General features: G+C 51.2%; 53 protein-coding genes. 14 read left to right on the top strand and 39 right to left on the bottom strand.

The features are described from left to right. Positions 1-9: 9 nt before the first annotated feature. The 6 genes from apt to AYI96_RS05345 all read right to left on the bottom strand — a co-directional run bounded on the left by apt (position 10) and on the right by AYI96_RS05345 (position 4272). Complete coding sequence (apt, locus tag AYI96_RS05315; protein WP_039033853.1) at positions 10-561, bottom strand: adenine phosphoribosyltransferase; 552 nt, start codon at positions 559-561, stop codon at positions 10-12. A gap of 95 nt (positions 562-656) precedes the next feature. Then, the gene (locus tag AYI96_RS05320; RefSeq protein WP_052248030.1) at positions 657-1052 is read right to left on the bottom strand and encodes a response regulator; all 396 of its coding nucleotides are present in this window, start codon (positions 1050-1052) and stop codon (positions 657-659) included. Positions 1053-1139: 87 nt separating this feature from the next. Next, positions 1140-1514: a YbaN family protein gene (locus AYI96_RS05325; RefSeq protein ID WP_144361136.1), complete on the bottom strand. Its 375-nt coding sequence runs from the start codon at positions 1512-1514 to the stop codon at positions 1140-1142. 652 nt (positions 1515-2166) lie between these two features. Further along, complete coding sequence (locus AYI96_RS05335; RefSeq protein WP_144361137.1) at positions 2167-2955, bottom strand: DUF2063 domain-containing protein; 789 nt, start codon at positions 2953-2955, stop codon at positions 2167-2169. Continuing rightward, positions 2955-3791, bottom strand: coding sequence for a DUF692 domain-containing protein (locus tag AYI96_RS05340; RefSeq protein ID WP_039033851.1), 837 nt, complete (start codon positions 3789-3791; stop codon positions 2955-2957). The genes AYI96_RS05335 and AYI96_RS05340 overlap by 1 nt, the downstream gene beginning before the upstream one ends. A 58-nt stretch (positions 3792-3849) precedes the next feature. Then, positions 3850-4272: a hypothetical protein gene (locus AYI96_RS05345; RefSeq protein WP_039033850.1), complete on the bottom strand. Its 423-nt coding sequence runs from the start codon at positions 4270-4272 to the stop codon at positions 3850-3852. Between the two features lie 293 nt (positions 4273-4565). Here AYI96_RS05345 and dusC point away from each other — a divergent pair, with 293 nt between their 5' ends. Next, positions 4566-5519, top strand: a complete 954-nt coding sequence (gene dusC, locus AYI96_RS05350) for a tRNA dihydrouridine(16) synthase DusC (RefSeq protein WP_144361236.1) — start codon at positions 4566-4568, stop codon at positions 5517-5519. A gap of 126 nt (positions 5520-5645) precedes the next feature. Beyond that, positions 5646-5987, top strand: coding sequence for a TraR/DksA C4-type zinc finger protein (locus tag AYI96_RS05355; protein WP_071476474.1), 342 nt, complete (start codon positions 5646-5648; stop codon positions 5985-5987). A gap of 129 nt (positions 5988-6116) precedes the next feature. On the opposite strand, the gene AYI96_RS05360 is transcribed toward AYI96_RS05355, so the two are convergent. The 15 genes from AYI96_RS05360 to trmJ form a co-directional block, all read right to left on the bottom strand. Then, on the bottom strand, positions 6117-8768 hold the full coding sequence (locus AYI96_RS05360; RefSeq protein ID WP_039033848.1) for a TonB-dependent receptor: 2652 nt from the start codon (positions 8766-8768) through the stop codon (positions 6117-6119). Between the two features lie 451 nt (positions 8769-9219). Further along, positions 9220-11886, bottom strand: coding sequence for a TonB-dependent receptor plug domain-containing protein (locus AYI96_RS05365; protein ID WP_039033847.1), 2667 nt, complete (start codon positions 11884-11886; stop codon positions 9220-9222). 389 nt (positions 11887-12275) lie between these two features. Continuing rightward, entirely contained in the window at positions 12276-12707 is a 432-nt protein-coding gene (gene ndk, locus AYI96_RS05370) for a nucleoside-diphosphate kinase (RefSeq protein ID WP_025011497.1), read from the bottom strand. A gap of 126 nt (positions 12708-12833) precedes the next feature. Beyond that, on the bottom strand, positions 12834-13001 hold the full coding sequence (locus AYI96_RS20265) for a hypothetical protein (RefSeq protein WP_162835833.1): 168 nt from the start codon (positions 12999-13001) through the stop codon (positions 12834-12836). A 105-nt stretch (positions 13002-13106) separates the two neighbouring features. Then, positions 13107-13304: a Fe-S cluster assembly protein IscX gene (gene iscX, locus AYI96_RS05375; protein WP_039033846.1), complete on the bottom strand. Its 198-nt coding sequence runs from the start codon at positions 13302-13304 to the stop codon at positions 13107-13109. A gap of 91 nt (positions 13305-13395) precedes the next feature. Next, entirely contained in the window at positions 13396-14295 is a 900-nt protein-coding gene (gene rimK / locus AYI96_RS05380) for a 30S ribosomal protein S6--L-glutamate ligase (protein ID WP_071476477.1), read from the bottom strand. A gap of 216 nt (positions 14296-14511) precedes the next feature. Next, positions 14512-14847 (bottom strand): ISC system 2Fe-2S type ferredoxin, encoded by a 336-nt coding sequence (fdx, locus tag AYI96_RS05385; protein WP_039033844.1) that lies wholly within the window; start codon positions 14845-14847, stop codon positions 14512-14514. Between the two features lie 8 nt (positions 14848-14855). Beyond that, positions 14856-16718 carry a Fe-S protein assembly chaperone HscA gene (gene hscA, locus AYI96_RS05390; RefSeq protein ID WP_101096039.1) on the bottom strand — a complete coding sequence of 621 codons (1863 nt, stop codon included), beginning with the start codon at positions 16716-16718 and terminating at the stop codon, positions 14856-14858. 83 nt (positions 16719-16801) lie between these two features. Next, positions 16802-17326, bottom strand: coding sequence for a co-chaperone HscB (gene hscB / locus AYI96_RS05395; RefSeq protein WP_039033842.1), 525 nt, complete (start codon positions 17324-17326; stop codon positions 16802-16804). A 23-nt stretch (positions 17327-17349) separates the two neighbouring features. Continuing rightward, positions 17350-17673 (bottom strand): iron-sulfur cluster assembly protein IscA, encoded by a 324-nt coding sequence (iscA, locus tag AYI96_RS05400; RefSeq protein ID WP_025011492.1) that lies wholly within the window; start codon positions 17671-17673, stop codon positions 17350-17352. Between the two features lie 14 nt (positions 17674-17687). Continuing rightward, complete coding sequence (iscU, locus tag AYI96_RS05405) at positions 17688-18071, bottom strand: Fe-S cluster assembly scaffold IscU (RefSeq protein ID WP_039033841.1); 384 nt, start codon at positions 18069-18071, stop codon at positions 17688-17690. Between the two features lie 32 nt (positions 18072-18103). Beyond that, entirely contained in the window at positions 18104-19318 is a 1215-nt protein-coding gene (locus tag AYI96_RS05410) for an IscS subfamily cysteine desulfurase (protein ID WP_039033840.1), read from the bottom strand. An 81-nt stretch (positions 19319-19399) separates the two neighbouring features. Continuing rightward, entirely contained in the window at positions 19400-19861 is a 462-nt protein-coding gene (iscR, locus tag AYI96_RS05415) for a Fe-S cluster assembly transcriptional regulator IscR (RefSeq protein WP_025011489.1), read from the bottom strand. Between the two features lie 197 nt (positions 19862-20058). Then, entirely contained in the window at positions 20059-20880 is an 822-nt protein-coding gene (gene cysE, locus AYI96_RS05420; protein ID WP_039033839.1) for a serine O-acetyltransferase, read from the bottom strand. 14 nt (positions 20881-20894) lie between these two features. Next, on the bottom strand, positions 20895-21623 hold the full coding sequence (trmJ, locus tag AYI96_RS05425) for a tRNA (cytosine(32)/uridine(32)-2'-O)-methyltransferase TrmJ (protein ID WP_039033838.1): 729 nt from the start codon (positions 21621-21623) through the stop codon (positions 20895-20897). 150 nt (positions 21624-21773) lie between these two features. Here trmJ and suhB point away from each other — a divergent pair, with 150 nt between their 5' ends. The 6 genes from suhB (at position 21774) to AYI96_RS05455 (ending at position 26214) form a co-directional block, all read left to right on the top strand. Further along, positions 21774-22574, top strand: a complete 801-nt coding sequence (gene suhB, locus AYI96_RS05430) for an inositol-1-monophosphatase (protein WP_039033837.1) — start codon at positions 21774-21776, stop codon at positions 22572-22574. Positions 22575-22905: 331 nt separating this feature from the next. After that, positions 22906-24072: an NnrS family protein gene (locus tag AYI96_RS05435; protein ID WP_144361237.1), complete on the top strand. Its 1167-nt coding sequence runs from the start codon at positions 22906-22908 to the stop codon at positions 24070-24072. 85 nt (positions 24073-24157) lie between these two features. Beyond that, a complete protein-coding gene (locus AYI96_RS05440) occupies positions 24158-24562 on the top strand; it encodes a phosphate-starvation-inducible protein PsiE (protein ID WP_039033836.1) in 405 nt (134 codons plus the stop codon). Between the two features lie 271 nt (positions 24563-24833). Further along, on the top strand, positions 24834-25136 hold the full coding sequence (locus tag AYI96_RS05445) for a PilZ domain-containing protein (RefSeq protein ID WP_144361138.1): 303 nt from the start codon (positions 24834-24836) through the stop codon (positions 25134-25136). Between the two features lie 72 nt (positions 25137-25208). After that, on the top strand, positions 25209-25877 hold the full coding sequence (locus tag AYI96_RS05450; protein WP_039033834.1) for an AAA family ATPase: 669 nt from the start codon (positions 25209-25211) through the stop codon (positions 25875-25877). Next, positions 25864-26214 (top strand): replication protein RepA, encoded by a 351-nt coding sequence (locus AYI96_RS05455; protein ID WP_144361139.1) that lies wholly within the window; start codon positions 25864-25866, stop codon positions 26212-26214. Before AYI96_RS05450 ends, AYI96_RS05455 begins: the two co-directional genes overlap by 14 nt. Here the strand turns inward: AYI96_RS05455 and AYI96_RS05460 are convergent. Then, positions 26208-26450, bottom strand: coding sequence for a YecH family metal-binding protein (locus AYI96_RS05460; RefSeq protein ID WP_039033832.1), 243 nt, complete (start codon positions 26448-26450; stop codon positions 26208-26210). The genes AYI96_RS05455 and AYI96_RS05460 overlap by 7 nt on opposite strands. Before the next feature lie 121 nt (positions 26451-26571). Here AYI96_RS05460 and AYI96_RS05465 point away from each other — a divergent pair, with 121 nt between their 5' ends. The 3 genes from AYI96_RS05465 (at position 26572) to AYI96_RS05475 (ending at position 30532) form a co-directional block, all read left to right on the top strand. Continuing rightward, entirely contained in the window at positions 26572-28248 is a 1677-nt protein-coding gene (locus AYI96_RS05465; RefSeq protein WP_039033831.1) for a sensor histidine kinase, read from the top strand. Then, the gene (gene btsR, locus AYI96_RS05470) at positions 28245-28955 is read left to right on the top strand and encodes a two-component system response regulator BtsR (protein ID WP_039033830.1); all 711 of its coding nucleotides are present in this window, start codon (positions 28245-28247) and stop codon (positions 28953-28955) included. The genes AYI96_RS05465 and btsR overlap by 4 nt, the downstream gene beginning before the upstream one ends. Positions 28956-29089: 134 nt before the next feature. Further along, positions 29090-30532, top strand: a complete 1443-nt coding sequence (locus tag AYI96_RS05475; protein ID WP_039033829.1) for a carbon starvation protein A — start codon at positions 29090-29092, stop codon at positions 30530-30532. An 88-nt stretch (positions 30533-30620) separates the two neighbouring features. Here AYI96_RS05475 and AYI96_RS05480 read toward each other — a convergent pair whose 3' ends face one another. From AYI96_RS05480 to AYI96_RS20270, 10 genes are all read right to left on the bottom strand, one after another. Next, positions 30621-31169, bottom strand: coding sequence for a YaeQ family protein (locus tag AYI96_RS05480; protein WP_039033828.1), 549 nt, complete (start codon positions 31167-31169; stop codon positions 30621-30623). 54 nt (positions 31170-31223) lie between these two features. After that, positions 31224-32135, bottom strand: a complete 912-nt coding sequence (locus AYI96_RS05485) for a bifunctional precorrin-2 dehydrogenase/sirohydrochlorin ferrochelatase (RefSeq protein WP_144361140.1) — start codon at positions 32133-32135, stop codon at positions 31224-31226. Next, positions 32135-32494, bottom strand: a complete 360-nt coding sequence (locus tag AYI96_RS05490; protein WP_039033826.1) for a rhodanese-like domain-containing protein — start codon at positions 32492-32494, stop codon at positions 32135-32137. The genes AYI96_RS05485 and AYI96_RS05490 overlap by 1 nt, the downstream gene beginning before the upstream one ends. 30 nt (positions 32495-32524) lie before the next feature. Next, positions 32525-32842, bottom strand: a complete 318-nt coding sequence (locus tag AYI96_RS05495; protein WP_039033825.1) for a putative signal transducing protein — start codon at positions 32840-32842, stop codon at positions 32525-32527. 249 nt (positions 32843-33091) lie between these two features. Then, positions 33092-34039, bottom strand: a complete 948-nt coding sequence (gene secF, locus AYI96_RS05500) for a protein translocase subunit SecF (protein ID WP_039033824.1) — start codon at positions 34037-34039, stop codon at positions 33092-33094. An 11-nt stretch (positions 34040-34050) separates the two neighbouring features. Further along, the gene (secD, locus tag AYI96_RS05505; RefSeq protein ID WP_039033823.1) at positions 34051-35901 is read right to left on the bottom strand and encodes a protein translocase subunit SecD; all 1851 of its coding nucleotides are present in this window, start codon (positions 35899-35901) and stop codon (positions 34051-34053) included. A gap of 17 nt (positions 35902-35918) precedes the next feature. Continuing rightward, positions 35919-36251: a preprotein translocase subunit YajC gene (gene yajC, locus AYI96_RS05510; RefSeq protein WP_025011473.1), complete on the bottom strand. Its 333-nt coding sequence runs from the start codon at positions 36249-36251 to the stop codon at positions 35919-35921. Positions 36252-36279: 28 nt separating this feature from the next. After that, a complete protein-coding gene (gene tgt, locus AYI96_RS05515) occupies positions 36280-37404 on the bottom strand; it encodes a tRNA guanosine(34) transglycosylase Tgt (RefSeq protein ID WP_028781041.1) in 1125 nt (374 codons plus the stop codon). Between the two features lie 149 nt (positions 37405-37553). After that, positions 37554-38591, bottom strand: a complete 1038-nt coding sequence (gene queA, locus AYI96_RS05520; RefSeq protein ID WP_144361141.1) for a tRNA preQ1(34) S-adenosylmethionine ribosyltransferase-isomerase QueA — start codon at positions 38589-38591, stop codon at positions 37554-37556. Between the two features lie 58 nt (positions 38592-38649). Next, complete coding sequence (locus AYI96_RS20270; protein WP_157823027.1) at positions 38650-38811, bottom strand: hypothetical protein; 162 nt, start codon at positions 38809-38811, stop codon at positions 38650-38652. Positions 38812-38955: 144 nt separating this feature from the next. Between AYI96_RS20270 and AYI96_RS05525 the strand changes: the two genes are divergently transcribed. Further along, positions 38956-39549: an ACP phosphodiesterase gene (locus tag AYI96_RS05525; RefSeq protein ID WP_039033817.1), complete on the top strand. Its 594-nt coding sequence runs from the start codon at positions 38956-38958 to the stop codon at positions 39547-39549. A gap of 98 nt (positions 39550-39647) precedes the next feature. Beyond that, positions 39648-40301 (top strand): RluA family pseudouridine synthase, encoded by a 654-nt coding sequence (locus tag AYI96_RS05530; protein WP_101096048.1) that lies wholly within the window; start codon positions 39648-39650, stop codon positions 40299-40301. Positions 40302-40399: 98 nt separating this feature from the next. Here the strand turns inward: AYI96_RS05530 and AYI96_RS05535 are convergent, their stop codons facing one another. The 7 genes from AYI96_RS05535 to AYI96_RS05565 form a co-directional block, all read right to left on the bottom strand. Continuing rightward, the gene (locus AYI96_RS05535; RefSeq protein WP_233962769.1) at positions 40400-40735 is read right to left on the bottom strand and encodes a hypothetical protein; all 336 of its coding nucleotides are present in this window, start codon (positions 40733-40735) and stop codon (positions 40400-40402) included. A 465-nt stretch (positions 40736-41200) separates the two neighbouring features. Further along, entirely contained in the window at positions 41201-42421 is a 1221-nt protein-coding gene (sstT, locus tag AYI96_RS05540; RefSeq protein ID WP_144361142.1) for a serine/threonine transporter SstT, read from the bottom strand. Between the two features lie 141 nt (positions 42422-42562). Next, the gene (locus AYI96_RS05545; RefSeq protein ID WP_144361143.1) at positions 42563-43459 is read right to left on the bottom strand and encodes a chemotaxis protein; all 897 of its coding nucleotides are present in this window, start codon (positions 43457-43459) and stop codon (positions 42563-42565) included. 75 nt (positions 43460-43534) lie between these two features. Beyond that, on the bottom strand, positions 43535-45052 hold the full coding sequence (locus AYI96_RS05550; protein WP_144361144.1) for a phospholipase D family protein: 1518 nt from the start codon (positions 45050-45052) through the stop codon (positions 43535-43537). An 84-nt stretch (positions 45053-45136) separates the two neighbouring features. Continuing rightward, positions 45137-45610, bottom strand: coding sequence for a dual specificity protein phosphatase family protein (locus AYI96_RS05555; protein ID WP_101096052.1), 474 nt, complete (start codon positions 45608-45610; stop codon positions 45137-45139). Between the two features lie 87 nt (positions 45611-45697). Then, positions 45698-46267: a methylated-DNA--[protein]-cysteine S-methyltransferase gene (locus AYI96_RS05560; protein WP_052248027.1), complete on the bottom strand. Its 570-nt coding sequence runs from the start codon at positions 46265-46267 to the stop codon at positions 45698-45700. A 121-nt stretch (positions 46268-46388) separates the two neighbouring features. Continuing rightward, the gene (locus AYI96_RS05565; RefSeq protein ID WP_144361145.1) at positions 46389-47966 is read right to left on the bottom strand and encodes a DNA-3-methyladenine glycosylase 2 family protein; all 1578 of its coding nucleotides are present in this window, start codon (positions 47964-47966) and stop codon (positions 46389-46391) included. A 278-nt stretch (positions 47967-48244) separates the two neighbouring features. Here AYI96_RS05565 and AYI96_RS05570 point away from each other — a divergent pair, with 278 nt between their 5' ends. Then, positions 48245-50074: an ABC transporter ATP-binding protein gene (locus AYI96_RS05570; protein WP_039033819.1), complete on the top strand. Its 1830-nt coding sequence runs from the start codon at positions 48245-48247 to the stop codon at positions 50072-50074. Positions 50075-50498: the final 424 nt, after the last annotated feature.

A 50498-nucleotide genomic window follows, 5' to 3' on the forward strand; every position in this document is an offset into this window, starting at 1 on the left:
GATGAGCTTTTATTCGCCTTCAAACTCGCACAGTTTGACTAACTCAAGCCCATGTTCGGTCAGGCGTTGTTCACCACCCAGATCAGGCAGAGAAATGATAAACGCTGCATGTTTGGCCTCGCCTCCCAAACGACGGATAAGCTTAACCGTGGCTTCAATGGTGCCGCCGGTTGCCAGCAGGTCGTCAATAACCAATACCTTGTCACCCGGCACTATGGCATCAACATGCATTTCCAAGGTGTCGTGACCATATTCCAACTCATAGCTCTCGGCTATGGTTTCTCTTGGCAATTTGCCAGGCTTACGCACAGGAACAAAGCCCAATCCCAGTTCCAGCGCCAGCGGAGCCCCAAAGAGAAAACCTCGGGCTTCGGTACCGACAACCTTGGTAAAACCATGATCTTTATAATGATCCACTAGTAAGCGAATACTTAACTGATAGGCGACCGGGTCTTCGAGCAAACTGGTCACATCACGGAATAGGATCCCGGCTTTTGGATAATCCGGAATGGTTTTAATGCTTTGCTTAATCAGGCTTAAGCTGTCGGAGTTCATTGCCATAGTCTCAATACTTCGTTTCCAGACACTGGGCCCGGCTCTTTACAACAAAAAAGTCCACACTGAGGTGGACTGCATTTCAAAAATCCGGCTAAAGCTTAAGCCGCTTTAATCCGCCATGCAACAATCTCTGTCGATAAGTGATCCAGGAGTTGTTGCTTTGTGTCACAGTTCAATGGTTTTCTCCAAAAGCCATTAACCTGGGACATATCCATACTGGCAGCGACTTCCTCTCGAGTGTGAGTACTGAGCACTACTATGGGCAAACTGCCATAGCCTTCCAGTTGTCTGAGCAGCGGGATGAAATGCGGCCCGTCAAGCAAAGGCATGAAAAATCCGCTGATCACTGCATCGAAACTTTGCCGTTCGGCACAAGCTAACCCCTGCATACCGTTGGCCGCCAGCGTACAGCGCCAACCTTGGCTCCGGAACAATTCCGCCAAAGCCTGTTGGCTGATGTTATTATCATCAACAAGCAAAATATTGAAACTCATTAAATTTCCCTGGTGGTTTCAAGGCGCGCCAAGGCTACCCCAACTGAGTGACAAAAGCACGACGAGCCGACATTTTTGTCTACAGGATCACTCACTGTCTTCCAGTTCAGGAATTTGCCACAGGAACGCCAACAGACTAATACAACATACCGCCAGCAAGAGTTTCACCCACCAAAGCGGTACCAAGGCAATACTAAGGGCAAAACTGGCACCACTGATCAAAAAGGCTTTTCGCTTTAATCCCTTACGCATCGCTTTGCGGGAATGCCAATCGGCAAGAGGCTGGGCGAACCAAGGATGGCTGTGCAACCAATCATGTAGCCGTTCACTGGAACGAGCGAAACAGAAGGCGGCCAATAAAATAAAGGGAACTGTCGGCAACACAGGTAAGACGATGCCAAGCAACCCCATGCCCAGACTCAGGATCCCGAAAATTAAAAAGAAGCCTCTTTTGATAACCATCCGCTTTCCTTTGGAAAATCGGTCGCGCCTAAGGAAGGTGCAAATAAGTCCTCGTGGCGCTCTGGCTTGCACAGCAATTGGCGTTCAAGGCATCTGACTGAAGACATGCCGGGGCCTGTCGAAGTCGGATAACGCAGAAAGCCGGTTGCTGTGAAAGCCCCGAAGGGCGTGGCTTACAGGCCTGCCTGCTGTGTTGTGCTTCTTGCAAAGGACTAGGGCCATTTGCGGCGAACCACGCCTTGCATCCAAGCCCGTAAGCCGACGCAGAGCACACATGGGACCTGTTCGCACCTTCCCTAAACAAAAGCCACCGCTGAGGGTGGCTATTGTAGCAAAAATGGTATTTTGCTGCTTCAGATCAATCCCGCGTGTTTCAGCCAAGACAGGCTGGCCGGCAATGTAGGTAACAGCATTACCAGAATAAAACCAAGAAAATACAAAATATTGAATGGGTCTTTAAACGGCTGACTCATGACAGCTCCTCTACTTCCAGGGCTAGTGTGGGAGTGACCTCAGTCACAAAACCCGGCTATTCTAGCCCTTTATCACGCCGATAAAAACCATGTTTTTTCAATGGGATTAGCCAATCCCTTGTATTAATGTCGCTTTCAGGCATCAATGTCAGCAAAAGGCAGGTACAACTAAAATAAACTCATGCCTTACAAAAAGTTGTGGTCGGGATCGCGGCTGCAGGCTGTTTGCGAACAATACCCAGCGCCGCCAACTCAGCCAAAGTTGTGGCCGCGCCCTGACAAAACTGCTGCTCTGAAAATGAGGGAAATGTCTCTGCAAGCCAAGCAAGTAACCGGGTAAAGCTCAATGGCGTTTGTTGCAATTTTGCCAGCAGCTGCGCCGTCATCGGATTGAGCCTTAAAAAGCATACTTCCTCTTCCAGGTCACGATAAACGCAGAAAAATACCGGCAGGGGCGATACTGTATTTGGGCGAAAATCTGGACTAATTCTGTCAACTTCGAACTGATATTGCGCCACTTTGGCGGTGGCGGCCAATTGCAGTTTTGCAGCCAGTTGCTCCAACGCCTGAATGTCAGCCTGTTTGAGCCAAGGCGCTGAATCATCTTCGGCCACGGATACCTGCAGTTCCAAGAGTTCATAGTGTGCCAATTCCAGCATAAAAGGCATTGCATCCAACGCACTTGCCTGTTCCCGACACAGATAGTCGAGAAACTCGGCGGCAATATCGATAAATAGCGGGCTTTGACATTCATGACGGGCAAAAAAATCCTTTACCAACGCCAACCACTGCGCTTCAGTGTGCAGCGACTTGAGAACCGGATAAGCATTGGAGACAAAGCCGTTGACATTATTGAACAAAAGCTCGCGATATACCTGCATGTGTCGTTCGTCGGTGCCGGCCGGCAAAGGCATATCTTCCTGCCGCAAATAGGCCACAAAAGCCCGTTGTAATTGAGCCAGGGCCATTAAGCTCTCCTCTCTTGTGCAAAAGCATCCAAGGCCTGCCCTTGTAGCGAGCCTATCTGCTTCAACTCCTGACACAAGACTCGGGTTTCAGGGATATTAAAGTCCCGCTCCAGCAAGGTAGGATGTACCCCGTGCAATCGATAACACTCTGCCAGTAGTTGCCAGACAGGATTGATAATATCGGCGCCATGGGTATCGATAATCAGATCCTCATCCTGCTGATAATGACCTGCGATATGCAGGTAAGCGATGCGCTCACTGGGCATAGCTGCCAGAAAAGCCTTGGGATCATAACCATGATTAACCGAGTTGACATAGATGTTATTGACATCAAGTAGCAGACGACAATCAGCCTCTTCCAGCACGGCGCAGACAAACTCTTGCTCGGTCATCTCGGCGCCAGGCGCAGCATAAAAGGACACGTTCTCCAGAATAAGTGGCCGCTCCAGAATCGCTTCAACCTGTTTAACCCTGGCACTGACATGCCGCACTGCTTCGTAGGTAAAAGGGATTGGCATAAGATCGTACATATGCCCATCGGCGGAGCAATAACTTAAGTGCTCTGAATAAACATCTATCTGATGCAAATCGAGGAAACGCTTAATCTCCTTGATAAACACCAGGTCCAGCGGATCCGGGCTACCGATGGAAAGACTGAGCCCATGGCAATAAAATGAATGCCTTTCGGTCAATTGTCGAAACTGCTTGCCAAACTTACCGCCAAGACGCATCCAGTTTTCCGGTGCCACTTCAAAGAAGTCGGCCTCTTTAGGAGCTGCCTGACAAAACTCAGCCAACATCTCCCGCCTAAGCCCCAAACCGACACTGTTATTCATAAATAATTACCGCCTTGTGGTTTCAGACAGGGCGCAAAGCGCCCTGCACTATTCAACTTCAGTGGTTACTACCACACTTGCCTTCCTTGACTTTGTTAGCTTCTGCCTTGGCTTTATTCTCTTCGGCTTTGGCTTTGCCTTCGGCTGAGTGCATCATGCCTTCACCGCACTTGCCTTCGCCACACTTACCCTCTGCGGCCTTATTCACTCCCTCTCCACACTTGCCCTCGGCAGCCTTATTCATCCCTTCACCACATTTACCTTCGCCGCATTTGCCCTCACGGCTTTTTTGCTCGGTTTCTTTGACTTTCTTATCACCACATTTACCTTCGCCGCACTTGCCTTCATTACCAACCAATTGATAACCGGCTTCCATAGTCTGAAACCCGAATGGGTTGGCATTAGCTTCTGCGGCGACGGCGCTGCCGGCGATAACCATGCCCAAAGCGGCTGCTACTGTAGTTGTCTTGACTGTCTTCATTGTCTTTCCTGCCTTTGCTCATAGAGTTGTTACGAGTGACCGACCTCAATTGCCGGCTTGCAATATCAGACCCGGGGACAGCAGAATCTATTTCATATTTTTCAACCGCGGATCACAGTTTTTATCCAAAACCCCATGTAGGGAACCATGAGTAAAATAGCAAATGCAGATAAGATCAAGCTGTTAACAGTTACATATCTAAAATAAGCCTGTGCCTTTTAAGCTGTCGATTGGTGCCGGATGGGATTTAAGGTAGAATGCGCCACTTTCTATTTCAGCCAGGCCTTAAACACGTGCGTATTATTCTCGCCCCTATGGAGGGGGTTGTTGACAATCTGATGCGGGAACTGCTCTCTGCAATAAACCCTTATGATCTGATGGTCACCGAGTTTGTACGTGTGGTGGATCAACTATTACCCGAAAAAGTCTTCTATCGTCTCTGCCCCGAGCTGCTGCAAGGCGGCATGACCCTCAGCGGTACGCCGGTCAGAGTACAACTTTTAGGGCAGGAACCCGGTTGGATGGCCGAAAACGCCTTGCGGGCTATAGAACTCGGCTCCCAAGGGGTAGACGCCAACTTTGGTTGCCCGGCCAAGATGGTTAACCGCAGCAAGGGCGGCGCCGTATTGCTGCAGTATCCGGAGCAAATCCACAAGATAGTCAAAGCCATGCGTCAAGCAGTTCCTGAACCGCATGCGGTGACCGCCAAAATTCGCCTGGGGTTTGAAGACAAGAGCCTGTTTATGGAAAACGCGCAGGCGATTTATGAAGCCGGCGCCACTGAGTTGGCCGTCCATGCCCGCAGTAAAAAAGACGGTTATCGTCCACCGGCCTATTGGGAATATATCACTGAGATCCGTAAAAAAATGGCCATTCCCGTGATCGCCAACGGCGAGATTTGGAACCGGGAAGACGCCCTTCGCTGCATGGAAGTAACGGGTTGCGACAGTATCATGGTGGGCCGCGGCGCCATCTCTCTACCCAATTTGGCGGATCACATCAAGAACAATGCCGAGCAATATAGCTGGCAGCAAACCCTGGCGCTTTTGATGAGTTACAGCCAGAAAGAACTCAACGGCCGCAAGAGTTGCTATTACCCGGCGCGAATAAAACAGTGGTTCAGCTACCTCAATCGCCAATACCCTCAGGCCGATGCCCTGTTCAGAGAACTCAGAGTACACAAGCAAACCGATGACATAGTGACCACGCTCAGTCAGGCTTATCGCGAAATAAATGACAAGATCTGAGCAATTCTGACAAATTAACGCCTTAACGACAGAAAATGTCACCCAGATTTGATCTTCATCATAGTGACATTGACCCGGCTGTTTAGACTAAATGACCGTAGACTCAATCTTTACAGGCTATTATCAGTGAGCAGCTCCCATATCAGACAAGCATTGTCGGCGTTAGAAATCGATCTCAGGAAAGAGATAATGGTGCTCGGACCCCACTGGGATCCCCAGATGTCACTCAGTGATCTGATTGAAACCATGACTCAAGCCGATCTTTGCAAACACCCCCTCTACCACAGACTGTTGCGACTGGATGCCGCGGTGTGCCAACTGGATTTAGGGCTTTATGGTCTTTGCGCAGACTGTGAAGCAGAAATCGAGTCACATCGACTCGTTAAAGACCCGACCGAGCAGCGCTGTGAACGTTGCCATGAGCAATATAAACATGAACACAGACAAGAGTTGCGCTTGAATCACTAGTCAGTTAAGCAGTAAAGGCAACCCCAGAGGTTGCTTTTTTGTTTGAGGTTATGTTTTGGCGTTTAAAAGCTAATAAAAAAGCCCCGCCAAAATGACGGGGCTAAGCCGTAAGGGAGGATCGGCGTTTTATCAGAACTTCTGATTAATGGTTACAAACCAAGTGCGGCCCAGTACGTCGTACAGCCCTGTGTTGACATCACGATAACCATCGTAGCTATACCAGGTTGGCGCTTCTTCATCGAACAGGTTATTAACCCCCAGGGTGACAGAACCATTCCAGTTGTGAGCATAAGTTAGCTGAACGTTGTGCTTGAAGTAGCTGGAAACATCAATCAAGTCATCATTCTTATAGATATCAGCTCCTGAATCCTGACTGCCTATGTAGTAGGTCGTCCAGGCAGCACTCCAGTTATCACGGGTCCAGTTAACCGATGCACTGCCACGCCACTGAGGAAGATCCTGTAGACCGGCTTCATCGAAGAAGTCAGACTCAGCGTCGGCCTTGGTCTTGTAATCCAACACATGGGTCATTTCCAGCTTCAGACGGAAATCACCGAAATCAGTTTCCTGGTTGTAGCTGGTGACAAAGTCAAAGCCGGAGGTTTCCAGGGCACTCAGGTTACGATACTGGCTGTGAATGGTCTCAATCTTGCCATCACTGCCACGAACTATGTACTGAGAACCACCATTGGCAATTTCTTCACGAATCAAATCGTCAACATCGACCACTTCAATCTTGTTGTCGTAGCTGATGTCATAATATGAAGTCTCAATACTCCAATCATCGGTCACGTTCCAGACAAAACCCAGAGTCAGGGATTCACCTTCTTCTGCATCCAGGTTGGGGTTACCGCCGTAGAAAGTTTTATGCTGTTGGTTATTGGCACAATAGTTTTCATCTGAATTATCGGCACACCATAAAGAATCGAGCGCATATTCAAAGCTCAATGCTTCACCGGCAAACATTTCGCCCATATTCGGGGCACGGAAAGATTCACCCCAACTGGCGCGCAGCAACAGGGAATCAACCGGACGCCAGCTGGCAGAAAGCTTAGGTACGACTGAATCAAAAGTAGAAGATACATGGCCAGAAGCTATGTTGCCCTCCTGCTCGTAACGCTCATAACGCAGCGCGGCTGACAAGTCGATATTGTACGGCAATGAAGATTGCAGCTCTACGTAGCCTGAGCTACGATCCCGGGTTGCATCAACATCGTCACCACCTGAACCACCTGAGATAATACCGGCGGCTGATTGCGGATCACTCAGCTGTACGAACTCAATCATTTCATACTCGGCACCGACAACCGCGGCCAAAGTAACGCCATTGCCTTCATACAACATGCCGGACAACAAACCATCAAATTGGGTGCTGTTGAATTGCGCCTGATACACACCTGTGTGGGCCGCTTGACCATAGAGATCGGTCATCTGCGCATTCCAATCCTCATAACTCATACCTGTGGTATTGAAGATGTCGTAATCACCCGAATCGATCAGATCCTGAACGATATTATCGTTGATCAGGTTGTAGTTGAATGAGTCAGTGGTTGAGCGGGTATGCTGGGCATTAATTTCCCAGTCGATGCCACTGCCCACATCCCAATAACCTACCAGCCCAGCCAGGAAGTCGATTGAGTTGGTTTCAGTGGTGGTATCCCGCGGACCAATCTGTGCTGATCTCATATAAAGAGTAAGATCTTTATCGATAGGATTCAGCGGATTATCAGCATCCATTACCGGCTGATTAGTTGAAACCGGAGTCCCCGCATAACGGGTATTAGTCTCACTCAGGCTGGCAGAAGCGCGGCCACGGAACTGAATATCATCAGTCAGCTGATAGCTAAAGTTAGACAGAATACTGTTGCGGTTCACATTCCCAAACAATTTGGTCACAGAGCCTGGATCATACAGGCAGCGTGAAGCGGCTTCCTGGGTTGCATCAGTCTGGTTGCAGGTATCGGCGTTATAGTAAAAGTCATATATCTCCTCTCCCTTCTCATTCAAGACACCGGTATTGTAGTAACCGCTGGGTGAAGGGCTGTAAGAGCTGCCGTTATTCAAGAACCAGTCGGCACCGCCTTCGTCCCATATGTGGCGATCATAAACAGAAGTGGCATCATAATGCTCGAACGTCAGGGTGATATTGCCCTTATCTGTGCTAAAACCGGCGGCCACGGAAAAGCGTGAAGAATCACCGCCTTCCACATCCGGAGATTCGCCTGTGTAGTTCAGCTCGACTCCTTCAAAATCTTTCTTGGTAATAATGTTAATTACCCCAGCAACCGCATCTGAGCCGTAAACCGCCGAGGCACCATCACGCAGAATTTCGATTCGCTCAACAATCGCCATGGGAATGCTGGAAGTATCGGCAACGGTTCCTGAGCTTGAGCTGGTACCCGGCATGCGACGACCATCGAGCAGAATAAGCGTTGCCTGAGACCCCAGACCACGCAGGTTTACATCACTGGTGGCACTGGCTCCGGCACCATAACCGGACATACCCCGCCAGGAACCAAAACTGTTAATGCTGGAGTTATTCAATACATCGGCAACCGAAGTTTCCCCGGTAACCTTAAGATCGGCTGCAGTGATAACAGTCACAGGTGAAGCCGTTTCCATATCCACTTGCTTGATACGTGAACCTGTTACCTCGATCCGCTCAACTTTGCCTTCTTTTGCTTCCTCAGCAGTGGCATATCCGCTGAATGCAATTCCCGTAACTGCCGCAGCAAGTAAACCGCGACGAACTGCCTTTGCAGTTAAACTGATGGAACTCATACTTGTCTCCCTGATGTTTCTTTTGTGAGAAATATCTGATTATTTTTGTTTTAAAATTTGCAAGCATATTGCAATGCTTACGATGATATTCCACAAATAAAACAATTTGGTCAATATTAAAAACCACCAAAACAACTAGGCAACAACAAATTGATACAAATAATTACACAGGTAATCAACAGCATTAAATTTAACCAATGAAAATCAGCAAGATAGCCACCAAAAGGACAAACTGAAACATATTGATACCTAGGTGTTTAAATAGTTAAAAATATTGCTCCAATGAAACAATCTGGCACAACAAACAAAAATAACAAATTAATCGCCAAGAGAAAAAAGATAACAACAAAACAACATGTGAATTAAAACGTATCGAATGTAGTCCTTATTTACTAATAACAGGCATAAAAAAACCGGCTTAAACCAAGCCGGTTTTTAAATTTAAATATGATTAGAAAGTAAACTCTACCCCTGCATAATATTCACGTCCGATAACGTTATAATAAGCTCTTGGGTAATGAGGCCAGCTCACCTGAGTCTCATCAATCTCTGGGCCTGAATCAAACAGGTTGTTGATACCTGCCGAAACCTTGAGATTGTCATAGATAAAGTAACTGGCAGCCAGGTTGACTTCCACATGACTGTCAACTTTCACTGAGTACTCGCTATCTAAGCCATTTTCCACAAAGCGGTCCATCTGCTCACCGTTCATGCTGTCAATATACTTGAACAGAATGTTGGTGGAGAAGTCGTTATAAGACCAGCCCAGGTTCAGGTTGGCACGCAGCTGAGGCGCAGAGCCTTCACCATCGATAAGATCCAGCTCTTCGGAATCCGGAGTCAACTGCTCATTCCAACGGGTCAGATAAGTCCCTTCCAGGCGGCTGCTGAATTCACCATAGCTCTCGGTTTCATAGCGATAGCCCAGAGAGAAGTCGATACCGGCAGTCTCACGGGAAGACATATTCATCGCCAGTGTGTTTACCCGAAGCAACTTACCTTCACTGTCGCGAATAATTTTATCGGCAAAGGCATCGGCGTGATCCAAAATGTATTGTGCACTTGGGTCATTCACCAGATTGTCGATTTCAACCATCCAGTAATCTACCGTCAAATTGAAACCTTCGTAGTCCCAAACCAGACCCAGGTTGTAGTTTTTACCCTCTTCGGCTTCCAATTCTGGGTTGGCACCGATAGTTATAGGTAAAGACTCAATCTTGCCACATTCATCATAAGCTTCGCAGCGCGGAGTATCGACAACTTGGCTGTAGCCAGTGGTGGGATCGCCAAACAAACGCTGCATATCCGGGGCACGGAAAGTCTCGGCATACAAAGCACGCAGCATCAGGCTATCGATAGGACGGTACTCCAGTGACACTTGCGGAGTAAACTGGCCACCAACATCAGACTCATCATCATAGTAGTCATAACGTCCGGCCAATGTCATGGTCAACTGATCCAAGAGTGGCAAAGCCAGCTCGGCATAGGCAGCATACTGCTCACGTTCACCTTCGGCGCTGCTGCCCCCCTTGCCTATAACGCCACCGTTGGAGGTAAAGCTGTCAGATTTATCGTAGAACCACTCCTTGCTGTACTCAAGGCCCACAGCATAAGCGGCTGTGCCACCGGCCAGTTCGAACGCATCGCCATTGATGCCGGCACTAAAGCTGGACAGAGTAGATTGTCCCTTCTTGTTACCTTCGTAGTTCAGCAGCGCCGCATCTTCAGGAGAGATCACATCCATCAAAGACTTGCCGTTTTCGCCTGAGGTCAGATAGTCAAACATAGCCTGATGAGTCGGCGAGCCTGAGCTGCGGGATTCCACTGTCTGACGCGCAATAGACCAGGAAGTATCATACTCGATACTATCGGTCAAAAAGCCTTTGGCACCTATGATGAAAGAGAAATTATTGGTTTCAAAGTCAGAGGTACGTGGCCCCAGCTCGCTCATGCGGCGAGTGTAGAAGTAGTCGCCATCTGCAGCATTGGCAAAGTCACCGCCGAATGCGGTGTCCTTATTGAAGGTCTGGGACATACCCTTGTCTTTATTGGCAATGGTTACACTGTCGCCGGCCACATTGAACATGAAGTCATTGCCCACTGTCGCAGACTCAATCTCGGTAAAGGTCGAGGAATGAGTGTAATCGATGCGGGAATACAGCTGATGATCCGCATTCAGCTCCTTGGTGAGGTTGATCATGGTGGAGTAACGCTTCTGCTCCGGCAGGAAATCCCGCTGCTTGGAGCGGTCGAAACCACAGCGACCATTTTCCATCACCACATAACCACGGGCCTCACACTCGGCCGGTGACAAGGTCTTTTCCAGTGCAGTTTTGTTGTTGCCAAGATCCTGCACCAGGTTGGCGCCGTAGGAGCTGTAACCAGAGTAGTAGGCACCATCAACAATATCCGTACCATCAGCACGATCTGTTCCTTTCAGCGCGGTTCTGTCTTCATATTCGGCAAAGAAAGTCAGGTTAGCCGTATCACTGCTGACACCTGTCATAAAGGAGAACTGGTTGTTACGCAGGCCACCTTCATCCGTATCGGAGAAACGATACTTGAAGGTGGTCTGTTCAACATCTTTCTTAAGAATGATGTTGATAACCCCACCCATGGCATCTGAGCCATAAATCGCCGAAGCACCCGTAGTCAGGATTTCGATACGCTCAATCGCGCCCAGTGGGATATTGGCAGTATCCACGAAGCTGTCGGTACCACCGGCACCAAACGGATACTTGGGCACCCGCTTACCGTTGATCAGGGTCAATACCCGACCGGCCCCCACGCCACGCAGGTTGACCGATGATGCGGCAGGGGTAAAACCATGGACTTCCTGCTGGGTCATGGAACCGCCGGAGTTTTGTGACAGGTTACCCAGCACATCCTGAACCGAGTTGAAGCCACCTTTTTCAATATCAGCAGCGCTCATTACTACTATAGGGGATGCATTCTCCATATCGGTGCGTTTAATACGGGAACCCGTGACTTCGATACGTTCAACTTGTTCAGTGGCCTGAGCCTCATCGGCGGCGTAAGCCATTGTAGGGATTGATGTGGAAACAAAAGCAAACAGACTAAAGCGGATAGCCTTAGCGACAGCAGTCTGCGTTGACATATTCTCATTCCTTTTACAAAGCACGGTGGCAGGGAGGGAACACCGTGTTCTTATTCTATGTAATACTCAGCCCCCCAAACGAGAAACATACCAATAACAGCAACATTATCAATCACTTAAATGATAACAATTTGTTTATACTTGGTTTAATTTGTAAAACACGAGCATCTTATCAATTAAGATCTAATGATATTTTTACCGAATCCATGCCGGGTCCCGGGAATTTGCATCATTTTGTATCGATACAAATCTGTTACAAAGATTATTTTTTAACCTGTTGTTAGAGCGACGCTTTTAATAAAAAATGCGATATAGATCGCATTTTCAATTCATACAAAAATCAAACAAAAAGGGAGCCAATTGGCTCCCTTTTGTCTATTTGCTGTTAATTAACGCGTGCGAGGACACAGCTCATCGGCAGCAAAGAAGTAAGCGATTTCACGCTCGGCTGAAGCCAGCGCGTCAGAACCGTGAACAGCGTTCTCATCGATGCTGTCAGCGAAGTCAGCGCGCAGGGTACCACGGGCGGCTTCAGCTGGGTTGGTCGCACCCATGATTTCGCGGTTGGCCAGAACGGCGTTTTCACCTTCCAGAACCTGAACCATGATAGGACCAGAAGTCATGAAAGAAACCAGAGCACCAAAGAAAGGACGCTCGCTGTGCTCAGCGTAGAAACCTTCGGCTTGTTCTTTGGTCAGGTGAACCATTTTGGCGGCAACAATTTTCAGGCCGGCAGTTTCAAAACGGTTGTAGATAGCACCGATGTGGTTCTTGGCTACCGCATCAGGCTTAATGATAGAAAAAGTACGTTCGATCGCCATGACTAGATTCCTTAATCAGCGAGTTTAAAAATTCGCGCGGATTATACGAAATAATCGCGTCAAATCCTAATCTTATCTGGTCAGCCCTTCAGTAAAAGCTGTGATACAAGCCAGGCGATTCTCGGCTCAGTGCCTATGCTTGAGCCACAAATAGCCGGCGCCGAGACCAATAAGCAACAGCAACAAAGGCATAAACGGCGGGAAATGATGAAAAAAACCTATGCCACCGTGCCCCGAATGTGCCAGCACGGCCGGGGCAAATAATCCAAAACTACAGGCGAAAATACGTGTCATGACTCATCTCCGGAAAAACAGGGATCAACAATTTATTAACCAAATAACTATAGATGACTCGTGATGGTGATAATTTGACCGAGATCTGTTTTCCGCCAGAGAGTGTTACTTTTCCTCTATCCAGCATTGCTGCACGGCTTCGAGAATTTTCTCACTGCAGCGTTTGGGATCATCATCGAAGGCTTCCAACGCCAATATCCACTCGTAAAGTTCAGGAAAATGCAGTTGCTGTGGATCCACATCAGGATGCGCTTCCAGCAGCTCCAAAGCCAAGTCCAATGAATCTATCCACTTGAGCCCCATGGTTACTCCTGCTTCTGGTAAGTACTGACTTTGAGTATAGCGCCGCAGAAGAAGGCTTTATAGCTTTGATTAATACTTTCCATCGGTGAAATCAGGCTTCACTGGGCGCCTTACTCTTGCGCTTCTGCTTGGCAATAAACTCTATGATGGCGCCGGCAACATCTTTGCCGGTAGCGGCTTCAATCCCTTCGAGTCCAGGGGATGAATTGACCTCCATCACCACGGGGCCGTGGTTGGAACGCAAAATATCCACGCCTGCGACATTCAGCCCCATGGTTTTGGCGGCGCGCACCGCGATTGAACGCTCCTCAGGGGATAACTTCACCAAGGTTGCCGTGCCGCCCCTGTGCAGGTTGGAGCGAAACTCTCCCGGCAGAGCCTGGCGTTTCATGGCAGCAATTACCTTGTCGCCGAGTACAAAACAGCGGATATCGGCTCCTTGAGCCTCTTTGATATATTCCTGCACCATGATGTTGGCCTTAAGGCCCATAAAGGCCTCAATCACGCTCTCGGCGGCCTTGCGGGTTTCGGCCAGTACCACCCCTATACCTTGAGTACCTTCCAAGAGTTTAATCACCAAGGGTGCGCCACCGACCATATCAATAAGGTCCGGAATATCGCTGGGCTTATTGGCAAAACCTGTCACCGGCAGCCCTATGCCTTTGCGGGACAGTAACTGCATGGAGCGCAGCTTATCCCTCGAGCGAGAGATCCCCATGGAACTATTGAGTGTATAGGTCGACATCATTTCGAACTGACGCACTACAGCCGTACCGTAGAAGGTAATGCCGGCGCCTATCCTCGGGATCACCGCATCGAAGGACGGCAATTCAACGCCCCCGATATGGATACTGGACTGCTGCATGCTGATATTCATGTAGCATTCCAGCGGATTGATCACCTGCACCTGATAACCCCGTTCTTGGGCGGCCTCCACCAAACGGCGCGTGGAATATAAGGTTTTGTTCTGTGACAAAATTGCAATCTGCATCCCGGTCAGTATCCCGAAGAGTGAAAAAGACAGCGCATCATACGCCTGCCGTGTTGGAAATCAATCTCTGCATGCCAAGCATAGCAATAAAAAACCGGCCACTAGGGGCCGGTTTTCAAAAGATGTCAGCACTTAGGGAAGGTGCCTTGAACGCCAATTGCTATGCAAGCCACTCTCTACAAAAGAGAAGGCCACGAGGACTTGTTGGGACCTTCCTTAGCCTTCACTGACCATGTTGACTGTGTATTTGGGGATTTCGACCACCATATCGGTTTCAACCACCTTGGCCTGACAAGACAGACGGCTTTCGGGCTCCAGGCCCCAGGCCTTGTCCAGCATGTCGTCTTCCAGATCATCGCTGGGCTCGAGATCATCGAAACCTTCACGCACTATCACATGGCAGGTGGTACAGGCACAGGATTTCTCACAGGCATGCTCTATGTTGATGCCGTTTTTCAGCGCGACATCCAAAATGGATTCACCCACCTCTGCCTCAACCACTGCGCCCTCTGGACACAGTTCTTCATGGGGCAAAAATACTATCTGTGGCATAGTCTCACCTATATGTTATCGACCGACTGACCCTTCAGTGCGGTCCGAATCGAATTGTCCATGCGTCTGGCGGCAAACTCCTGGGTCTGCGCATCCACCGCTTCTATCGCCGCTTTGATGGCATCAACATCACCATTGGCGGCAGTTTCATTCAAGTCAGCCATAGCGCTGTCAACCAGAGCACGTTCCTCCTGGCTGAGAAGTTCGCCATCTTTAGCCAGCGCCGAGTGCAGCGATTCCAGCACTCTGGCCGCTTCCACTCGCTGCTCTGTGAGCATTCTCAGCTCAATATCCTCTTTGGCATTCTGCATCGAGTCTTTAAGCATTCCGGCAATTTCAGTATCACTCAGGCCGAAGGAAGGCTTAACCTGGATGCTGGACTGCACCCCGGTAGACTTCTCCATGGCAGTGACGCTGAGTAAACCATCGGCATCGACCTGGAAGGTCACCCGAATATGCGCCGCGCCGGCGGCCAATGGTGGAATGCCCTTGAGAGTAAAGCGTGCCAGAGAGCGGCAATCGGCCACCAGCTCACGTTCACCTTGCACCACATGAAACGCCATGGCGCTCTGACCGTCTTTAAAGGTGGTAAATTCCTGGGCTCTGGCCACCGGAATGGTGGTGTTACGCGGGATCACTTTCTCCACCAAACCGCCCATGGTTTCAATGCCGAGCGACAGCGGGATCACATCCAGCAGCAAGAGATCCGAGTCAGGCTTGTTACCCACCAGAATATCGGCCTGTACCGCAGCGCCTATGGCGACCACGCGATCCGGGTCAATAGACGTCAGCGGCTTCTTACCAAAGAAGTCACCGACCATTTCCCGCACCAGCGGCACCCGGGTAGAGCCACCAACCATCACGGTTTCCAGCACCTCGTCGGCATCCACTCCGGCGTCACGCAAAGCCTTGCGGCAACCTTGAATGGTTTTCTTCACCAGCGTGTTTATCAACTGATCAAACTCACTGCGACTCACTTCGGCTTCACGCTCACTACCGTCTTGCAGTGTCAGCTTAGCAATAGTGCTGTCGCTATCGGTCAGCGCTTCTTTTACCCGCCGGGCTTCCATCAGCAACTGCCGTGCTTCCTGGCTGGAAAGCGACTCCAGCGCCATGCGTTCACGCAGTAAGCCTTGCAGCAGTTCATCAAAGTCATCACCACCCAGACGCGAGTCGCCGCCGGTCGCCAAGACTTCAAATACGCCGCGGTTGAGACGCAAAATAGAAATATCAAAGGTGCCGCCGCCCAAGTCATAAACAGCAATAACGCCTTCCTGACCCGAGTCCAGGCCATAGGCGATGGCGGCCGCCGTCGGCTCATTGAGCAAGCGTAACACCTTAATGCCAAGCAAGGCTGCCGCATCTTTGGTTCCCTGACGCTGAGCATCATCAAAATAAGCAGGCACTGTGATAACCACCCCTTCCAATGGTCCACCCAGAGTGGACTCGGCGCGGGCAATCAAGGGGCGCAATACCTCGGCAGACACCTGAACCGGATTTATTTTACCTGTGCGGGTGACAAACAATGGCAGGCCGTTTTCACTGGCCTCAAAATGATAGGGGAAAGCTTGCTCACCGCTTTGTACATCGGCCAAAGAACGGCCCATGAAGCGCTTCACCGACACTATGGTGTTTTCAGGATCCTTGGCCGAATCGGCCAGGGCATCGTGACCTACTCGGACGCCCTGCTCGCCATAGTGCACCACAGATGGCAATGAATGCCGACCTTGCTCGTCGGCCAGTGTACTGGTCTCGCCGCTGCGAACCGCAGCAACCAGGGAGTTGGTGGTACCCAAGTCTATCCCGGCGGCTAATCTGTGTTGATGAGGAGCGGCCATTTGGCCGGGTTCAGCAATCTGCAAAAGTGCCATAGTCTTCCATCTTGTGTTTAAAAAGTTGGCTCAATCAGAAATTGAGCCAACCGTAGGAATATGCTTTAAGGCCGAAAGCGAATTCAGTCGAACAGCGCATCCTGGGCCCGCTGCAGTTCATCCTGCAATTTTGCCATAAACTTCAACTTACGGACTTGATCTGCCGCGGCAATTGCATCGGCCTCTGTGGAACTGTGAAGTTGGTTGCGCAGCAGCTCAGTCACCTGCTTACGATAAGCCGCGAATGAAGCATCGAGTTCATCAATATCACTCTGGGCATCAGCGCCCTGACCAATTTCCTCCAGCGCTTCACGCCATTCCATCTGCTGCATCAAAAAGGCGGTGTCTTTAACCGTAGTGGTTTCGTGACTGATATCTACACCTTTGAGCGCCAACATATGTTCGGCTCGACGGATAGGATCTTTCAGGGTCTGAAAGGCGTCGTTGATCTGGGCGGTGCGGGAAATGGCCAACAGCTTTTGCTGTTCACTGGCGTTGGCAAACTTGTCGGGATGCACCGCCCGCTGCAAATCGCGATAGCGACTGGCCAGCTCGGCGGTGTCCACATCAAAGGAGGGAGTTAAATCAAACAGCTCGAAATAATTCATATACTCTCAGGCGGCGGTGGAACTCAAACCGTGAAGCTCTCACCGCAACCACACTCACCTTTGGCGTTAGGGTTATTGAATTTAAAGCCTTCGTTGAGTCCTTCCTTGACAAAGTCCAGCTCGATCCCCTGAAGATAGATGAAGCTCTTGGCATCTATGATGATGTTAACACCATCTATGTTGTATACCTCATCATCTTCATTGAGTTCGTCGACAAATTCCAGAACGTAAGCCATCCCGCTGCAGCCTGAAGTTTTGAGCCCCAAACGCAAACCTATACCTTTTCCTCTGTTGCTGAGGAAGGCACGGACACGCTCGGCGGCGGCAGGCGTCATAGTAATAGCCATCTTAACTCCTGGCGTTATTTAGCTTGCTTGGACTTGTACTCTTCCAGAGCCGCCTTGATGGCGTCTTCGGCCAGAATCGAACAGTGGATCTTCACAGGTGGCAGAGCCAACTCTTCTGCAATATCCGTGTTCTTGATGGCGGCCGCTTCCTCAATGGACTTGCCTTTAACCCATTCAGTCACCAAAGAGCTTGATGCGATGGCGCTGCCACAGCCATAAGTCTTGAAGCGAGCATCTTCAATAATGCCCTGTTCATCAATCTTGAGCTGCAGCTTCATCACGTCACCACAGGCGGGCGCACCCACCATACCTGTTACTACGGATGGGTCGTTCTTGTCGAAAGAACCTACGTTACGCGGGTTCTCGTAATGATCTATCACTTTTTCACTGTAAGCCATGATACTGCTCCAAATTCATCTATCCGCGGGGATCAGTGGTGTGCCCACTGCACCTGGTTGAGGTCCACACCATCTTTGAACATTTCCCAAAGTGGTGACATTTCTCTCAGTTTGCCAATAGAGTTTCTAATGGTTTCGATTGCGTAATCGATCTCTTCTTCAGAAGTGAAACGACCGATGGAGAAACGGATTGAGCTGTGCGCCATCTCGTCATTCAGTCCCAGGGCACGCAGCACATAGCTGGGTTCAAGACTGGCAGAAGTACAGGCCGAGCCGGAAGATACGGCCAAGTCCTTGAGCGCCATCATCAGCGACTCGCCTTCCACATAATTAAAGCTGACGTTCAAGCTGCCACAGGCACGCTGCTCCATATCGCCATTGAGATAGGTTTCTTCAATATCTTTGATACCGTTCCACAGCTTGTCGCGCAGATAGCGAATACGTTCGTTATCTTTTTCCATATCAGCTTTGGCAATGGCTGCCGCTTCGCCCATACCCACAATTTGGTGAGTCGCCAGGGTGCCGCTGCGCATACCACGCTCATGACCACCGCCGTGCATCTGTGCTTCCAGACGAATACGAGGCTTACGGCGCACATACAGGGCACCTATGCCTTTGGGGCCATACATCTTGTGACCCGAGATAGACATGAGGTCGACCTTGGTCTTTTGAATATCGATAGGCAGTTTACCGGCACTCTGGGCAGCATCCACATGGAAGATGATGCCTTTGCTACGGCACAGTTCGCCGATGGCATCGATATCGTGGATCACACCAATCTCGTTGTTGACATGCATGATGCTGACAAGAATGGTGTCGTCACGCATGGCCGCTTCCAGGCGCTCCATGGGAATAATGCCGTTGGCTGCAGGCTCCAGATAAGTGACCTCGAAACCTTCACGCTCCAACTGACGACAAGTATCCAGTACTGCCTTGTGCTCAGTCTTGCTGGTGATGATGTGTTTACCCTTCTTCTGGTAGAAGTGGGCAACACCTTTGATAGCCAGGTTGTCAGATTCGGTGGCACCTGAAGTAAACACAATTTCACGGGGATCGGCATTGATCAACTCCGCGACTTGGTTACGGGCGATATCCACTGCTTCTTCGGCCTGCCAGCCGTAGCGGTGTGAACGGGATGCGGGGTTACCGAATACACCGTCCATTGTCATGTACTGTACCATTTTGTCTGCAACCCGGGGGTCTACAGGCGTTGTTGCGGCATAATCCAAATAGATAGGAAGCTTCATTACACACTCCGTACTTCGCAGTCTCGGCCGAGGCTACATACAACGTACATTATTCGTTTTTATATCCAACAGAGGATCAGCTCAAGCGCTGACTCTCTGCTCCTGCTGCATCTTGTCTTGCTTTACCGAGATAAACTGTACATCTCGTTTCTGCATCAGTGCAGCAAGGCTGATGCCATTTAAAAAGTCAGAAATCTGTTTGCTCAGGTCACCCCAGAGCGAATGCGTCAGACAGCGGGTGCCACTTTGGCAATTCCCCTGGCCTTGACAGCGGGTGGCATCGACAGATTCATCTACCGCATGTACCACCATGCCCACCGAGATGTCATTGGCTTCCAGTCCGAGGCGATAACCACCACCGGGACCGCGCACACTGGCAACCAAGCCCTGCTTTCTCAGTTTGGCAAAGAGTTGTTCTAGATAAGAAAGGGAAATCCCCTGGCGCTCGGAAATATCTGCCAGCGGTACCGGCCCCTGCGCCGAATGTATGGCCACGTCCAGCATGGCTGTCACTGCGTAGCGACCCTTAGATGTAAGTTTCATAAAACGACCACGGCTCCCAAACAGGTATGTGGGAATTTCAACATACCCGAGCAATTTAGTCAAGTATAAATCCTACTTGTTTACTCGGGTATTGTGGTTCATAAATCAGGTTGAATACCCTGTCTGCTTGGTGGGGTATTTAACCTTTTTCGCCACGATTATTCAATGGCAAAAGCCGATAAAATGGTCATCGAGTATCAGATAATGGGATCAAACTCATCCATTGACTGTTGACGCTTTTGTGCCGCAGCAGTTTCGGCATCACTGAACTCGCCCACATCCAACTCAGGCAAACGTTCAGTACAGACACTGCCGCCCATTTTCTGAACCGCCTGACAAACTTCCTGTACTTTGGAGTCCATCAAATGCATATGATCCAGCATCTGGCCTATGGCATTGGCAACAGGGTCTGGATTATCGGGAGAAACGGCGTAGGCATCAAAACCGTACTTCTTGGCCATGGCACTGCGGCGGGCACTGGTTTCCTTAGATTGAGCCGATGCAACAGTGACGGCCCGGCCAGGAATGCCCACAACGGTAGTGTCCTTGGGTACGTCTTTAACCACCACAGAGTTGGAACCAACACGAGCCCCATCATGCATAGTAATGGGGCCAAGCACCTTGGCTCCTGCGCCTATAACCACGTTATTGCCCAAGGTCGGATGACGTTTGCCGGCTTGCCAGGTGGTGCCCCCCAGAGTCACCCCGTGATAAAGAGTGCAGTCATCACCAATTTCGGCTGTTTCGCCAATCACGACTCCCATGCCATGGTCAATAAAAAATCGCCTACCTATGGTTGCGCCCGGGTGTATTTCCACCCCGGTAAGCCAACGGGAAAAAGTAGACAGACAGCGCGCCAGAAAACACCAATTGGCCTTCCACAGTTTATGGCTGATACGATGCAGCCAAATGGCCTGCATTCCCGGATAGTTGAGCAATATCTCCAATGTGCCCCGCGCCGCAGGATCCCTGTGATAAATGGATCCTATGTCCTCTTTCAGTCTGGCTATCACACCCATCTTGATTCCTCGGATTACTCTTCTTTACTGTCGACCTTTTTTTCTACCGATGTCAGGATCCCGCGCAGTATATTCATCTCCTGCGTTTCGATTCTGGCCCGGGTAAACAGGCGCCTCAGCTTAATCATCACCTGTCCCGGATGATTCTTAATGATAAAGCCGGTTTTTTGCAGTGTCCGTTCCAGATGTTCAAAAAAGCGCTCATGATCTTCACTGCTGGGATACTCGACCAGCTCCTGCTCGGCTTGTTGATGTTTCTCCAACCAGGCCACCCGCGTTTCATAGCAGATAAGCTGCACCGCCTGAGCCAGGTTGAGTGAGCTGTATTCCGGGTTGGCGGGGATACACACATGATAGTGGCATTTTTGCAACTCTTCGTTGCTCAAGCCATGGCTTTCACGGCCAAAGACAATAGCGACAGGCCCCTGGCAACTTTCAAGCGCCAATTTGCTGCCCGCCTCACGGGGTTCAAGCACGGGCCAGTCGAGTGTGCGACTGCGGGCACTGGTGGCAATCACCAGACTGCAGTCTTTAATTGCCTCTTCCAGGCTGTCGACTTTGACCAGATGTTTGAGAATATCAGAGGCGCCGGCGGCAAGCGCTATGGACTGACCGTCTGGTTCAGCTTTTGGCTCCGCTAGATAAAGGTTGGATAATCCCATTGTTTTCATGGCCCTGGCCACAGAACCTATATTGCCGGGATGCGTGGTACCTACCAGGACGACACGAATATTGGAGAGCATGGAACAACTTCAAAAATAAAAAATCAGGAGGCGGATGGTACCACAGGCATATTTTTTTGCTTATAGAAAAATCGCCATTTGATATCGGCGTCAACTAGGGTATAATCTGCGCCGAATTTTTGTCCGTTCTTTAACATCCAGGGGATTGCAATGCATCCGATGCTGACTATTGCCGTGCGCGCTGCTCGCGCTGCGGGCCAAACTATTATGCGTGCCTACACCGAACTCGACCGTATTGAAGTCGATGCCAAAGGTGTCAACGATTTTGTGACCAGTGTAGACAAGGAAGCAGAAGCAGCAATTATCTATCAGATCCGCAAGTCCTATCCAGACCACAGTATAGTGGGTGAGGAAAATGGCGAAAACCGCGGCACCAACCAAGATTATCTGTGGATTGTTGATCCTCTGGACGGCACCAATAACTTTGTTAATGGTGTACCTCACTTCGCCGTTTCTATCGCCATGCAGTACAAGGGCAAAACTGAAGTTGCCGTTGTTTATGATCCCGTTCGCGATGAACTGTTTAGCGCCGTCCGCGGTAAAGGGGCCAAGCTGAATGATTTCCGTCTGCGAGTAAACAATGTCAACGATCTGGGTGGAAGCCTGGTTGCCACTGGATTCCCTTTCAAGGCCCGTCAGCACACCGAAACTTATATGAAACTGTTTGGCGAAGCTTTCTCTCTGAGTGCCGACTTACGCCGCGCCGGCTCTGCCGCTCTGGATCTGGCTTATGTAGCCGCCGGTCGTGTAGACGCCTTCTTCGAACTGGGCCTCAAGCCTTGGGATATCGCCGCCGGCGATCTGATTGTTCGTGAAGCCGGTGGTACAGTTACCGACTTCAGTGGCGGTCACAACTACCTGCTCTCCGGCCACATAGTTGCTGGTGCGCCTAAAGCCACCAGCCTGCTGGTCAAACGCTTCCGTCCTCTGTTGAGCGACGCTCTGAAGTAAGTTATTAAGCAAGGTGCTTAATTAAATAGAGAAAACCGCCTTATGGCGGTTTTTTTTATACCTGGGTGCCGCGAAAGTGAAGCCAACCTCAGTCCATTCGCCCCTTGCTTGATGGAATCAAGATTTGCTCAAACCGGGATTAATCAATAAGGCGTTGGACGAGCCAAGCCGAAATAACCAAGGATGAGTATCTTCCCCTACCCTTCAAGCAGATAACTCTTTGGATGTATTTACATGCATTTACATTACACCTTAAAATACCCGAGTATTTTGTTTGGGTATTTGAGGCAAGACTATGAGCAAATCCGGCACTCGCAACATCCGAGGCAGCATCCTCAACATCGATGAACCGGTCAACAAGCAGTTTCCGCTGGCGCTCTTTCGTTTGGGCTTCAGGCCTTTTTTTCTCGGCGCCAGCCTGTTCGGCTTGTTGTCGCTCTTGCTTTGGGGAGCCTTGCTCAGTGGTCAAACCCAACTGACGTTCCACGCCAATCCCCTGTGGTGGCATGGTCACGAAATGCTGTTCGGTTTCACCGGCGCTGTTATCGCGGGCTTTTTGTTAACAGCAGTTCAAAACTGGACAGGGATCCCTGGCATAAGAGGCTGGCCTTTACTGCTGCTCTGGTGTCTATGGCTGGCTCCCAGACTACTCTTGCTCGATGCCGACACAATTCCTTTTACCTGGGTCATGCTGCTGGATCTGGCCTTCTTCCCGATCACGGCGCTAATGCTCGGTTTAGCCGTTATTCGAGTCAAACAGTGGCGTAACCTGGTGTTTGTGCCGCTGCTGCTGTTGCTCTTCGGCGCCAACGTCCTCTCTTATCTCGGCCTTGAACAGCCAGGGTTGGCACAAAAGGCACTGCAGGCCGCAGCCTTGTTGATCGTTATTCTGGTGGCCCTGCTCGGCGGCAGGGTGATCCCCTTCTTTACCGAACGCGCCACAGATTTCAAGCGCGGGGCGCCAAGCCCTGTACTCGAGGCACTTAGCTTCGCTTCTTTGATTCTCATGCTGATCAGCTTGTTTTTACCCTATTCCTGGTTGACACAAACATTGGCCTTGCTGGCTGGCACAGTACTGTTGTTGCGCTGGGCACGCTGGGGCTGGCATGCCAGCCTCAAAGTACCACTGCTATGGTCACTGCATTTAAGTTACCTGTGTATTCCGATAGGACTGCTGATTATTGGTGTCAGCGGCCAGATGATGTTGGGGTTTCATGCTCTGACCGTTGGCGGTATGGGTGGAATGATCTTGGCTATGATGGCAAGGGTATCTCTGGGGCATTCCGGCAGACCATTGCAGATTGCCTGGCCTATGATCCCCGCCTTTGGCTTAATGTTACTGGCTGCAGCCTTGAGGGTCGCGGCAGCCATTGTGCCTCAGCTAAATCAAATCTTACTTATGGGCGCGATTCTCTGCTGGCTATTGGCATTTACCACTTTTATAGTGCTTTACGCGCCAATTCTTTGCCGAGCGAGGTTGGATGGCCGCCCCGGTTAAAGGTTCTGTGAAAGCTATCACACAGATTTCGCGGCGAACTGGAAATTTACTGATACTATTTAGGAAATGATTTCAGGGAGTTTTCATGGAACTGTATCGCCAATACGGCTCTAAGAGCCTTAAAGCCGTCGAACATCTGGTCTTGTTTGTTATTGCCATTGCCACAGTCGTCGCCATTGGCCAGGAGATAGTGCATATCTTCAAAATGGGCGCTGTGGCCCTTGCCGATCTACTGCTGCTATTTATTTATCTGGAAGTGCTGGCTATGGTGGCCAATTATGCCGAATCCGGCAAGTTACCTGTGCGTATGCCACTCTATATCGCAATAGTAGCTTTGGCCCGTTATCTCATCCTGGACATGAAATCGATGGAAGACTGGCGCATAGTGGCCATTTCAATCTCAACCTTGGTACTTGCCGCAACCGTGATAGTGATCCGCTGGGGACAGTTAAAAATGCCCTACCCCAAGAATCAAGAGTATGACAACTAACTGGAACCCGGCAGACGCCGGGTTCTTTTTTATCTGCTCTTTAGAACTGACCCTAGCTATCGACAAATCTATGCTATTTTTAAAACACTTACCCCATTTCACATAGGGTTTGATTCTCACATCGATAATGAAAATGTATGGTGCAAATACGCTAAATCAGAGTTGTCAGGACACATGTCCAGAGCCGTTTCCGCATCCACAGCCTCGAGAGACTCAAACCTAGTAAATATGGGATAACGGCCTACTATCCATTGAACTTAAGGGGACTGCCATGGATGAAAATCTGGATGACTTTATCGAAAGACGCAGATCATTGCGGGTCGATCTGGAGGCGGAGCGGATCAGGCTTCATTGGATAAATAAAGCGGGTGATGAACTCAATGACGATGGCATCTGTATCGATCTGTCCAGACGGGGAATTCTGTTTGAATACCATCAGCCCTTTACCTTGGGAGAACTGGTATCTGTAACCTTCCATGCAGGAACCGATTCACAAAATACCATCAAGGGACAGGTGTGCCGTTGCAGCGAGATCAACCCAAAGCGTTTTCACATCGCCATGCAACTTATCTAGACCCCGACGTAGTATCCGGGGTGTTCTATACTTTACATCAACTTAAGTACCAAGGACACGGGGAGAAAATCCATGATACTGCTCGTAGGCGGAGAGAAAGGGGGCAGTGGCAAGAGCTGTCTGGCCCAAAATCTGGCTGTACACATTACCCAGAAATATCGGGCCAACGTGTTAATGGTCGACTGTGACCCCCAGCGCACCACATCCGACTGGATCCAGGCCCGCAACAATGACCCTTCCCTGCCTGCGATCAACTGTATTCAGCTCTACGGCAAGATCCGTAACGATCTCCTGAGCCTGGATGAACGCTTCGACTATGTGATAGTCGACTGCGGGGGCCAGGATAACCTGGCAATGCGGGCCGCCATGTCGGTGGCCAGTTATGTGGTGATCCCTTTGAGACCCAAGCGGCGTGATTTAAAAACCTTGCCCCATATGGAAGATATGCTCAGCACCTGTAAGATGGTCAACCCCAAGATGGTGGCAACAATAGTGTTGACTCAATGTCCGGCGCTGCCTTCACAGTTCAAACGCATTCTGGAAGCGAAAGATGTAGTAAAGTCGTTCGGTCTGAGGGCGCTGGACTCGGTCACTTTTAGCCGCAATATCTATGATGACAGTGAAGAAAAAGGCTCCTCGGTCATCGAAATTGAGCCCGATGGAAAAGCCGCCGAGGAGATACGCAATATTGCCGACGAGCTGTTATCCATCCCGCCGGAAAACTCTTATGAGCTTAACTGATCTCAAACGTCACAAGATCAAACCCAAGGCCAAAAAGGTCTCTGTCGACGATTTCATCGAAGATGCCAATAACTACGCCCATGGGAAACCCAGTCGCTTAGGTGGGAACTCTTTGGCCAAATCTCGAACGGGACTGGATAAAAAATCAACCCGTCTCTATCGCCATGCAACTTTTACCCTGACTGAAGCCAGCATTAGTCAACTGGACAACATTGCCCGCAAGACTGGTATTGCCAAGTCCAAACTGCTGCGTATCTTCATTCGTAACTTTCACAGTCTAAGCGACAAAGCCCAAGCCGAAATGATTGCCAAAGATCAGGCGAATGAAACTCAGTGACGACAAATTTTGCTCTCAAGGGTGCTCAGCCCCTGAGATGATTCGATAAATTTACCCTTGGCGGCCAGAAAGTTGAGCAAAGCCTCTGCGTCCATTCCCTCGGCGCTGCAGGTATGATAGCGGGCGTCTCTACCGAAACGCTCCTGCATCAATGCCTTGAGATTGTCCCGTTTAATGGGAGCGGTTTGTTCCAGCAACAACTGCAACACCTGATGGCCATGTACCGACGAATTCATGTATCCTCCACAAAACTATGAGTCGCAGTCGATTTTTAACGGATTTTGCTGCAGTATTCCCTGATTTAACGCAACTTGTTTGTCGTTTTGGCGGTTGTTTGCTTGTGCAAGAGGAGTTGTCATGTCCCTTATTCTATTGCTGACACAGCAGATGAGCCTGTATTTGGTGATCGTTTATCTGGTCAGCAAGACCCCTTTGTTCAAGTTGTTTACCGAAGCATCGACCCGCCTGCCCCATAAGATCTTTCTCTATCTGGTGTTTTCCGGCTTTTGCATCATGGCAACCTATTTCGGTGAGCAAACCCATGGCGCTATCGCCAATACCCGCGCCATGGGTGCAGTACTCGGCGGCCTGCTCGGTGGCCCAACGACAGGTTTGCTGGTCGGCTTGACCGGCGGCTTACACAGATACAGTCTCGGTGGATTCACCGATCTGGCCTGCGCGGTTTCCACTACCTTGGAAGGTTTATCGGCCGGGATGTTCAGCTATTATCTGCGCCGTCAAGGCAAGGCCGAGTTGGTATTCAATCCCATTCTGGTGTGTCTTATCACCTTTTATGCCGAGATGATGCAGATGAGCATTATCTTGCTGCTGGCTGAACCCTTTGATGAAGCTTGGGGGCTGGTGCGTCAAATAGCTCCGCCCATGTTGCTGGTCAACTCCATAGGTGCGGCCCTGTTTATGAGCATGGTACGGGATCAAAAAACCATGTTCGATAAGCTCTCCTCCAGCTTTTCCACCAAGGCGCTGAAAATTGCCGAACGCAGTGTGGGGCTCTTGAGCTCCGGCTTCAACGAGGAAACCAGTACTCAGGTTGCCAAGATAGTCATAGAGGAAACCAATGTCGGCGCAGTGGCCATCACGGACAGGGAAAAACTCCTGGCCTTTATCGGCATAGGTGCCGACCACCACTTGCCCGGCACCTTGATATCGTCCCAAATAACCCTGGATGCCATACACCAGAACAAGGTTATGTTTGCCGATGGGGTGGAAGTTCCCTATGCCTGTTCCATTTCCCCCAACTGTAAACTGGGTTCCAGTTTGGTGATCCCACTTCGCAGTGACAACGAGGTCATAGGCACCATTAAACTGTATGAACCCAAGAATAAGCTGTTTCTCAACATCAACCGCACCTTGGGAGAAGGGATCGCCCGCCTGCTGTCGAACCAGATTCTCTACGGCCGTTTCGAGCAGCAACAAAACCTGCTCACCCAGGCGGAACTCAAACTGTTGCAGGCTCAGGTTAACCCACATTTTCTGTTCAACGCGCTTAATACCATAGGTGCCATCATACGTCGCGATCCGCCCATGGCCAGAACCTTGCTACAACAGCTGAGTCAGTTTTTACGGATTAACCTCAAGCGTACTGCCGGCCTGGTGACCCTGGGAGATGAACTCGAGCATATCGAAGCCTATCTCACCATAGAAAAAGCCCGCTTCATTGATAAGCTCGAGGTGGATATCGCCATACCCGAATCTCTGCTGACCATCAGAGTACCGGCCTTTACCCTGCAGCCCATCATAGAAAATGCTGTCAAACATGGCACTTCGCATCTGATAGACACTGGCCGTATTCAGGTAGAAGGCCGCCGCACAGATGACAGACTCATACTGGAAGTCACCGACAATGCCGGGCTTTATCAACCCGCCGAAGAATCCGATGGCCTGGGGATGAATCTGGTGCATAAAAGAATACAAAATCTCTTCGGCCCCGATTATGGCGTCAGTGTCGAATACCAACGTGACAGTTACACTAGAGTCAGCATACATCTACCTATAACGGAAACAGCCCTGTGATCACTTGTCTTATTGTCGATGACGAACCTTTTGCCCGCGAAGAGTTGGCCGAGCTGCTGCTTCAGGCCGGCGACATTGAAATTCTCGGTCAATGTGGCAACGCCATTGAGGCCATGCAGGCGATAGCCAAGCTCAAGCCTCAGTTACTGTTCCTGGATATTCAAATGCCGAGGATCAGTGGCATGGAGCTTATCGCCATGCTGGATCCCGACAATATGCCCAGAGTGGTATTTGTTACTGCCTACGATGAATTTGCCGTCAAGGCCTTCGATAACCATGCCTTCGACTATCTGCTCAAACCCTTGGATGAGAAGCGCCTCAGTCAGACCCTGGATAAGCTGCGCCGGGATCTCAGACCTCAGTCGCTGTCAGCCATAGCACCGCAACAACTGGAACACCTTCCTTGTTTCAGCGGCAACCGTCTCAAGGTGATCCCGGTCACTGAGGTAGAGTTTGTCTTCAGCGATCTCGGTGGAGTGCATGTTGCGACCGCCAGAGAAAAGGTTCATACCCAGTTAACACTGAAACTGCTGGAAGAAAAAACCCCGCTGCTCAGATGTCATCGCCAGTATCTGGTGGCCCCCAAGGCCATTGCCGAAATAGAACTGCTGGAAACAGGCGCCGAAGTCACCACTCGCAGCGGCGCCAAGATCCCGGTATCTAGGCGCTTTCTCAAGCCACTGAAGCAGCTGTTTGGTTATCAGTAAAGCACAAGCTAACAACCGCTCAGCGGCCTAGATAACCGCTCACCCCCGACTTTTGACCGCTGACCCAGTTCCCGCTGGGCCTTGTAACCAAAGTGTTTACAATTGCGTCAACTCAAATCGGGGAGATTACAACTATGATGTGGTTTTTGCTGTGTGTCGGTCTATTGATTGGCGGCTACTTCATCTACGGTACTTTTGTAGAAAAAATATTCGGGATCAACAATAAAAGACAAACACCCGCCTACGCCCAAACAGACGGTGTTGACTATGTGCCCATGTCCAAGGGCAAGGTCTACCTTATCCAATTGTTAAATATTGCCGGCGTGGGGCCTATTTTCGGTCCTATTCTGGGGGCGCTATACGGCCCGGCGGCCATGTTGTGGATTGTTATCGGCTGTATCTTTGCCGGTGCGGTGCACGACTACTTCTCCGGCATGCTGTCGGTACGTAACGGCGGTCAGTCAGTGCCTAACCTGGCGGGTAAGTACCTTGGTAAAGGCGCCAAGAACTTTATGAACATCTTCGCCATCATACTGCTGTTGTTGGTAGGTGTGGTATTTATCTCGGCTCCTGCCGGCTTGCTCGGTAAGCTTACCGGCGGCAGCGTCGGTCTGTTTGTCGGCATTATCTTCGTTTACTACCTGATTGCCACCATAGTGCCGGTAGACAAAATTATAGGTCGCCTCTATCCCTTCTTCGGCGCCTTACTGCTGTTCATGTCTATCGGTTTGACCATAGCCATAATCCTGTCCAGTGAACATACTCTGTTGCCGGGCTTTGAAGCCGGTGACTTTCTGCAGAACCTGAACCCTGACAATGCCCCGTTGTGGCCAGCGCTCTTCATCACCATCGCCTGTGGTGCCGTGTCAGGTTTCCATGCGACGCAGTCCCCACTGATGGCACGCTGTGTTGAAAATGAATCCAATGGCCGCTTCGTGTTCTACGGTGCCATGATAGGCGAAGGTATCATTGCCCTTATCTGGTGTGCCGTGGCTCTGTCTTTCTTCGACGGTGTCGAGGGACTGAAAGCCGGCATGGACGGCAACCCTGCCAACGTGGTTTACAGCGCCTCAACCGGCCTTCTCGGTGCAGTCGGTGGCTTCATGGCGGTGCTTGGGGTAATCATTCTGCCTATCACCTCCGGCGATACCGCCTTCCGCTCCGCCCGGCTGATCTTATCTGAGTACTTCAATATGCCTCAGACTGAGATGCCCAAGCGACTGATGTTGGCAATTCCGCTGTTCATCATCGGGGCCATACTGACCCAAGTGGACTTCGGTGTCATTTGGCGCTACTTCGGGGTCGCCAACCAAGCCACTGCAGTGATGATGCTATGGACAGCTTCAGCCTACCTGCTACGCCACAACAAGCTGCACTGGATCTGTACCATTCCGGCGATGTTTATGACCACAGTGGTGATAAGCTTCCTGCTCAACTCCAGTACCCTGGGCGCAGGTCTGCCAATGACAGTATCCACCATCAGCGGCATAGTGGTGACTCTGCTGATAACCGCCCTGGTGATAATAAAGACCAAGGGCCGCAACGAGGTCGATGAAATACTCCCAGAAGAAGGTTAAGCTCTGGAGGTAAAACGTTGCATAAACCAAGAGCCGCCCTTTTGAGGCGGCTCTTGTTATGTAAAACGATTCGCAGCAACCGAGCCAATCACAATGCCAAGGGCTTCAACACTTTAGGTTCTACCATCACGCTGGCACTGTCGCTGCTCAGATAAATAATCCCGTCGCTGATATTGCAGCCCAGTTTCATTGAACGGCTGACCAACTGCGCCATCTCCTTCACCTGCTCTTCGGGTATCTCCCACACCTTAAGGTTGGCATAACGGTTAAAGGCATGTTGATTCTGTTGCCACCATACCGGCACGCTGCGGCCACCATAAGCAAACAGCTGCACTTCGTCGGCACGGCCGCTAGCCTTGCGCAGCCATTTTTCATCGCTCTGGCCAAACTCGACCCACAAACGAATATCACCGTTAAGCTCGCGATCCCAAAGTTCGGGTTCATCATCAACACATAAACCCTTGCTGAAGGCCAAACTGTCAGAAGCGTTGAGCGCAAAAGCCAACAGACGCACCATCATACGCTCGTCGGTTTCCGACGGATGTTGGGCAATGGTCAGCTGATGATCCTGATAATAATGCCGGTCCATATCAGCAATACTGAGCTGAACTTTAAAAATACTCGCCTTCAAGGCCATGATAATTTCTCTGTGATAGGAGGCAGATGCAGCCTCAATAAGGAAATAAAGGGTTTAAATAGCGCCGGGGCGCAAATGTTTGGCGAATGGGAACGCCGCTTTGAGCCTGGCGACTTCGTTTGCGTCGGCCAGACGCAGCATCCGCATGCCGGCTTGATAGGATGCCAACAGGGCACTGTCGGCCATGGGGGCTGTGCGTGACGCGTCCCGGCGGATAAGCTCCAGTAACTCAGCCGTTGGGGCGCCATCTGTTATCAGGCTGTCTATCCGCTGCAGCATCGGCATCGCGGCCAGCGGCAACAACTGCAGATGGCAATCATCTGCCAGCAGCAATAACTCTCCCTGCGCCTCTCCTGAGACAAAACTCAGCTCAAAATTCTCCCGGGTGCTGGCATCAAACCTGTCACCATTGAGCTTAAAAAAATGCTCCCAGAAGCGCCGCCTGGCATCCACCGAAGGCAAGCGCTGCTGCACTTCCTCTCTGTGATCGGCAATAAAATCCAGCAAAGAGCTGAGGCTTGGCGGCAGCAGAGTTTCAAGTTTAGCTCTCAAGTCTCTCGCAAACACAGGCGCGGCACCGGCGGTACTGATGGCCATTACCAGCCGTCCTCTATCAACGATGGAGGGCGTGATAAAATCACACTCGGATGGGGTATCAACCACATTGACCCATGCACCAAGCTCGCGTGCCTTGGCCGCCAGGGTTTGGTTTAGATTACTATCAGCTGTAGCCAGATAAACCAGCTCTCGCTCGGCAAGATCCCGCTCTTCCACGCCCCGGCGAGACAGCCAAATCCGTCCGCTGGCGGCATAGGCTTCCACCTCGGCGTTCACCTTGGGCGCCACAAGGTGAATTTCAGCTTGAGTTCTGGCCAAAAGATCCAGTTTACGGCTGGCCACTTCACCACCACCGACCAACAGCACTCTTATGCGTGAGGTGTCAACAAAAAGAGGAAAATACTGCATTAATCCTGTACCAAAGGCAGTTCGTGGGCACACCAGGCGCGATAACCACCGTCAAGGGCAGCCACATTCCGGTACCCCAAGCGTTGCAAACTCAATGCCGCCAGTATAGCGCGTTGCCCACCGGCGCTGTAGAGTAGCAGCGCCGCTGACTTGTCCGGGAATCGCTTACCAATATCCCGCTCCAGTATGCCTCGGGACAGATGCTTGGCCAGCGGCAGGCGATCTTTTAGCCACTCATGATCTTCTCGTACATCAATGAGCTGCCAGCGATCATCATGCTGATACTCTTCTATGCTTAACTCTCGAACCAGATCCCTGGCCTGTTCAACCAAGGCCGTAAAATCAAGGCTATTTGTCATTTGTCACCTCCGGGCCCTGCCATCGATAGCTTAATTATGGCACTCGCTGCGTTCGGCGCTACACTGCCAGCAAAGTTCAAAACTGGCGTCGTTGAACTCATGACATTGCAGGCACTGCCACTGAGGCCTATCGGCATCGAGACTAGCCAATTGTGATTGTGCTTGCTCCCGCTGAGATTCAGGAACCCACAGCTCTACGGTTTGCATATCAACCGGCAACTCTCCCACGCCGCCCAGCAAGGCTTCACCGCGCAGCTCAACCCTCAATCCTGAGGTTTCCAGCATTCCCTTCCAGGTATGGGCCTGCAGCAGATTACCACCGGCTACCATGACTTTTCGTTCTTCCATGTTTCTTCCTACAACTTTAGGCTCTGCCACGGCAGAGAAATTAAGGAATGGATCCTGTGGAAGGATCCGCAGCCCATGCTACTGATAAACGCCTGGACTGTCGAGTGACAGCATTAAGTGAATTTACCTTTTGATAACAAAAGCGCATGTTTGAGCCATAAACTCAGGTTTTATTCCAACTCGGAGCTATCTCCGTAATGCTCAGACACAAAAAAGCCACCCGCAGGTGGCTATTTTCTACCCGGTTTATCAGGGCATAATGGAAGGCTGATCGGCGCCTTCCTTCTCCACTTCCACCGGCATCATATGCTCGCGGTTGATCCCAAGTTTAATGGCCAGGAAACTCGCCACATAGATGGAGGAGTAAGTACCCACCAAAATCCCCATCAGCAATGCCGTGGCAAAGCCGTGGATCAGGGTGCCCCCCTTGAGAAACAGCGCTACCACAGTAATAAGCGTGGTTCCGGTAGTGATAATGGTACGGCTCATGGTCTGGGTGATTGAGGTATTCACCACTTCCACGGGTGTTGCCTTACGCATCTTGAGGAAGTTCTCACGAATACGGTCAAACACCACGATAGTATCGTTAAGCGAGTACCCCACCACGGTCAGCAAACCTGCCAGTACCGTCAGGTCGAACTCCAACTGCAGGAAGGAGAACACCCCCAGCGTCACTATCACGTCGTGCGCCAATGCGGCGACCGAACCCATAGCCAGACGCCATTCAAACCGGAAAGAGACGTAGATAAGAATACAGATCAGCGCAACCAGTACCGCCAGGCCACCCTGCTCTGCCAATTCCTTACCGACCTGAGGGCCGACAAATTCTACGCTCTTTTGCTGCACTGCCGGGTCTTGCTTGGCAGCAGCGGCAAAAACTTCCTTAACCTGAAGGTCGCTCTTGATGTCTTCGCGCACCTGCAGGCGCACTACCACATCGCGACTGGAGCCGAAGTTTTGCACCACGGCACCCGAGGTCGGTTCGGTATCGAGGGCAAGACGCAGCTCGTCCAGGTTAGCGGGTTTGCTAAATTCCATGATGACAGAGGTGCCACCGGTAAAATCCAGCCCCCAATTGATCCCCTTGGTTGCCAGGGAAGTCAGAGAAGCTACGACCAACACTGCCGACATAATACTGATAGGCAGAGCATGACGCAGGAAGTTGATAGAGCCTTTAATTGATAAAATCTGCAACATAATCAGCTTCCTCAGATCGACAGTTTCTTCACGCGCTTGCCGCCCCACATGGCGTTTACAACCGCCCGGGTACCGACAATAGCGGTAAACATGGATGTCGCGATACCTATCATCAGGGTCACGGCGAAGCCTTTAATGGCGCCGCTGCCCACTGCGAACAGGATAAGTGCGGTGATGAAGGTGGTAATGTTGGCATCGGCAATGGTGGAGAACGCGTTGCCATAACCTTCATGAATAGCCTGCTGAACACTGCGACCAGCGCGAAGCTCTTCACGGATACGCTCGTAGATAAGCACGTTACCATCCACCGCCATACCCACTGTCAGCACCATACCGGCGATACCCGGCAGCGTCAGTACTGCGCCCGGGATCATCGACATCACACCCACCACCATGATCAGGTTGGCACACAGCGCCAGGTTGGCAATAACACCAAAGGCACGGTAGTAGATCAGCATAAAGATCAATACCACAGCCATACCCCAGAGCATTGCCTGCATCCCGTTTTCAATGTTTTCGGCACCCAGGCTTGGGCCTATGGTACGTTCTTCCACTATGGATACAGGTGCAATCAGCGCACCGGCGCGCAGCAGCAACGCCAGGTTCTGGGCTTCGCCATGAGACAGACCCGTGATAACGAAGTTACGGCCGAGGCGGGCTTGAATGGTCGCGACAGAGATGACTTCCTCGATCTTATCCATCTTCACGCTGCCATCAGGGTTACGCTTACCGCTGTCCTTATACTCGATAAACAAGGTCGCCATCGGCTTGCCGATGTTGTCTTTGGTCACGTTGGAGAAGATATTCCCGCCCTTGGCGTCCAGGCTGATACTCACCTGAGGCCGGCTGTATTGATCGAAGCTTGGCTGAGCGCCGGTAATATGATCACCGGTCAGCATCACTTCTTTCTTCAATACCGCAATACCCCCTTCACGACGTGGATACACCTCGGAGCCGGGTGGCACCCGGCCCGATTGCGCCGCATTCATGTCGGCTTTCTCATCGACCATATGGAATTCAATGGAAGCGGTCGCCCCGAGGATCTCTTTGGCGCGAGCAGTATCCTGTACCCCCGGCAGTTCAACGATAATGCGCTCGGCGCCTTGACGTTGTACTACGGGTTCAGCAACCCCAAGTTCGTTCACCCGGTTACGAATAGTGGTGATGTTCTGCGACAGAGCGTCTTCTTTCACCTGCTTGAGGTAGACTTCGCTCATGGTGGCCATCAGGGCAAAGTTATTGCCCTCGCTGGCGTCGCTGAACACCATATCGTTGGAGCGACTCTTCAGGAAACTCTCGGCTTTAGCCAGATTCTCGGCATCACGGAACTTGATCTCAATGCCTTTGGCCGTAGCCTTGACACCCGAGTAGCGGATCCCCTCTTCCCGCAGTTGACTGCGGAAATCGGCGATCTTGGCTTCTTCCATCTTGCGAATGGCTTCGCCCATGTCCACTTCCATCAGGAAGTGCACACCACCACGTAGGTCAAGACCCAATTTCATCGGTGAACCACCGAGTGACTCGAGCCAGGCCGGTGTCGCCGGTGCCAGGTTCAACGCTACGCTGAACTTGTCACCCAAGGCTTCGGCTATCGCTTCTTTGGCCAACAACTGCTGTTCGGCATTGTTGACTCTGACGAGTAGCTGACCGTTTTCCAACTCGGAACGCTTGACACCTATCCCCTTGCTTTGCAGCAAGTCGTTAACTTGTGTCTGGGTCGTGACAGTCACATCCGCACCGCGGGTGCCCACCACTTGTACCGCGTGATCCTCACCAAAAAGGTTAGGCACGGCATAGAAAGCCCCGATGGCGATGATAATGATCACCATCAGGTTCTTCCATAAAGGATACTTATTTAACACGCCTCAGCCCCCTTGGCTTATAGCGACTGGATAGAGCCTTTTGGCAATACCGCCGCGATATAATCTTTTTTGATGGTGATCTGGGTGCTGTCGTTCAGGCTCAGCAGAACATAATCATTCTCATCGCTGATCTTGGCGATTTTGCCTATGATGCCACCACTGGTCAGGACTTCGTCGCCCTTACCCAGGGACGCCATCAGATTTTTGTGCTCTTTAACACGCTTGGACTGAGGACGGAAGATCATGAAATAGAAGATCAGACCGAAGATCACCAGCATGAACACCAATTCCATGGTACCGCCAGACTGAGGAGCACCGGCTGCACTAGCGTAAGCATTTGAAATAAACATATTTTTCTCTTCTTATCAGCAAATAAAATCAATCCACCAATTCAGGTACTTCACGGCCTTGACGACCATAGAAGTCCTTCACAAAGGCGTCTAATGTACCTGTCTCAATGGCGCCGCGCAAACCTTCCATTAACCTTTGGTAGTAACGCAGGTTATGTATGGTATTGAGACGGGCCCCGAGAATTTCATTACAGCGGTCCAGATGGTACAGATATGCCCGTGAGTAGTTCTTACAGGTATAGCAGTCACATTCCGGATCCAGCGGTGATGTGTCGTCACGATGCCGCGCATTGCGGATCTTGATAACACCTTCTGTGACAAACAAGTGGCCGTTGCGGGCATTACGGGTTGGCATCACACAGTCAAACATGTCGATACCGCGACGTACGCCTTCAACCAGATCCTCCGGTTTGCCTACCCCCATCAAATAACGAGGCTTGTCTGTGGGGATCTGCGGGCAAACATGCTCCAGCACTCTGTGCATGTCCGCCTTGGGTTCCCCTACAGCCAAGCCGCCGACGGCATAGCCGTCAAAACCTATTTCCAACAAGCCCTTGAGGCTTTCATCACGCAGATCTTCATAGACACTGCCCTGAATAATCCCAAACAATGAGTTGGGGTTTTCCAGGCGGTCGAACTCGTCCCGCGAACGTTTTGCCCAGCGCAGTGACATCTGCATCGACTTGCGGGCTTCGTCGTGAGTGGCAGGATACGGCGTGCACTCATCAAAAATCATCACCACATCCGAGCCGAGCGAATATTGGATCTGCATCGACTTCTCGGCATCCATGAAAATCTTTTCGCCATTGATGGGCGAGCGGAAATGCACCCCTTCTTCGGTGATCTTGCGAATATCACCTAGACTGAAAACCTGGAAACCACCCGAGTCGGTGAGAATCGGCCGCTGCCAGTTCATGAAATCGTGCAGGTCACCATGCTTACGCATGATCTCTTCACCTGGGCGCAGCCAGAGGTGGAAAGTGTTCCCCAGCAGAATATCGGCTCCGGTGGCGCGCACTTCTTCCGGAGTCATCCCCTTCACAGTGCCGTAAGTTCCAACCGGCATAAAAGCCGGGGTCTCGACTGTGCCACGGTCAAAAATCAATCGGCCCCGGCGTGCGCGGCCATCAGTAGTATCCAATTCAAATTTCATGATTTACCTCGTCAGAGAAACAGTCTGACCTTAATTACGCGGACTTAGGCCGCAGCGTATAGACAACAGAGGGTCAAAAAAGCAAAAGGTTCACCCTTAAGACAAAATACCCGCTCATTGAGGCGGGTATTTTAAAACAAAAGTCGTAATCAGTGAGCTTTTTTAGTCACAAACATGGCATCACCGTAACTGAAAAAGCGGTATTTTTCGGCAATCGCGTGCCGATAGGCGTTCATCACCTCATCAAAGCCGGCAAAAGCACTGACCAACATAATGAGCGTCGACTCCGGCAGGTGGAAATTAGTGACCATGGCATCCACTACCTGAAACTCATATCCGGGATAGATGAAAATGTCGGTATCCCCTTTGAAGGCCTGCAGTTCGCCTTCACTGGCGCGAGCAGCGCTCTCGAGCGAACGCACGGAGGTTGTGCCCACCGCGATCACCCTTTTTCCGGCCGCCTTGGTGTTATGGATTTTAGCCACTACCTCGGCCGGCACTTCGGCCCACTCAGAGTGCATCTTATGTTCCAGTATGTTGTCGACCCGTACCGGCTGAAAAGTACCGGCACCAACATGCAGAGTCACAAAGGCGATATCCACGCCTTTGGCTTTCAGCTCGGCCAACATATTGTCATCAAAGTGCAAACCGGCCGTCGGCGCCGCAACCGCGCCCGGAGTTTGGTTATAAACTGTCTGATAGCGCTCTTTGTCGGCATCTTCATCGGGACGGTCGATATAAGGCGGCAACGGCATATGGCCTACCTGCTCCAGCACTTCAAGCACACTCGGACCGGATACCAGTTCAAGTTCAAACAGCGCGTCGTGACGTGCCAGCATCAACATTTTGAAGCCGCCATCGAGCAAAATTTCACTGCCTTCCTTCGGCGACTTTGAACTACGCACATGAGCAAGCACCCGCTTGTCATCCAGCATCCGTTCCACCAGGATTTCCAGCTTACCGCCGGTTGCCTTCTGCCCGAACAGGCGCGCCGGAATAACCCGGGTATTGTTGAATACCATGAGATCGCCGGGTTGAACCAGGTTCAACAACTCGGTGAAGCGGCAGTCGCTAAGAGCCCCGCTGTTACCATCCAGAGTGAGTAATCTGGACGCACTGCGTTTCTCCATAGGGAACTTGGCAATCAGTTCCTCTGGAAGATCGAAAGAAAAGTCTGCTACACGCATGAATGGGCCTCGGCTTAGCTGGAAACGGCGGCTAGTCTAGGGATTTGAGGCGTTAAGATCAAGGCTCCAGCGGTTCGTTTGCCTTTTCGGCAAGGGGCTTGTTGTCATCGAAGGGTTCGCGCCGATATTCGAGTTGCTCGAACGGAATATCTATATCTACCCTGCGCCTCTGGGGCCTTGGCGTTTTGTTGATAAGTTTATTGAACCAGTCCCACATCATCCTTGATCCTCTGTGTCACCGAACGCTAAGCGTAGCATCTTTTTCCACTGAGCAAAAAGAGAACATTCACCAGCGTCAGAGACTATTTTCATTTGCCGGCTTGTCATGGTAACTTGAGGGCGAATTCGACACCCAGTAACCAATATGAACTTCCTTGCACACCTGCATCTGGCCGATATCAGCCAAACATCTCTCGGCGCCAATCTCGCCGGCGACTTTGCCAAAGGCAATATTCAACAGTTTCCCAAACATTTGCAGCAGGGGCTCTGGCTCCACAGACAGATAGACAAGTTGACCGATAGCCACGAATTAACCCGCGAGTTAGTGCGTACTTTCCCCAAACCGCTTGCCAGAGTAGCACCTGTACTGATGGATTTGGCCTTTGACCATATGCTGGCAAAGTACTGGGAGGAATATCATCATCAACCTTTGGCTGCCTTTTGCGATAAGGCCTACGAGAGCCTCAGACAAACGCAATCCCTACCCGAAGGCTTAGCCAAACTGGCGCCAGTGATGGAGCAGCAAAATTGGCTGTTGAATTATCAAAGTCGCCAGGGGCTCAACAGTGCTGTAACCGGTGTGAGTCGCCGACTTTCAAAACCTGAGCTGTTCAACGGTGCCCAACAAGCGCTGCAAAAACTCGATACTGAAATTGAAATCGCCTTTCGAACCTTTTACCCACAATTGATGGCTTACAGCCGGATATGGGCCAGAAAGACACCAGCGGAATTTCTTTGATCTAAACCCAGCCCAAGGGCCGCTTTGGTTGAACCCACAAAGCCACTTTTGCCGGGCCCATGGCTTTGTTAAAATTGCGCCTTCACGAAGGAGAGTTCATGCAAGTTTTTGAGTACCGCCCACCGGCCCTGCCCTGGCTCGATATCCGCTATCTGGATCGCGATATTATTATCATCAACAAGCCATCCGGGCTGTTGTCCAACCCTGGGCGCGCCGCCGTAACCCATGATTGCGCCCTCACCCGCTTACAGCGCCTGTATCCGGAAACCATATTGGTGCACAGGCTGGACTGCGCCACCTCAGGGATAATGGTTTTCGCCCGTAACAAAACCGCCGAGTCCAGTCTCAAGACTCAGTTTCAGGAACGGCAAAGCGATAAACTGTATGTGGCCGAGGTGGCTGGACATCTTGAACAGCCAGCCGGTGTTATCGACTTGCCTCTGGCAGCGGATAAGGCCAACCCACCGCTGCAGCAAGTCTCAGAGCAAGGTAAGAGAGCGGTCACTCACTACAAAGTGCTTGAGCGCCGTGAGGATTCCAGCCTGGTGGCATTACAACCGGAAACCGGCCGGACTCATCAGCTCAGAGTCCACATGCTCGCATTGGGGCATCCGATTTTAGGGGATGATTTCTATGGTGGATGTGAGATTGAAAATGCCCGTCCGCGACTCTGTCTGCATGCTGCCAGCCTGGCATTTTGCCACCCTTACTCGGGTGCCGAGATGCATTTTGTCAGCCTGTCGCCTTTCTGACCCTTGCAAGGCTTGATAAAGAAAGCCTTAGAAAAAGCAGCTAAAGAAAACGCCCGCTTAGCGGGCGTTTTCTTTTTTTACAATGAGTCAAACAATTATTAAGCACTCATCACTGATTTGGGTTCCAGACTGAAGCTATCGCCTCCTTCAGTGCAAAACTGCAGCTTGCCCTCTGCGGTTAAAATAAAGTATTCACCAAACAGGTTACCACCCATATCTTCCAGACATAAACCGGCATTGGTCTGTTTGGACTTCATCTCATCCACGCTGTGGCAACCATCGCTGAACCAGGTTTCCAGAAACAGCTTGCCACCTTGACGATACAAGGTCAGTTCTTCACCACTGCCAGGGCGACTATCCTGCCAACAACCAAGAAATTCTCGCTGTTGTTCGTTCTGTCGGTGCAGACGCTTGCGCTTTTCTACTCCAGACATATCCATACCCTTAAACCATGTCAGCCCAGCCTCTTTGGCTGACCCCAAATGCATGACATTAAGCATAGAACTCATAGTGCCCCTTTACCCGGCCAAAAGTAACATAAAAGTGAAAAATTTGATTCCAAATCATTAAAAACCAATAAGTTAGAATGAAATCTCTCGAATGTGCGCAGTGTAGCCCAGTGACAAAATAAAAGTGTGATCAAGATCATTTATTGCGGAGAATTTAAGCAATTTATGGAATAACTCACACAATCCCCTTACCACCGGCCGTTTGAACGGTCACACCGTGGCAAATGGGGACCAAAAACAAAGGGCGGCCCAGAGGCCGCCCTGTATCTTCAACAATGTTTCCTAGGGAATGCTTCTTGCAAAGGACTAGAGCCATTTGCTGCGAACCACGCCTTGCACCCAGGCCTGTAAGTCGACGCAGAGCACACATGGGGCTTGTTCGCACCTTCCTTAGCTTAGCTTGCGATCTTCGGCCTGGCAGACTGCCGCGGTAAACAACACATCAGTGGAAGAGTTCAGCGCAGTTTCAGCCGCATCCTGAATAACCCCGATAACAAAGCCCACGGCCACCACCTGAATGGCAATGCTGTCACTGATGCCAAACAAGCTACAAGCCAGAGGGATCAGCAGCAATGAACCACCGGCTACCCCGGAGGCACCACAAGCCGACACGGCGGCCACCAGGCTCAACAGCAAGGCAGTTGGCAAGTCGACACTGGTTCCCGTGGTATGCACAGCAGCCAGGGTCAGTACAGTAATGGTAATTGCCGCGCCGCCCATGTTGATAGTGGCCCCCAGAGGAATAGAAACCGAATAGGTGTCTTTATGCAGTTTGAGGCGCTCACACAAGGCCATGTTCACCGGAATATTGGCGGCGCTCGAACGGGTAAAGAAGGCGGTTACGCCACTCTCTCTGAGGCAAGCGAACACCAATGGGTAAGGATTGCGTCTTGTCTTGTAGAACACCAAGAGCGGGTTCACCACCAGGGCTATGATAGCCATGCTTCCCAGCAAGACGCCTAGCAGACGGCCATAATTGTACACTTCCTCAAAACCGCTCTCGGCAAAGGTCACGGCCACCAGACCGAAAATGCCTATCGGCGCCAAGCGGATAATAAAGCGCACCATCTGTGAGATACCATGACTGACATCGGCAAATACCTGTTTGGTCGAATCACTGGAATGATGCAGCGCCAATCCAAGACCAATACCCCAAGCCAGAATACCTATATAGTTGGCATTCATCAGAGCATTGACTGGGTTGTCGACCAATTTGAACAACAGAGTATTGAGAACTTCCAGAATACCTTGCGGCGGCGACAGTAACTGTTCAGGCGCCCTGAGCTTGAGTGTGGTGGGAAACATAAAGCTCATTACCACAGCTGTAAGTGCCGAGGCAAAAGTACCGAACAGGTACAAGGCGATAATTGGCCGCATATTGCTCTTGGTATTTTTCTTCTGATTGGCAATCGATGCCGCCACCAGCAGAAATACCAGGATCGGCGCGATCGCCTTAAGCGCGCCGACAAAAAGATCTCCAAGAAAAGAAACGCTCTTTGCCCATTCCGGAGCAAAGTGTGCGAGCCCCATGCCCGCGATGATCCCCAAAAGGATTTGCAGTACAAGACTGCTCTTGGCCAATCGGGCCAAAAGTAAAGAAGATTGGTTCATTGCCTGACCTGTCGTTATTATCTTTCTGGCACCAGTGCCACAGGAGTTACGTTTTTAGCGGATGAAACCGCTAATGTCTAGCTTTGAAGCCTATTTGTGTCGTCTGGATAACCCTGAACACGCATTTTGGCAACAGCGATGTCATTTTTGACTATCTTGTGCAATTTTGGCGCCTCTGAGCATGGCATCAATAAGTTCATGGGCATCGAACTTGGTGAGGGCTTCGTTGGCACCTACCTGGTGCGCCTGGCTGACACTGATCTCACTGGACAGCGAGGTATGCAGGATAATGTAAGCTCCGGCGAGTGCCGGTTTGTCTCTCACCTCAAAGGCGAGTTCATAACCGTCCAGACCCGGCATTTCAATATCACTCACCAGGATGTCCACCGGGCGGTGTTCGGCGGCGGCCTTTTCCATGATAGCCAAAGCCTGGGCACCGTTTGAGGTGACCTCATAAGGGATATTAATGGAGTCCAGCGCATCAGACAGTTGCTTTCTGGCTACTTTAGAGTCGTCCACCAACAAGATCCGCAGCGGTTTCAACCTTTCCCTTTGCACATCGGTCAGCATGGCCACACTCTGGGCCGCAATCGGGAAAATCTTTGACAGCAACAACTCAACATCCAGCAATTGCACCAGCTTATTGTCGTAACGAGTCACTCCGGTGAGATAAGCATTGCGTCCGAGGTTATCCGGCGGTGATTCAATATCACGCCAGTTACATTCGAGGATCTTGTCGATACCGCGAACCAGAAAGCCTATCTCCATCCGCTGACAATCTGTGATGATGATAAAGCAACTCTTGCGCTCCTCTGCAGTAACCGGGCGATAACCAACGGCCGCCGCCATATCCACTACAGGAATGGTATGTCCTCTGAAGTTTACCGCCCCCATCACAGCCGGATGAGATTGGGGGATCTGGTTTAGTGGCATATAAGGTACCAACTCACGGATCTTCAGGGTACCTATGGCAAACAGCTGGCTTGCCGACAGATGAAACAGCAGCAGTCCCTGAGATTGATTGGCCTTACTCTTCATAACAACACCATTACAGACAATAAGTTAAACGCTTCAGGATAACACAGGCTTGAACCTATGGTGGTCAGCTGCAATTCACAATTGCGACTCAATAGGCAAAAGGCTGAGGATATCGGCGCTGAGACGGCGCCAGAAACCGGCGGCTGGCTCGTTATAGAACACCTCTTGTTTGGCATCGTCATGCCACACCAGCTCATCCTCCTCCAGCGCCAAGCGGTAAGCATTACGTAGTAAGGCGCCGCCCAGTTGCCGCTGCATGTGTTCGGCAAGCTCGGGCTGATGCAGCAGTATTCCCATTTCAGTATTGATCCAGGCAGAACGGGGATCAAAATTGAACGAACCGACGAACACATCTTCGCCGTCCAGCACAAAAGTTTTGGCATGTAAGCTGGTGCGTGAGCTGCCGCGCCATGAAGAAGGCTTATAGTCGGGGTCAGCCTTGACTTCATAGAGGCGAACACCGGCCTCCAGCAGTTGCCGACGATACTTCTTGTAGCCACCATGCACGGCCACTACATCTGTGGCTGCCAGGCTATTGGTCACCACAGTAACCTCAATGCCATTGGCTACCGCCTGTGCCAGGGCATCTGCCCCTTTGGATGTGGGCACAAAATAGGGCGAGATGATCAGTATGTTGTTTTCAACCTGGGACAGAAAACGACCGATATCGGCCAGCATCCAACTCTCGGGCTCGGCGCTGCGCAGCTTATCGGGCGGGTCGAACAACACCTTGGCTTCGCCCCAATACCAGTCGAGTTGCTGCTGCTCCATGTTCGTTATCAACTGGCTCTGCAACAAGCGCTGATAATAGGGGTGATCCTGCATCGCCTGCTGTTCCTGCCGCATCTTGGCATCGGCCTGCAGCAATTTTTCCCGGGTCAGACGCTTGGGCAGCAATTGCTCAAGCGGAATAGTCAGCGGCGCATTCCAGTAAAGATCAAACTGATCAGAGATAGCCGGTATCGCCTCGCCTATGGCGAGCAAGTCAAAGTCACCGAACTCAAGTTCATCGTTAGCGGAAAAATACTCATTGCCTATGTTGCGCCCTCCCACCACAGAAACCATGTTGTCCACCGTCAGCGACTTATTGTGCATTCTGTGGTTCAAGCGGGCGAAACTGAACAGCCAAGACAAGCCTCTGAAGGTGCGGGAATATACCGGGTTATAGAGGCGAACCTGAATATTGGGATGATGATTTAAGGCCGCCAGTCCGGATTCGAGCGGCGCACTCGTGGTATCATCAAGCAGCAGCCTTACCCGCACGCCGCGCTCGGCAGCTTCCAACAGTTGCCACACCAGGGTTTTGCCGGTTTCATCGGCCCGATAAATGTAGTACTGCAGATCGATACTGCTCTGGGCACTGCGGATAAGCGCCAACCTGGCAATGAAGGCATCGACACCTTCGGCCAACGGCAGCACACCCGTCTGCGATGGGTGGATGGACAATTGAGGTTCCAGATAATCCAGCAAGACAGAACTCTCCGGCGTTGCCAGATAGCTGGAGTCGCTGTATGCGGGATCCCGTGTCGGTGCCGAACTGCAAGCGCTAAGCAAGGACAAGAGGACCAGCAATATTCCAAACTGTGGCAACATTCTGAATATTCTTCGAAATAATGAAGAGTATTCAAGCATTAATTCGTTCCGGGATCCAGTATTCCCGCCTCCGGCGTTAATTTGTTAATCCTGTAAAGCATAGAGCACATCAAACACAAACTGATCCCAACCATGGGATTCAAAGGCAACATCTGCCACCGCACGAATGCGGGCAACTGCATGCAGCGGCGCCACGCCATGCTCCATCAAGTAGTAGGCCAGTAATAGGCAAGTACGGTTTTGCCCCGACTCACAATGTACCAATACCCCTAGACCGGCCGCACGCTGACGCTGGATAAAGTCGAGTGCCTTGGGTAACTGCTCGACGCAGAGCCGCAAATCGGCATCAGATGGGGCTTCTCCACTCGGTAAAGGGATACAGGCAAACTCAAATTGCGACTGAGGCCAATCGGCGGCCAAATTACCAGCCATATTGTCAGCCAAGGAAAGAATGGCGCCTATCCCGGAGCGTTGCAGCTCATCAAAATCCCAGTTCTGGCCTACCGGCCCCCGGCTTCCTGCCAACTCTCCCTCTTCCAGCCAAAAGAGTGGTTGCATCTGTGTTTCCCTCAGTAATACGCAACTTTTGCTTGGCTTCAGAATACCCCAAATCGATAGAGAGTTTCGTTGATTTATGCCAAAAGATTAACTGGGACGACCGGCTTCCAAGTCAAGCAATTGTTGCTTCATGGCGAGGCCCCAGGCATAGCCGGTCAACTTGCCATCCTTGCCTATGACTCTGTGGCAAGGCACGATAATCGCTATCGGGTTGGCGCCATTGGCAGTACCTACAGCGCGAACAGCTTTGGGATTATCAATCTTTACGGCCAGCTCACCGTAACTGGTAAAACTGCCGTAGGGCAACCCCACCAATGCCTGCCAAACAGCGCGTTGAAAGCGTGTCCCCTTGGGAGCCAAAGGCAGTTCGAAGACCTGTCTGGTGCCGGCAAAATACTCCAAAAGCTGGCTCTTGGTCTGTGTCAATATCGCCTCTGCCCGCGCCTTTTGCGCCGTACTCGCGCTCGCCAGCGGGATCCGGCGCTCTCTGTCATCCCCCGTCAAAACCGACAGATGTGACAGCCCATGGGGCCCTGCGGCAAGCCACAGCCGGCCCACAGCCGAATCCATGCTAAGCTCCGCCACCGGCAGCAATTCTGCTATCGGCCACTCTTTACTCAGCGATACGGCCAAGCTCGGATTATCTTGTGTACTCATAGGATTAATCCTTTGATTTTATAGCTTTTGAATAGGTGTTTGACAGATGCCTTCGCGCCTTTGCAACCCATTCCATTCTCTTCATTCAGCGCTTTCATTCAGTGCTTTCATTCCGAGCTGTCTATGGGCGCTGTGCCGAATGCCAAAGTTGCAGAGTAAGGTAGCTGCCCCAGGGCGACGCCGCTTCAGTGACACCTTGCAGTAATGCTTGGTAATGGCCCGCACCTTGATTGCCTTTATGCTGAGCAACTGCGCCTTGTTTAACCGAATCCGGATTAAGTTGAGCTAAACTATCGTTACCCTTGGTCGAGATTGCCATTTCACTAAGCAGCCTGAGCAGACGTTTACGGATTATCAAATCGCCGCAGAGCAACACATCAGGATCCGACAACCCGCGCATTCTGGCGTAGGCTATGGTCCAAGGGCCAATCCCTTTCAAACTGAGCCAAGCCTCAGGCTCGGTATCACCATGCTCAAGCTGAAAACGCGCCAACTCGGCCAGTGCCGTCTTTCTGCTTGCGGGCATTTTCAACTCGTCAAAGTCCGCCGCCAACATACTTTCGGGCTCGGGAAAGAAGCTGATTTCGCGCCCGGCGATAACTCGCCGCTCACCTCTGGCTGCCACCAACTGCCCCAACAGTTTTGTGGCTTGGGTAACGCTGACCTGCTGGCCCAGAACAGCCCGCACCCCGGCTTCAAACAGAGAGCCTGCTGCCGGCAGCCTCAGCCCCGGCTCCCAACCAAAGGTGGAGTCTGCCAGTGTGATAGGTTGCAACACTTGCTCAACCTGCTGCATATCAGCGTCGAGATCCAATATCCTTCTTATCCGATTGACCAATACCGGCAACAAGCTAAGCTCGGCGCCCTCTTCCAATGCCAGGGTAACTGCGACTCTATTTTGCGAGGCCTGCAACTCGGCAAAAAACCAAGCTTTGAACCCGCCTTTGTCGCTGTTGAGTAACAGGCTGCGACCATAGCCCTGGCGGCCATTAAGTTCAAACCACTCCATTCCTGTTACCGCCCGCAGGCGATAGAAATCAAGCAGCGCTTGCCAGGCATAAGGCGGCCGGTAACTCAAAAACAGTTGCAGCCTGTTACTGTCGTCCATTTGCGTATCAGCGCTACGTCTGAGTGCCGACGGAGTTAGCTGCAGCTGACTCTGAAACACTTCGTTGAAACGGCGAATACTCGTGTATCCCGCAGCCAAGGCCACCTGCGTGATAGGGAGCCGGGTTTGGTGCAGCAACTGCTTGGCAAACATCAATTGCTGAAACGCAGCGTATTGCTTGGGAGACAGGCCCAGCGCTTCGACAAACAGCTTGCGCAGATAACGACTGCTGATCCCGAGACGCAGTGCCAAGTGCTCGACACCTTTCGCCGACTCGCCGCTCAAGGCGCCCTGCTCTATCAGAGTTACCGCCCGCTCCAGCGTGGTTCTCGTGCCTTTCCAGGCACAGGAACCTGGCGCGCTTTCCGGTCGACAACGCAAACAGGGGCGCAAACCTTGATTTGCCGCGGCTGCGGCCGAGAAAAAATATTCGACATTTTCCTCTTTCGGCGCCACAGCCGGACAGATAGGCCGGCAATAGATCCCCGTCGTCTTCACCCCGATAAAGAAACGGCCATCAAACCTGGGATCGCGACTGAGTCTCGCCCGGCGGCAGGTGTCGGCGCTGAGCTCAGTAAAAATCGTCATCATCTGTTTCGCTATCGTCTATAACCTGGATGCAGATTACCCCGCAAACACGAGGGAAACCAGCGGAAAACGGAACTGGACCCCGAGACTAAACCCAAACAGTTGATCCGGAATAATAGCTGCCCTGCCGGTAAAAATTGGGTATGCTGGAACGGCTTGAATAAAAATCACTCCAGATCCGCAAGGCCCGATGTCTGCCCGCATAACCGGGCAAGAATCATTCTTTGCCAAGAGATAAATCGCCCATAACAGTTTGCCAAGAGAAGGCCATGATAAAGACGTTGTTTTCCCGCTTTGAACACTGGACGGATCCACTGCCGGATATAGAACCATCTCCACCGCCCAAAGGGCTCTATGCTTTTTGTCGCCACTACACCAAAGGTTTCGAGCGACCGTTGATATTGATGTCAATATTGACCGCAATTCTGGCCATGCTGGAAGTGTCGTTGTTTGGCTTTATGGGGCAGTTGGTTGACTGGCTGGTAGACAAGGATCCACAAACCCTGCTGCAGGATGAAGGACTCAAGTTACTCGGCATGACCTTGCTGGTACTCGTGCTCTTGCCTGTACTCATCTTGCTGCACGCCTTGATTGTCTACCAAAGTCTCTTGGGCAACTATCCGATGGCCATCCGCTGGCTGGCGCACAAATACTTGTTGAAACAGAGTGTTTCCTTCTATCAGGACGACTTTGCCGGCCGCATAGCCACCAAGGTGATGCAAACCTCTCTGGCGGTGCGGGAAACCGTGATGAAACTCCTGGACGTGCTGGTCTACATAATGGTGTATTTCACCTCCATGTTGGTGATGATCGCCAGTGCCGATATGCGCTTGATGCTGCCCATGTTGGCATGGCTTGCCATCTATATCGGCCTGCAGTGGTATTTCGTGCCCAAGTTGAAAGCCGTGTCTACCGAGCAAGCCGATGCCCGCTCAACCATGACAGGTCGAATCGTCGACAGCTACACCAATATTGCCACGGTCAAACTCTTCTCCCACACCCAGCAGGAAGCCGAATACGCGCAGTCGAGCATGAAAACCTTCCTGGATACCGTGCACAGGCAGATGCGTCTGGTCACCGGAATTAACGTCAGTGTGCAGCTACTGAACTATTTCCTGGCCTTTAGCGTGGCAGCCGTATCCATCTGGCTCTGGAGCGACAGTGCCATCAGTGTTGGCGCCATAGCGATTGCCGTCAGCCTGGCTCTGCGCCTCAACGGCATGTCGCAATGGATAATGTGGGAAATCAGCTCACTGTTTGAAAATATAGGGACAGTGGCCGATGGTATGAGCACCCTGTCCAAACCCACCCGCATTCTGGATGCCGAAGACGCCAAAGCCATTTTGGTTGAGCAAGGGCAAATCGATTTCGATAAGGTCAGCTTTCACTATGGAGAACAGAGCGGTGTGCTGGAAGGCCTGGATTTACAGATCAAGCCAGGTGAAAAAGTCGGTCTGGTGGGGCGCTCGGGTGCCGGTAAGTCCACCTTGGTCAATCTGCTGATGCGTTTTCATGATGTGGAAAAGGGAAAAATTCTGATAGACGGTCAGGATATCCGTAAAGTTACCCAGGATTCGCTGCGCTCACAGATAGGCATGGTGACTCAGGATACCTCCTTGCTGCACAGATCCATCAGAGAAAATATTCTTTATGGTCGTCCCGATGCCACGGAAGAGGAACTGGAGCAGGCGATCATCAAGGCCCAAGCCAGTGAATTCATCGCCTCTTTGACAGATCCGTCGGGAAATACCGGGCTGGATGCCCAAGTGGGTGAACGGGGCGTCAAATTATCCGGCGGTCAAAGGCAGCGTATTGCCATCGCCAGAGTGCTATTGAAAGATGCGCCAATATTGATCCTGGATGAAGCCACCTCGGCACTCGACTCGGAAGTGGAAGCGGCAATTCAGGAAAGCCTCTATCAACTGATGGAAGGAAAAACCGTTATCGCTATCGCCCACAGACTATCAACCATAGCCGCAATGGATAGATTGATAGTGCTGGATCAGGGCAAAGTGGTCGAACAAGGCAGCCATCAGGAACTGATCCGCAGCAAAGGAATTTACGCCCAGCTGTGGGCTCACCAAACAGGCGGTTTTATCGGTGTAGACTGAGATATCTTTACCGCCCTGCTTTTCGGCATAGAACAACATTTCAGGAAGCCATCACGGCTTCCTGGTTTTTTAAGCCTTCCATACCATATAAAGAGACACTCACCTTGACTAACTGCCACATACTTATTCAAGTAGCGACTTTTTATTCAAGTAGTAACTAGGCGGGTATCCGGGCAAAACAATCTGGCGTATCGGTAATGAGGCCTGTGCCTGATAAGAGCAGTTAATAAGAACTGCATTTTAGAGCCACGTTTCGATACATGGTTGGATAAATACTCTAACAAGCCATTCGGGGTTAGAGCGTACTTTTGCTAGGACGCAAACGTTGAAGAAACAGATAACAAAAAACCACCCTGAGGTGGTTAGTGTTTCTCTTGAAGAGAGAATCTATGGTGGAGCTAGACGGGATCGAACCGTCGACCTC

The organism is Shewanella sp. MSW, from assembly GCF_007636515.1.
Classification (GTDB): Bacteria; Pseudomonadota; Gammaproteobacteria; order Enterobacterales; family Shewanellaceae; genus Shewanella; species Shewanella indica.

Excerpts from the sequence above, each read along its gene's own strand:
- hscB (WP_039033842.1), bottom strand. The coding sequence starts at position 17,326 with ATGAATTATTTCGAGCTGTTTGATTTAACTCCCTCCTTTGATGTGGAC.
- AYI96_RS20265 (WP_162835833.1), bottom strand. The coding sequence starts at position 13,001 with ATGACACGTATTTTCGCCTGTAGTTTTGGATTATTTGCCCCGGCCGTG.
- iscA (WP_025011492.1), bottom strand. The coding sequence starts at position 17,673 with ATGGCTATTACTATGACGCCTGCCGCCGCCGAGCGTGTCCGTGCCTTC.
- apt (WP_039033853.1), bottom strand. The coding sequence starts at position 561 with ATGGCAATGAACTCCGACAGCTTAAGCCTGATTAAGCAAAGCATTAAA.
- ndk (WP_025011497.1), bottom strand. The coding sequence starts at position 12,707 with ATGGCGATCGAACGTACTTTTTCTATCATTAAGCCTGATGCGGTAGCC.
- AYI96_RS05320 (WP_052248030.1), bottom strand. The coding sequence starts at position 1,052 with ATGAGTTTCAATATTTTGCTTGTTGATGATAATAACATCAGCCAACAG.
- cysE (WP_039033839.1), bottom strand. The coding sequence starts at position 20,880 with ATGGGTGTGATAGCCAGACTGAAAGAGGACATAGGATCCATTTATCAC.
- hscA (WP_101096039.1), bottom strand. The coding sequence starts at position 16,718 with ATGGCACTTTTGCAGATTGCTGAACCCGGCCAAATGGCCGCTCCTCAT.
- iscR (WP_025011489.1), bottom strand. The coding sequence starts at position 19,861 with ATGAAACTTACATCTAAGGGTCGCTACGCAGTGACAGCCATGCTGGAC.
- AYI96_RS05410 (WP_039033840.1), bottom strand. The coding sequence starts at position 19,318 with ATGAAGCTTCCTATCTATTTGGATTATGCCGCAACAACGCCTGTAGAC.
- AYI96_RS05360 (WP_039033848.1), bottom strand. The coding sequence starts at position 8,768 with ATGAGTTCCATCAGTTTAACTGCAAAGGCAGTTCGTCGCGGTTTACTT.
- AYI96_RS05345 (WP_039033850.1), bottom strand. The coding sequence starts at position 4,272 with ATGAAGACAGTCAAGACAACTACAGTAGCAGCCGCTTTGGGCATGGTT.
- AYI96_RS05340 (WP_039033851.1), bottom strand. The coding sequence starts at position 3,791 with ATGAATAACAGTGTCGGTTTGGGGCTTAGGCGGGAGATGTTGGCTGAG.
- AYI96_RS05450 (WP_039033834.1), top strand. The coding sequence starts at position 25,209 with ATGATACTGCTCGTAGGCGGAGAGAAAGGGGGCAGTGGCAAGAGCTGT.
- AYI96_RS05335 (WP_144361137.1), bottom strand. The coding sequence starts at position 2,955 with ATGGCCCTGGCTCAATTACAACGGGCTTTTGTGGCCTATTTGCGGCAG.
- AYI96_RS05365 (WP_039033847.1), bottom strand. The coding sequence starts at position 11,886 with ATGTCAACGCAGACTGCTGTCGCTAAGGCTATCCGCTTTAGTCTGTTT.
- AYI96_RS05550 (WP_144361144.1), bottom strand. The coding sequence starts at position 45,052 with ATGTTGCCACAGTTTGGAATATTGCTGGTCCTCTTGTCCTTGCTTAGC.
- AYI96_RS05475 (WP_039033829.1), top strand. The coding sequence starts at position 29,090 with ATGATGTGGTTTTTGCTGTGTGTCGGTCTATTGATTGGCGGCTACTTC.
- AYI96_RS05455 (WP_144361139.1), top strand. The coding sequence starts at position 25,864 with ATGAGCTTAACTGATCTCAAACGTCACAAGATCAAACCCAAGGCCAAA.
- AYI96_RS05445 (WP_144361138.1), top strand. The coding sequence starts at position 24,834 with ATGGATGAAAATCTGGATGACTTTATCGAAAGACGCAGATCATTGCGG.
- AYI96_RS05485 (WP_144361140.1), bottom strand. The coding sequence starts at position 32,135 with ATGCAGTATTTTCCTCTTTTTGTTGACACCTCACGCATAAGAGTGCTG.
- AYI96_RS05490 (WP_039033826.1), bottom strand. The coding sequence starts at position 32,494 with ATGACAAATAGCCTTGATTTTACGGCCTTGGTTGAACAGGCCAGGGAT.
- AYI96_RS05465 (WP_039033831.1), top strand. The coding sequence starts at position 26,572 with ATGTCCCTTATTCTATTGCTGACACAGCAGATGAGCCTGTATTTGGTG.
- AYI96_RS05480 (WP_039033828.1), bottom strand. The coding sequence starts at position 31,169 with ATGGCCTTGAAGGCGAGTATTTTTAAAGTTCAGCTCAGTATTGCTGAT.
- sstT (WP_144361142.1), bottom strand. The coding sequence starts at position 42,421 with ATGAACCAATCTTCTTTACTTTTGGCCCGATTGGCCAAGAGCAGTCTT.
- iscX (WP_039033846.1), bottom strand. The coding sequence starts at position 13,304 with ATGGGGCTCAAGTGGATAGATTCATTGGACTTGGCTTTGGAGCTGCTG.
- AYI96_RS05460 (WP_039033832.1), bottom strand. The coding sequence starts at position 26,450 with ATGAATTCGTCGGTACATGGCCATCAGGTGTTGCAGTTGTTGCTGGAA.
- secF (WP_039033824.1), bottom strand. The coding sequence starts at position 34,039 with ATGTTGCAGATTTTATCAATTAAAGGCTCTATCAACTTCCTGCGTCAT.
- fdx (WP_039033844.1), bottom strand. The coding sequence starts at position 14,847 with ATGCCACAGATAGTATTTTTGCCCCATGAAGAACTGTGTCCAGAGGGC.
- AYI96_RS05560 (WP_052248027.1), bottom strand. The coding sequence starts at position 46,267 with ATGAGTACACAAGATAATCCGAGCTTGGCCGTATCGCTGAGTAAAGAG.
- AYI96_RS05325 (WP_144361136.1), bottom strand. The coding sequence starts at position 1,514 with ATGGTTATCAAAAGAGGCTTCTTTTTAATTTTCGGGATCCTGAGTCTG.
- AYI96_RS05495 (WP_039033825.1), bottom strand. The coding sequence starts at position 32,842 with ATGGAAGAACGAAAAGTCATGGTAGCCGGTGGTAATCTGCTGCAGGCC.
- yajC (WP_025011473.1), bottom strand. The coding sequence starts at position 36,251 with ATGTTTATTTCAAATGCTTACGCTAGTGCAGCCGGTGCTCCTCAGTCT.
- AYI96_RS05555 (WP_101096052.1), bottom strand. The coding sequence starts at position 45,610 with ATGCAACCACTCTTTTGGCTGGAAGAGGGAGAGTTGGCAGGAAGCCGG.
- AYI96_RS05530 (WP_101096048.1), top strand. The coding sequence starts at position 39,648 with ATGCAAGTTTTTGAGTACCGCCCACCGGCCCTGCCCTGGCTCGATATC.
- queA (WP_144361141.1), bottom strand. The coding sequence starts at position 38,591 with ATGCGTGTAGCAGACTTTTCTTTCGATCTTCCAGAGGAACTGATTGCC.
- tgt (WP_028781041.1), bottom strand. The coding sequence starts at position 37,404 with ATGAAATTTGAATTGGATACTACTGATGGCCGCGCACGCCGGGGCCGA.
- AYI96_RS05565 (WP_144361145.1), bottom strand. The coding sequence starts at position 47,966 with ATGATGACGATTTTTACTGAGCTCAGCGCCGACACCTGCCGCCGGGCG.
- AYI96_RS05525 (WP_039033817.1), top strand. The coding sequence starts at position 38,956 with ATGAACTTCCTTGCACACCTGCATCTGGCCGATATCAGCCAAACATCT.
- AYI96_RS05535 (WP_233962769.1), bottom strand. The coding sequence starts at position 40,735 with ATGTCTGGAGTAGAAAAGCGCAAGCGTCTGCACCGACAGAACGAACAA.
- iscU (WP_039033841.1), bottom strand. The coding sequence starts at position 18,071 with ATGGCTTACAGTGAAAAAGTGATAGATCATTACGAGAACCCGCGTAAC.
- AYI96_RS05440 (WP_039033836.1), top strand. The coding sequence starts at position 24,158 with ATGGAACTGTATCGCCAATACGGCTCTAAGAGCCTTAAAGCCGTCGAA.
- AYI96_RS05545 (WP_144361143.1), bottom strand. The coding sequence starts at position 43,459 with ATGAAGAGTAAGGCCAATCAATCTCAGGGACTGCTGCTGTTTCATCTG.
- suhB (WP_039033837.1), top strand. The coding sequence starts at position 21,774 with ATGCATCCGATGCTGACTATTGCCGTGCGCGCTGCTCGCGCTGCGGGC.
- rimK (WP_071476477.1), bottom strand. The coding sequence starts at position 14,295 with ATGCAGATTGCAATTTTGTCACAGAACAAAACCTTATATTCCACGCGC.
- trmJ (WP_039033838.1), bottom strand. The coding sequence starts at position 21,623 with ATGCTCTCCAATATTCGTGTCGTCCTGGTAGGTACCACGCATCCCGGC.
- AYI96_RS20270 (WP_157823027.1), bottom strand. The coding sequence starts at position 38,811 with ATGATGTGGGACTGGTTCAATAAACTTATCAACAAAACGCCAAGGCCC.